This is a genomic window from Marinobacter lipolyticus, assembly GCF_018424605.1.
In the GTDB taxonomy this organism is placed as follows: Bacteria; Pseudomonadota; Gammaproteobacteria; order Pseudomonadales; family Oleiphilaceae; genus Marinobacter; species Marinobacter lipolyticus_B.
Genome location: NZ_QTKT01000015.1, coordinates 1 through 57,000, shown reverse-complemented (window position 1 = coordinate 57,000; position 57,000 = coordinate 1). Strand labels below are relative to the sequence as shown.

The 57,000-nt window shown below is 58.7% G+C and carries 53 protein-coding genes and 1 pseudogene (1 of these 54 only partly in view); 18 read left to right on the top strand and 36 right to left on the bottom strand.

Going from position 1 to position 57,000, the window contains the following annotated elements; translation table 11 throughout:
• Positions 1–451, top strand: the 3' portion of a protein-coding gene (gene trmB / locus DYI22_RS16330) for a tRNA (guanosine(46)-N7)-methyltransferase TrmB (RefSeq protein ID WP_213479120.1). It extends 266 nt beyond the left edge of the window; 451 of the gene's 717 nt are visible here — the last part of the coding sequence; its start codon lies off the left edge, out of view; the stop codon is at positions 449–451.
• 21 nt (positions 452–472) lie between these two features.
• On the opposite strand, the gene DYI22_RS16325 is transcribed toward trmB, so the two are convergent.
• From DYI22_RS16325 to DYI22_RS16280, 10 genes are all read right to left on the bottom strand, one after another.
• Positions 473–1,006 (bottom strand): hypothetical protein, encoded by a 534-nt coding sequence (locus DYI22_RS16325; protein WP_213479119.1) that lies wholly within the window; start codon positions 1,004–1,006, stop codon positions 473–475.
• Entirely contained in the window at positions 1,006–2,157 is a 1,152-nt protein-coding gene (gene hemW, locus DYI22_RS16320) for a radical SAM family heme chaperone HemW (protein WP_323132932.1), read from the bottom strand. Before hemW ends, DYI22_RS16325 begins: the two co-directional genes overlap by 1 nt.
• Positions 2,154–2,771 (bottom strand): RdgB/HAM1 family non-canonical purine NTP pyrophosphatase, encoded by a 618-nt coding sequence (gene rdgB / locus DYI22_RS16315; protein WP_228301093.1) that lies wholly within the window; start codon positions 2,769–2,771, stop codon positions 2,154–2,156. Before rdgB ends, hemW begins: the two co-directional genes overlap by 4 nt.
• Positions 2,771–3,211 carry a DUF4426 domain-containing protein gene (locus tag DYI22_RS16310; RefSeq protein ID WP_213479118.1) on the bottom strand — a complete coding sequence of 147 codons (441 nt, stop codon included), beginning with the start codon at positions 3,209–3,211 and terminating at the stop codon, positions 2,771–2,773. Before DYI22_RS16310 ends, rdgB begins: the two co-directional genes overlap by 1 nt.
• Positions 3,208–3,813, bottom strand: coding sequence for a methionine biosynthesis protein MetW (gene metW / locus DYI22_RS16305; protein ID WP_213479117.1), 606 nt, complete (start codon positions 3,811–3,813; stop codon positions 3,208–3,210). Before metW ends, DYI22_RS16310 begins: the two co-directional genes overlap by 4 nt.
• Positions 3,810–4,958: a homoserine O-succinyltransferase MetX gene (gene metX / locus DYI22_RS16300; RefSeq protein WP_213479116.1), complete on the bottom strand. Its 1,149-nt coding sequence runs from the start codon at positions 4,956–4,958 to the stop codon at positions 3,810–3,812. The genes metW and metX overlap by 4 nt, the downstream gene beginning before the upstream one ends.
• Before the next feature lie 121 nt (positions 4,959–5,079).
• Positions 5,080–7,044, bottom strand: coding sequence for a dynamin family protein (locus tag DYI22_RS16295; protein ID WP_213479115.1), 1,965 nt, complete (start codon positions 7,042–7,044; stop codon positions 5,080–5,082).
• A gap of 214 nt (positions 7,045–7,258) precedes the next feature.
• Positions 7,259–7,840 (bottom strand): YggT family protein, encoded by a 582-nt coding sequence (locus DYI22_RS16290; protein ID WP_213479114.1) that lies wholly within the window; start codon positions 7,838–7,840, stop codon positions 7,259–7,261.
• Positions 7,841–7,863: 23 nt separating this feature from the next.
• Positions 7,864–8,697, bottom strand: coding sequence for a pyrroline-5-carboxylate reductase (gene proC / locus DYI22_RS16285; protein WP_213479113.1), 834 nt, complete (start codon positions 8,695–8,697; stop codon positions 7,864–7,866).
• Between the two features lie 62 nt (positions 8,698–8,759).
• A complete protein-coding gene (locus DYI22_RS16280; protein ID WP_213479112.1) occupies positions 8,760–9,464 on the bottom strand; it encodes a YggS family pyridoxal phosphate-dependent enzyme in 705 nt (234 codons plus the stop codon).
• 51 nt (positions 9,465–9,515) lie between these two features.
• Between DYI22_RS16280 and DYI22_RS16275 the strand changes: the two genes are divergently transcribed.
• The 3 genes from DYI22_RS16275 (at position 9,516) to DYI22_RS16265 (ending at position 13,249) form a co-directional block, all read left to right on the top strand.
• The gene (locus DYI22_RS16275) at positions 9,516–10,550 is read left to right on the top strand and encodes a type IV pilus twitching motility protein PilT (protein ID WP_213479111.1); all 1,035 of its coding nucleotides are present in this window, start codon (positions 9,516–9,518) and stop codon (positions 10,548–10,550) included.
• Between the two features lie 33 nt (positions 10,551–10,583).
• Positions 10,584–11,705: a PilT/PilU family type 4a pilus ATPase gene (locus DYI22_RS16270; protein WP_213479110.1), complete on the top strand. Its 1,122-nt coding sequence runs from the start codon at positions 10,584–10,586 to the stop codon at positions 11,703–11,705.
• 122 nt (positions 11,706–11,827) lie between these two features.
• Positions 11,828–13,249: an OmpP1/FadL family transporter gene (locus DYI22_RS16265; RefSeq protein ID WP_213479109.1), complete on the top strand. Its 1,422-nt coding sequence runs from the start codon at positions 11,828–11,830 to the stop codon at positions 13,247–13,249.
• 31 nt (positions 13,250–13,280) lie between these two features.
• Here DYI22_RS16265 and DYI22_RS16260 read toward each other — a convergent pair whose 3' ends face one another.
• On the bottom strand, positions 13,281–13,658 hold the full coding sequence (locus DYI22_RS16260; protein ID WP_213479108.1) for a hypothetical protein: 378 nt from the start codon (positions 13,656–13,658) through the stop codon (positions 13,281–13,283).
• A gap of 246 nt (positions 13,659–13,904) precedes the next feature.
• Positions 13,905–16,634, bottom strand: coding sequence for a DNA polymerase I (gene polA, locus DYI22_RS16255; RefSeq protein ID WP_213479107.1), 2,730 nt, complete (start codon positions 16,632–16,634; stop codon positions 13,905–13,907).
• A gap of 85 nt (positions 16,635–16,719) precedes the next feature.
• On the opposite strand from polA, the gene DYI22_RS16250 reads away from it, so the two are divergent.
• The gene (locus tag DYI22_RS16250) at positions 16,720–17,058 is read left to right on the top strand and encodes a DUF2782 domain-containing protein (RefSeq protein ID WP_213479106.1); all 339 of its coding nucleotides are present in this window, start codon (positions 16,720–16,722) and stop codon (positions 17,056–17,058) included.
• 1 nt (position 17,059) lies between these two features.
• Here DYI22_RS16250 and DYI22_RS16245 read toward each other — a convergent pair whose 3' ends face one another.
• Positions 17,060–17,476, bottom strand: coding sequence for a fibronectin type III domain-containing protein (locus DYI22_RS16245; protein ID WP_213479105.1), 417 nt, complete (start codon positions 17,474–17,476; stop codon positions 17,060–17,062).
• A gap of 359 nt (positions 17,477–17,835) precedes the next feature.
• On the opposite strand from DYI22_RS16245, the gene DYI22_RS16240 reads away from it, so the two are divergent.
• Positions 17,836–18,252 carry a hypothetical protein gene (locus DYI22_RS16240; protein WP_213479104.1) on the top strand — a complete coding sequence of 139 codons (417 nt, stop codon included), beginning with the start codon at positions 17,836–17,838 and terminating at the stop codon, positions 18,250–18,252.
• Positions 18,253–18,319: 67 nt separating this feature from the next.
• Here DYI22_RS16240 and DYI22_RS16235 read toward each other — a convergent pair whose 3' ends face one another.
• Together DYI22_RS16235 and pyrE are read right to left on the bottom strand one after the other, a co-directional pair.
• Positions 18,320–18,967 (bottom strand): DUF4124 domain-containing protein, encoded by a 648-nt coding sequence (locus DYI22_RS16235; RefSeq protein ID WP_213479103.1) that lies wholly within the window; start codon positions 18,965–18,967, stop codon positions 18,320–18,322.
• A gap of 6 nt (positions 18,968–18,973) precedes the next feature.
• Positions 18,974–19,612 (bottom strand): orotate phosphoribosyltransferase, encoded by a 639-nt coding sequence (gene pyrE / locus DYI22_RS16230; protein WP_213479102.1) that lies wholly within the window; start codon positions 19,610–19,612, stop codon positions 18,974–18,976.
• Positions 19,613–19,693: 81 nt separating this feature from the next.
• On the opposite strand from pyrE, the gene DYI22_RS16225 reads away from it, so the two are divergent.
• Entirely contained in the window at positions 19,694–20,500 is an 807-nt protein-coding gene (locus DYI22_RS16225) for an exodeoxyribonuclease III (RefSeq protein WP_213479101.1), read from the top strand.
• A gap of 212 nt (positions 20,501–20,712) precedes the next feature.
• Here DYI22_RS16225 and rph read toward each other — a convergent pair whose 3' ends face one another.
• Positions 20,713–21,429: a ribonuclease PH gene (rph, locus tag DYI22_RS16220; RefSeq protein WP_213479100.1), complete on the bottom strand. Its 717-nt coding sequence runs from the start codon at positions 21,427–21,429 to the stop codon at positions 20,713–20,715.
• A 190-nt stretch (positions 21,430–21,619) separates the two neighbouring features.
• Between rph and DYI22_RS16215 the strand changes: the two genes are divergently transcribed.
• The 5 genes from DYI22_RS16215 to DYI22_RS16195 all read left to right on the top strand — a co-directional run bounded on the left by DYI22_RS16215 (position 21,620) and on the right by DYI22_RS16195 (position 26,301).
• Positions 21,620–22,486: a YicC/YloC family endoribonuclease gene (locus tag DYI22_RS16215; RefSeq protein WP_213479099.1), complete on the top strand. Its 867-nt coding sequence runs from the start codon at positions 21,620–21,622 to the stop codon at positions 22,484–22,486.
• A 104-nt stretch (positions 22,487–22,590) separates the two neighbouring features.
• Entirely contained in the window at positions 22,591–23,223 is a 633-nt protein-coding gene (gene gmk / locus DYI22_RS16210) for a guanylate kinase (protein ID WP_213479098.1), read from the top strand.
• A gap of 85 nt (positions 23,224–23,308) precedes the next feature.
• Entirely contained in the window at positions 23,309–23,521 is a 213-nt protein-coding gene (gene rpoZ, locus DYI22_RS16205) for a DNA-directed RNA polymerase subunit omega (RefSeq protein WP_213479097.1), read from the top strand.
• Between the two features lie 176 nt (positions 23,522–23,697).
• Entirely contained in the window at positions 23,698–25,830 is a 2,133-nt protein-coding gene (locus DYI22_RS16200; RefSeq protein ID WP_213479096.1) for a RelA/SpoT family protein, read from the top strand.
• An 84-nt stretch (positions 25,831–25,914) separates the two neighbouring features.
• Positions 25,915–26,301, top strand: coding sequence for a RidA family protein (locus DYI22_RS16195; RefSeq protein ID WP_213479095.1), 387 nt, complete (start codon positions 25,915–25,917; stop codon positions 26,299–26,301).
• Here the strand turns inward: DYI22_RS16195 and DYI22_RS16190 are convergent.
• A complete protein-coding gene (locus DYI22_RS16190; protein ID WP_213479094.1) occupies positions 26,285–27,160 on the bottom strand; it encodes an NAD-dependent epimerase/dehydratase family protein in 876 nt (291 codons plus the stop codon). The two genes, DYI22_RS16195 and DYI22_RS16190, sit on opposite strands and share 17 nt — an antisense overlap.
• A gap of 87 nt (positions 27,161–27,247) precedes the next feature.
• Between DYI22_RS16190 and DYI22_RS16185 the strand changes: the two genes are divergently transcribed.
• From DYI22_RS16185 to DYI22_RS16175, 3 genes are all read left to right on the top strand, one after another.
• Positions 27,248–28,207 carry a hydrogen peroxide-inducible genes activator gene (locus DYI22_RS16185; RefSeq protein ID WP_213479093.1) on the top strand — a complete coding sequence of 320 codons (960 nt, stop codon included), beginning with the start codon at positions 27,248–27,250 and terminating at the stop codon, positions 28,205–28,207.
• Positions 28,208–28,215: 8 nt separating this feature from the next.
• Positions 28,216–30,291, top strand: coding sequence for an ATP-dependent DNA helicase RecG (gene recG / locus DYI22_RS16180; protein WP_213479092.1), 2,076 nt, complete (start codon positions 28,216–28,218; stop codon positions 30,289–30,291).
• A 129-nt stretch (positions 30,292–30,420) separates the two neighbouring features.
• A complete protein-coding gene (locus DYI22_RS16175) occupies positions 30,421–31,785 on the top strand; it encodes an aminoacyl-tRNA deacylase and HDOD domain-containing protein (protein WP_213479091.1) in 1,365 nt (454 codons plus the stop codon).
• Between the two features lie 348 nt (positions 31,786–32,133).
• Here the strand turns inward: DYI22_RS16175 and DYI22_RS16170 are convergent, their stop codons facing one another.
• From DYI22_RS16170 to DYI22_RS16150, 5 genes are all read right to left on the bottom strand, one after another.
• Entirely contained in the window at positions 32,134–32,589 is a 456-nt protein-coding gene (locus DYI22_RS16170) for a DUF2489 domain-containing protein (RefSeq protein ID WP_213479090.1), read from the bottom strand.
• A 17-nt stretch (positions 32,590–32,606) separates the two neighbouring features.
• On the bottom strand, positions 32,607–34,913 hold the full coding sequence (locus DYI22_RS16165; protein WP_213479089.1) for a molybdopterin-dependent oxidoreductase: 2,307 nt from the start codon (positions 34,911–34,913) through the stop codon (positions 32,607–32,609).
• A gap of 147 nt (positions 34,914–35,060) precedes the next feature.
• The gene (locus DYI22_RS16160; protein ID WP_213479088.1) at positions 35,061–38,330 is read right to left on the bottom strand and encodes an Ig-like domain-containing protein; all 3,270 of its coding nucleotides are present in this window, start codon (positions 38,328–38,330) and stop codon (positions 35,061–35,063) included.
• A gap of 13 nt (positions 38,331–38,343) precedes the next feature.
• Complete coding sequence (aupA, locus tag DYI22_RS16155; protein WP_213479087.1) at positions 38,344–39,675, bottom strand: alkane uptake protein AupA; 1,332 nt, start codon at positions 39,673–39,675, stop codon at positions 38,344–38,346.
• Positions 39,676–39,994: 319 nt separating this feature from the next.
• Positions 39,995–43,162 carry an Ig-like domain-containing protein gene (locus DYI22_RS16150; protein WP_228301092.1) on the bottom strand — a complete coding sequence of 1,056 codons (3,168 nt, stop codon included), beginning with the start codon at positions 43,160–43,162 and terminating at the stop codon, positions 39,995–39,997.
• A gap of 435 nt (positions 43,163–43,597) precedes the next feature.
• Between DYI22_RS16150 and DYI22_RS16145 the strand changes: the two genes are divergently transcribed.
• Both DYI22_RS16145 and DYI22_RS16140 read left to right on the top strand, forming a co-directional pair.
• Entirely contained in the window at positions 43,598–44,263 is a 666-nt protein-coding gene (locus DYI22_RS16145; protein WP_213479086.1) for a PEP-CTERM sorting domain-containing protein, read from the top strand.
• A gap of 333 nt (positions 44,264–44,596) precedes the next feature.
• Positions 44,597–45,268, top strand: a complete 672-nt coding sequence (locus DYI22_RS16140; protein ID WP_213479085.1) for a PEP-CTERM sorting domain-containing protein — start codon at positions 44,597–44,599, stop codon at positions 45,266–45,268.
• Positions 45,269–45,584: 316 nt separating this feature from the next.
• On the opposite strand, the gene DYI22_RS16135 is transcribed toward DYI22_RS16140, so the two are convergent.
• The 6 genes from DYI22_RS16135 to DYI22_RS16110 form a co-directional block, all read right to left on the bottom strand.
• Positions 45,585–46,040: an SCO family protein gene (locus DYI22_RS16135; protein ID WP_227507855.1), complete on the bottom strand. Its 456-nt coding sequence runs from the start codon at positions 46,038–46,040 to the stop codon at positions 45,585–45,587.
• Positions 46,041–46,057: 17 nt separating this feature from the next.
• Positions 46,058–46,414, bottom strand: coding sequence for a DUF3703 domain-containing protein (locus DYI22_RS16130; protein ID WP_053113384.1), 357 nt, complete (start codon positions 46,412–46,414; stop codon positions 46,058–46,060).
• A gap of 57 nt (positions 46,415–46,471) precedes the next feature.
• The gene (locus tag DYI22_RS16125; RefSeq protein ID WP_008173647.1) at positions 46,472–47,194 is read right to left on the bottom strand and encodes a cytochrome c biogenesis CcdA family protein; all 723 of its coding nucleotides are present in this window, start codon (positions 47,192–47,194) and stop codon (positions 46,472–46,474) included.
• 81 nt (positions 47,195–47,275) lie between these two features.
• On the bottom strand, positions 47,276–47,953 hold the full coding sequence (locus DYI22_RS16120; protein ID WP_008173644.1) for a DsbA family protein: 678 nt from the start codon (positions 47,951–47,953) through the stop codon (positions 47,276–47,278).
• Positions 47,950–48,384: a disulfide bond formation protein B gene (locus DYI22_RS16115; RefSeq protein ID WP_008173641.1), complete on the bottom strand. Its 435-nt coding sequence runs from the start codon at positions 48,382–48,384 to the stop codon at positions 47,950–47,952. Before DYI22_RS16115 ends, DYI22_RS16120 begins: the two co-directional genes overlap by 4 nt.
• Positions 48,381–49,106 (bottom strand): cation diffusion facilitator family transporter, encoded by a 726-nt coding sequence (locus DYI22_RS16110; protein ID WP_008173639.1) that lies wholly within the window; start codon positions 49,104–49,106, stop codon positions 48,381–48,383. The genes DYI22_RS16115 and DYI22_RS16110 overlap by 4 nt, the downstream gene beginning before the upstream one ends.
• A gap of 69 nt (positions 49,107–49,175) precedes the next feature.
• Here DYI22_RS16110 and DYI22_RS16105 point away from each other — a divergent pair, with 69 nt between their 5' ends.
• Positions 49,176–49,583, top strand: a complete 408-nt coding sequence (locus DYI22_RS16105; protein ID WP_008173636.1) for a MerR family transcriptional regulator — start codon at positions 49,176–49,178, stop codon at positions 49,581–49,583.
• Positions 49,584–49,644: 61 nt separating this feature from the next.
• On the opposite strand, the gene DYI22_RS16100 is transcribed toward DYI22_RS16105, so the two are convergent.
• From DYI22_RS16100 to DYI22_RS16065, 8 genes and pseudogenes are all read right to left on the bottom strand, one after another.
• A complete protein-coding gene (locus tag DYI22_RS16100) occupies positions 49,645–50,268 on the bottom strand; it encodes an SCO family protein (RefSeq protein ID WP_058341922.1) in 624 nt (207 codons plus the stop codon).
• Entirely contained in the window at positions 50,265–51,107 is an 843-nt protein-coding gene (locus DYI22_RS16095) for a cytochrome c oxidase assembly protein (RefSeq protein ID WP_023010648.1), read from the bottom strand. The genes DYI22_RS16100 and DYI22_RS16095 overlap by 4 nt, the downstream gene beginning before the upstream one ends.
• Positions 51,108–51,129: 22 nt before the next feature.
• On the bottom strand, positions 51,130–51,768 hold the full coding sequence (locus DYI22_RS16090) for a DsbA family protein (protein WP_213479084.1): 639 nt from the start codon (positions 51,766–51,768) through the stop codon (positions 51,130–51,132).
• 44 nt (positions 51,769–51,812) lie between these two features.
• Positions 51,813–52,814, bottom strand: coding sequence for an arsenic resistance protein (locus DYI22_RS16085; RefSeq protein ID WP_206769037.1), 1,002 nt, complete (start codon positions 52,812–52,814; stop codon positions 51,813–51,815).
• Between the two features lie 33 nt (positions 52,815–52,847).
• Complete coding sequence (locus tag DYI22_RS16080) at positions 52,848–53,756, bottom strand: cation diffusion facilitator family transporter (protein ID WP_023011863.1); 909 nt, start codon at positions 53,754–53,756, stop codon at positions 52,848–52,850.
• 97 nt (positions 53,757–53,853) lie between these two features.
• The gene (gene lspA, locus DYI22_RS16075) at positions 53,854–54,369 is read right to left on the bottom strand and encodes a signal peptidase II (RefSeq protein WP_023011862.1); all 516 of its coding nucleotides are present in this window, start codon (positions 54,367–54,369) and stop codon (positions 53,854–53,856) included.
• Positions 54,370–54,373: 4 nt separating this feature from the next.
• A complete protein-coding gene (locus DYI22_RS16070; protein WP_023011861.1) occupies positions 54,374–55,270 on the bottom strand; it encodes a cation transporter in 897 nt (298 codons plus the stop codon).
• A gap of 707 nt (positions 55,271–55,977) precedes the next feature.
• Positions 55,978–56,874 (bottom strand): annotated as a pseudogene (locus DYI22_RS16065) (IS3 family transposase); the annotation flags it as partial.
• Positions 56,875–57,000 lie beyond the last annotated feature (126 nt).

Below are 57,000 nucleotides of genomic sequence, written 5' to 3'. Positions count from 1 at the left end.
CATCGGGGTGGAGGTTCATCTACCTGGTGTCGGCGCGTTACTGAAGGAAGTGGAGGACCGGAAGCTGGAGAACGTCCGGGTATACGCCATCGATGCCAATGACGTGATTGACCTCTGCCTGCCGGACGCCTGTCTGGACCGGGTAATGGTGTTCTTCCCGGACCCCTGGCACAAGAAGCGCCATCACAAGCGCCGGCTGGTTCAGCATGATTTTGTGCAGCGCATTCGCCACAAACTGCGCGTGGGCGGAGTGCTGCACCTGGCCACCGACTGGGAGAACTACGCCGAGCACATGATGGAGGTAATGGGTGAGGCGGAAGGCTTCGCCAACGCCGCTGAACCAGGCCAGTTTTCGCCGCGCCCGGATGACCGCCCCATCACCAAGTTCGAGAAGCGCGGGGAGCGATTGGGCCACGGTGTCTGGGACCTGCTGTTTCACCGCACCAACTAGTCGAACCCTGCCGGCCGGGCGTCACCCGTGTGCGAGCGGGTGACGCCGGGCGGCGCGAATGATCACCAGCCCCGCCAGCCCGAGCATCAACCCGGTAAACTTGATCAGCGCGCAGATGGTCGCCGACAGGCTGAGGCTGTCTGTCGGTGGATTGAGGTTGCTGAGCAGCAGGATGTTCTCAACGATATCGCTGATCCCGGCGGCCACGAACAGCGCCCTGACCCAGCGAGCCACATTGCGCTCGCGCACCCCGGGCCGATCCCGCATCAGCTGGTTGGTCACCATGATCAGGGTGAGCACGTAAACCGGGACGAACAGGAAATCCAGCCACAACGACAGGTGAGCCCAGACCATGGCGTCGCCGCGCCAGCTTCTGAGGATCGCCATCGAGTGATCAGCGGTGGCCGCCAGCTGGTAGCTGACAATGCCCTGGGGGGCGGAACCGGTTTGCAGCGGCTGATTGATGATCAACAGGATCACCAGCATCAGTCCGGTGAGGATCATGCCCAGTTTCAGTTTGCGGGGCAGGGACCGGATAGTCGTTGCAATGTCCATTACAGAAAACGCTCCAGCAGGCTGTTGAGGTATCTCTGGCCCAGATCTGTGGCCTGGATACGGTCCGGGACCAACAGCTTTTCCTTCCGTAGTTGTTCAAGTTTTACCGCAACTGTCGCCAGGGGTAAACCGGTTCTTTCGGTGAACAGGGACTCGCTGACCCCATCGTTGAGCCGCAGCGCATTCATCAGAAATTCCAGCGGCAGATCCTCCGGTGCGATGGCCTCGGATCCGGCGGTGCGGCTGCCAATACGGTTAAGATAGGCCGCCGGTTGGCGGGTTTTCCAGTAGCGAACCACCGACCCCGGCCGGGTAATCTTGCCGTGCGCGCCGGCCCCCAGTGCCAGGTAGTCGCCGAAGGTCCAGTAGTTCAGGTTGTGGCGTGAGGCCATGCCGGGCTTAGACCAGGCGGACACTTCGTAATCGTGGTAGCCATGGTTGCGGAGGTAGTCGCCGCCCTGCCGGTAGATTTGCCACAGGCGGTCATCGTCGGGCAGTGCCGGCGGGCGGCTGTAGAACTCGGTGTTGGGCTCCAGGGTGAGCTGGTACCAGGACAGGTGGGGCGGCTGCCATGACAGCGCTTCCCTCAGGTCGGCCAGCGCATGTTCCGGGGTCTGCCCGGGCAGGCCATGCATCAGATCCAGGTTGAAGTTGTCAAAGCCGGCGCGCTTGGCCGCGTCAATGGCCCGGCGGGCCGCCTGGTCATCGTGAATCCTCCCCAGTACCTGCAGATGATCGGCGTTGAAACTCTGTATACCCAATGACAGGCGGTTGATCCCGGCGCCGCGGAAGCCTTCGAACCGACCCTGCTCAAGCGTGCCGGGATTGGCCTCAAGGGTGATTTCCGCATCGGTGGCAAAGTCCAGGCGTTGCCGCAAGTCCTGAAACAGCCTCTGGTAAAACTCCGCCGACATCAGGGAGGGCGTGCCGCCCCCGATGAATACCGTCTGAATACTCCGAAGCTGAACCAGCGGCAGATCCTGATCGAGATCCTCCAGCAGTGCACGGAGGTACTCGTTCTCCGGTATTTCGCCACTCAGGGCGTGGGAATTGAAGTCGCAATAGGGGCACTTGCGGACACACCAGGGCATGTGCAGGTAGAGGCTCAGTGGTGGTAGCTGTGCCGCTGGTCCGCCCGGGGTGTCACTCACGGGGTACTGGCTCCGGAGCGCAGCTGGGTCAGAAGCTGGGCCAGCGCCCGGCCGCGATGGCTGATCCGGCCTTTCTCCTGGCGAGTCAGTTCTGCCGCGCTGCCGCCGGTTTCCGGCACAAGAAATACCGGGTCGTAGCCGAAACCGCCGTCTCCCTGCACCGTTCTCAGAATGCTGCCGGGCCAGCAACCGTGGCAGATAACCGGTGTGGGGTCATCGGCGTGGCGCAGGTACACCAGCACGCAGTGAAACTGGGCGCTGCGCTTGTCGTCCGGTACGTCGGCCAGGGCCTCAAGCAGCGCCTGCACGTTATCGCTGTCGCTCGCCTGCTCGCCGGCGTAGCGCGCTGAACGTACGCCGGGCGCGCCACCGAGGGCGTCCACCGCCAGTCCGGAATCATCGGCCAGCGCCGGAAGTCCGGTTTCCCGGGCGGCATGGCGGGCTTTCAGGATGGCGTTTTCCACGAACGTCACGGCGGGCTCTTCGGCTTCGCTGACGCCCAGTTCACCCTGGGCCACCGGCTGCAGCCCCAGTGGCCCGAGCAGGTCGGTGAGCTCGGCAATTTTACCTTTGTTGTTGCTGGCGATTACCAGCGTGCGGTTAATGTCAGTCATCAGTCGTTGAACAGCGTGTGGGCGAAACGGATCGGCAGGTCTTCGCCACTGCCGGTTGGTCTTGCGGTGATCTGAAAGGTCATCAGCTCTGCCGAGCGGTACTGGTATTCCGCGATGAAGTAAACGGCCTCGCCCTCCTGGATACGGCGAAAGCCGAGGAACCGGGCCTGCTGAATGTCGTTCAGGACCTTGCCCTCCACCTGCCCGGACACCGGTTGCAGGCCGCCGTTTTCGCCCTCACGCATGATCGCGATGTTGACGATGCCGATGCCCTTGCTGCGGTTAAGGTTATTGGCCTGCGCCACTTCGGCGCTGAGAAAGGTGCTGGGGAAGACACTGTAGTGAACCTGAAATTCACCAAAATTCTTGGAGCCGGCGTGGGCACCGAGGGACATCAGGCAGAGCAGGGCGGCACTGAGCCAGTGTTTGACGGTGTTCATTTGGGGTTCTCCCGTGTGATGCGGTAAATGGCAATCTCACCCAACATGTTGGGCCACAGGCGGGCAAGCCAGCTGTTCTGGTGTTGCCCGTCAACCACCCGCCGGCTCTTGATGCGGATACGCTTCTGCCGGCACAGGGCTTCGAAATCCTTGAAGGTGCACAGGCGGATGTTGGGGGTGTTATACCATTTATACGGCAGGGCGTCGGATTCGGGCATCCGTCCTTTCAGGGTCAGCCCCCAGCGCAATCGCCAGTGGGCGAAATTGGGGAAGGTCACTATGCCTTCGCGGCCCACCCGCAGCATCTCATCCAGCACCATGTCGGGGCGACGCACGGCCTGCAGGGCCTGGGTCATCAGTACGGTGTCGAAGGTCTGATCCTCGAAATTGCCGAGGCCCTGGGTGTCGAGGTTCTGCTCGATCACCGCCACCCCGCGACCCATGCAGGTGGTGATGTGGTCAGGATTGATCTCCAGGCCAAAACCGCTCGCACCGCGTTCGCGCTGCAGGAAATCCAGCAGGGTGCCGTCGCCGCAGCCCAGGTCAAGCACCCGGTGGCCAGGCTGCACCCACTGCTGGATGATCTCCAGATCCGGTCTCATGCGCCCACCTCCCTGGCCACGCGGTCCATGTAAGCGGTGAATATATCGGTGTACCTCGGCGTCGGTATCAGGAAGGCGTCGTGGCCCCAGGGCGCATCGATTTCCGCGTAACTGACCCGTTTGCGGGCGGCAATCATGGCGTTGACCATTTCTTCCGAGCGGGCCGGGGTAAAGCGCCAGTCGGTGCTGAAAGACAGCACCAGAAACTCACAGCTGGCACCGGCAAGCGCTTTGGACAGATCGCCGCCGAAATCGTAGGCCGGGTCGAAATAATCCAGGGCCCGGGTCATCAGCAGATAGGTGTTGGCATCGAACACTTCGGAGAAGCGTTCGCCCTGATAGCGCAGGTAACTTTCCACCTGGAATTCGGCGTCGTAACCAAACTTGTACGCCTGATCCCGCAGTTCCCGGCCGAATTTCTCACCCATGGAGGCGTCGGACAGGTAAGTGATGTGGCCGACCATCCGTGCCAGCATCAGGCCGCGTCGCGGCACCGCGTTGAAATCACTGTAGCGGCCCTCGTGGAACTCACGGTCCGAGGTGATGGCCTGGCGCGCCACTTCGTTGAAGGCAATGTTCTGGGCAGTCAGCCGCGGCGTGGAGGCGATCACCACCGCGTGCTTGAGTCGCTCCGGGTAATCGAGGCTCCATTGCAGCGCCTGCATGCCGCCCAGGGAGCCGCCCACCACCGCCGCCCAGCAGGCGATGCCGAGCCGGTCCGCCAGCAGCGCCTGGCTCTGTACCCAGTCGCTGACGGTGATCACCGGGAAGTCCGGGCCGTAAAGCTGGCCGGTGGCCGGATTCACGCTGCTGGGGCCGGTGCTGCCGTGGCAGCCCCCCAGATTGTTGAGGCTGACAACAAAAAACCGGTTGGTGTCGATCGGCTTGCCCGGACCAATGCAGCTGTCCCACCAGCCGGGTTTGCGTTCATCCATGGTGTGGTAGCCGGCGGCGTGGTGATGGCCGCTGAGGGCGTGGCAGATGAGCACGGCGTTGCTGGCATCGGCGTTCAGTGTGCCGTAGGTTTCGATCACCAGATCGTAGCTTTCCAGCGTTTGCCCACACGCCAGGGTAATGGGCGCGTCAAAATGTAGCGTCTGCGGGGTGACTATCCCGACAGAATCCGTTGGCAGGGAATCGGGCATCGGCGCGACAGGTTCCTGGTTCGGTCAGTGAAAGTCTGGAACAACACAGGGATAAGCGGTTGCCAGCCCAGCAGTTTAAAGGCCGGCCCCGGCGGCTGCAACCGCCGCAGAGCCGGGCGCCTCAGACGGCGCCGGAGATATTGACGACTTTCTGCTGGATCAGCGTTGGCGCGGGTTTGCGGATCTGACGCTGCATGGCGTCGGCCAGTTCCAGCTGGCGCCGCAGATCGGTGATGGTGTTGTGCAGGCGTTCCCGTTCTGCGCGACTGTCGCGGTTGCTGCGTACCATGTCCCGCAGGCGGCGGATCTGGTGCTCCAGCAGCTGCTTCTGTTCCATCGAGTACTGCATGATCGGCAGCAGCGCTTCGGACGGCCAGCGTTCCACGTCAGCGCGGGTGCGCTGGTGCAGGGTGCGGGCCTCGTTCACCATGACGTTGAAGAACCGGCGCACCAGCACGGACTGTTCGGTCAGCAGGTTTTTCGGGTTGATGCGGAAACGCCTGGCCTTCTTGCGCAGCTCCCGCAGGGCAATCACGTGCCGGCCGGAGCGCAGCGGAATGGGTTCCAGGTGACGTGCGCGGGTGTCTTCGTTGTAGCGGCGGTAGATGGCGCCTACCATTTTCTCCGCCAGCCGGCCCTCGCTCATCAGGTTGTTGAGATCGCTCTCCAGCAGCTCGAAGAAGTGATCCATGGCGCGGTTCATGCCCGCGGTGGTCCAGCTCTTGGACATGGTCCGGCGGACTTTGTCGGCGTGGCCGTCGAACCGTTCCTCACTGACCAGCTTCTTCAGCATGTCGCCCTGGGAATCCATCAGCCGGCGACTGGAGCGCAGGGTGATCAGTTTCTTGTAGTAGAAGTCGTAGTCTTTCTGCGCCCGGTCGGCGAGACGGCGCAGCGCGGCCTTGTCCATGGTGGCGCCGGAGCAGGCCTGCAGTTCTTCCTCAAGGGCATCCAGGCGGGTCTGCATGGCGGCCTGGCTGTTCTGCAGCATGCCAAGGAGGTCGTTGATCAGGCTCTGGGTGATCAACTGTTCCTTGTGCATCAGGATACGCTGGATGATCAGCTGCTCCAGTTGCCCCAGGTTGGAGCGTTCGAACAGGTCGGTGTTATTTTTGACCCGGGCCACCAGCCCCTGCTTGGCAGAGAGGGGAATCACGTCGTTGTGACGGATGCCCAGATGATCGGCGGTATAGCTGCGAACTTTCTCGATGGCATCGTGGGTGTGCTGGTCGCCCTGCAGGTCGTCCCACAGCACGTCGATTTTGTTGAGCACGGCAAAGCGGCCGGCGCGGTGATCGGCGTGCTCGGTGTCGATGTGCTCTTTCCAGATGGTCATGTCGCTGGCGGTCACGCCGGTGTCGGCGCTGAGCAGGAAAATCACCGCATGGGCTCGGGGCAACATGCTGATGGTCAGCTCCGGCTCGGAACCCAGGGCATTGAGCCCGGGGGTGTCGAGAATGCGCAGGCCGCGCTCGAACAGCGGGTGCCGTATGCTGATCTGGGCGTTACGCCAGGCCGGGACCAGAACATGGCCCGGGTTGTTGCGATCGTGCTCGAGCATGTCTTCGTCGAAGCCGAGTTCGCGCGCTTCCGCCGGGGATACGCTTTTGACTCGCGCCACCTCGGCGAGCACTTCCCGCATGATGTCCGGGTTGCGCTCATCCAGGTCATGTTTGACCCAGCGTTCCGGTTGCTTGCGCAAATCCTGAAGCGACAAATCACCGGTGCGGGTTTCTATGGGCAGCAATAGCAGATAGTTGGCGTTGGCAGTGCGATCGAAAAACAGCTCGGTCGGGCACATGGTGGTGCGTCCGGCCTGGGACGGCAGCATGCGCTGGCCATACTCGGAGAAGAACAGGGCGTTGATCAGCTCGGTCTTGCCACGGGAGTACTCGCCCACAAAGGCGATGGTCAGCTCGTCTTCAATCAACAGCTCGAGACCGTGCCGGATACGGCCGCTAACGTCCTCTGAGAACAGGTTGTTGTCCTGCAACCACAAGCGGTATCGGCCGATCTGACGGATCAGTTCTTTCTTCCAGTTGTGGTAGGCCTCTACCTGCTGCGACAGAGTTCCTTGTTTGTTCATCGGAATTTCCTTCTGCGCGACTTCCGGGTAACGGTTTTATCGGAGCTATAGTAGCCCAACTGCCAGGCGATTCTTCGCCAGGGCAAGCGGGTGTGTATAACAGAACGTCAGGTTTTGGTCAAAAAAAGGCCGCCGAATCAGTGAGATGATTCGACGGCCCGGGTGTGAAGCATTGTGTTGAGAGTTGTAACGGTTTGTAGTCTTGCGACAGGGTTTACATTCCGGCGAGTGCCCCCATGCCGGCGCCGATCTTCATGTGGTCGATGACCACGGACACCACATTGAGGATCAGGAACACAATGATCGGCGAGAGATCCAGACCACCCATGGATGGCATGATCTTGCGCACCGGGCGCATGACCGGCTCGGTAATCTGCGCCACCAGCTGGATGGCCGAATGGTGGCTGCCGGGTGCGATCCAGCTCACCACCACCACCGCGATCACCGACCAGAAGTAAATCTTGACGATCAGGTCGAGCACGTTCAGTGCCGCCCACACCAGCAGCGTGATGGGGTTGATGGCCGGAACGCCGCTGTTCATCGCCACCAGGATCAGGAAGAACGCCAGCGCCTGGATCAGAACCGCCAGCACCAGGGCCGCGCCGTCAATGCCGCCCCAGCCGGGGATGATGCGTCGCAGGGGTCTCAGCAGCGGGTTGGTGGCTTTCACCACGAACTGGGAGATCGGGTTGTAGAAATCCGCCCGCGCCAGCTGCAGCAGGAAACGCAGCAGTACGATGGTCATGTAAAAGGTAGAGGCGATGAGCAGGATGGTAATCAGAATGTCTGCCAGCATGAAGCCGTGTCTCCGTTATCGGTTTACTGTTTGCCGGCCAGTTCTTTGGCCATGTCTTCAGAGCGGGAAAAGGCCGCGGTGTAGGCTGTCTTGACCAGTTCTCTCAGCCCGCCATCTTCGAAGGTATGGATCGCGCGCTCCGTGGTGCCGCCGGGAGACATGACGTTGCGTTTCAGTTGGGCGGGATCGTGTTCGCTGCGCCCCGCCATTTCCGCCGCGCCGGCCATGGTCTGGATCGCCAGTTTGCGAGCGGTTTCTGCCTCAATGCCCGCTTCCGTGGCGGCTTCTTCCAGCGCCTCCAGCATCAGGAAGAAGTAGGCCGGCCCACTGCCCGACAGCGCAGTCACAGCGTGCAACAGGTTTTCTTCCTCTACCCACAGGGCCGAGCCGATGCTGCTGAAGACCGCTTCCACACTCTGCTTCTGCTTGTCACTGACCTGATCGTTGGCAAACAGCCCGGCCGCACCCTTGCCCACCAGGGACGGAGTGTTCGGCATCACCCGTACCAGTGGCAGACCGCCGCCAAGCCATTCGTCCAGCGTGCCGGCTTCAAGGCCTGCGGCGATGGACACCATCAGCGGGCGGGTGTTCTGCACCACCGGCGCAATGTCGCGGCAGACGTCGGCCATCACCTGGGGTTTGACCGCCAGAATCACGATGTCGGCCTGTTGGGCGCAGTACCGGTTATCGGTGGTGACGCTCACCCCGAAGCGTTTGCGGATGGATTGCAGGTGACTGTCATCGGGAGCGCTGACCCAGATATCGGCTCCCTTGAAACCGCTGTCCAGCATGCCGCCAATAATGGCGCTGGCCATGTTTCCTGCGCCGATAAACGAAATGGTTGGTGATGTGCTCAAGGTTCACTCCACTGTTGATCTGTCAATGATCCGGGTTTCGATGATAACAGGAACTGAGGTGTTCAGCTCTTGGCCGGGCGCTTGCCGAACAGTGCGGTGCCCACCCGCACCCAGGTCGCCCCTTCTTCAATGGCCATTTCCAGGTCGCCGGACATGCCCATGGAGAGCGTGTCCAGGGGCCCCGCCCCGGGGTGCTGCTGGCGCAGGGACCTGAGCGTGTTGGCCAGAGTGCGGAAACTGCTGCGCAGCCCGGACTCCGGTTGATCCGGGTCGGGAATGGCCATCAAGCCTCGCAGCGACAGGTTGGGCAGCTCGCCAACCGCTTCGACCAGCTCGTCCAGCTCTGCCAGACTGCATCCGGCCTTGCTGTCTTCGTTATCAATGTTGACCTGAAGGCAGATGTTCAGGGGAGCCAGACCGGGCTCGCGTTGCTCGCTGAGCCGGCGGGCAATTTTCAGGCGGTCGACGCTGTGCACCCACGAAAAGGCAGCGGCAATCTGGCGGGTCTTGTTGGACTGAATGGGGCCGATGAAGTGCCAGTCAATGTTCGTCAGATCCGCCAGCGCGGCCTGTTTGTCCAGCGCTTCCTGCAGGTAGTTTTCGCCGAATGCGGTTTGCCCCGCCGCCGCGGCCTGACGTAGTTCATCCGCTGTGCGGGTCTTGCTGACTGCCAACAAACGCACGGATTCAGGCGCCCGTCCCGCCCGCAATGTTGCTTTTTGTATGCGTCGGGTTACGCTCCCGATGTTGTCTGCTATGCTGCTCATACTGTGAGTTTGCCGCTTCTGAATTAAAAGAAAAAGCCTTCCGAGGAACCTATGGATATTACCGAACTGCTTGCCTTCTCGGCGAAACAGGGCGCGTCGGATTTGCACCTGTCTGCCGGTTTGCCCCCCATGATCCGTGTTGATGGCGACGTGCGCCGAATCAACCTGCCGCCCATGGAGCACAAAGAAGTGCACGGGCTGATTTACGACATCATGAACGACAAGCAGCGCAAGGACTACGAAGAGTTCTTCGAGACAGACTTTTCCTTTGAGGTGCCCGGGGTAGCCCGTTTCCGGGTGAACGCGTTCAACCAGAACCGCGGTGCCGGCGCCGTCTTCCGGACCATCCCGTCCAAGGTTCTGACGATGGAAGATCTGGGCATGGGCCAGGTTTTCAAGGATGTGTCCTCGGTGCCCCGCGGTCTGGTGCTGGTGACCGGGCCCACCGGTTCCGGTAAGTCCACCACGCTGGCGGCAATGATCGACTACATCAATGACAGCCGCTACGAGCACGTGCTCACCATCGAAGACCCCATCGAATTCGTACACGAATCCAAGAAATGCCTGGTCAACCAGCGCGAAGTGCACCGCGACACCCTGGGCTTCAATGAGGCACTGCGTTCGGCGCTGCGGGAAGACCCCGACATCATACTGGTGGGCGAATTGCGGGACCTGGAAACCATCCGCCTGGCACTGACCGCGGCGGAAACCGGCCACCTTGTGTTCGGCACCCTGCACACCACCTCGGCGGCCAAGACCATCGACCGGGTGGTGGATGTGTTCCCGGCCGAGGAAAAGTCCATGGTTCGCTCCATGCTGTCGGAATCCCTGCAGGCGGTTATCTCCCAGACCCTGATGAAGAAGATGGGTGGCGGACGGATCGCGGCGCACGAAATCATGATTGGCACGGCGGCCATCCGTAACCTGATTCGCGAAGACAAGATCGCCCAGATGTATTCGGCAATCCAGACCGGTGGCTCGCTGGGCATGCAGACCCTGGATCAATGCCTGGAACGCTTGCTGCAGAAAGGGTTGATCTCCCGCGAAGCGGCCCGTGCTAAAGCAAAAATGCCGGATAATTTCTGAAGGCACCATCGATTGATGAATAGGTAAAAGGTCATGGAATTCGAAAAACTGTTGCGGCTGATGGTGGAAAAAGGCGGATCGGATCTGTTTATCACCGCCGGGGTGCCACCGAGCATGAAAGTGAACGGGAAGGTGCTGCCGGTCACCAAAAACGCGCTCACGCCGGAGCAGACCCGCGAATTTGTCTACGGATCGATGAACGACAAACAGCGGGCAGAATTTGACGAAAGCCACGAGTGCAACTTTGCCATCAGCGCCCGTGGCATCGGCCGTTTCCGGGTCAGTGCGTTCTTTCAGCGCAACCTGTGCGGCATGGTCTTGCGTCGGATTGAGGTCAAGATTCCGCAGATAGATGACCTGGCCCTGCCGGAAGTGATCAAGGAACTGGCCATGACCAAGCGCGGCCTGATCATGTTCGTGGGCGCGACCGGTACCGGTAAGTCCACCTCGCTGGCGGCCATGCTCGGGCACCGTAACCGCAACAGTCGCGGTCACATCATTTCCATCGAAGACCCCATCGAATTCGTGCACCAGCACCAGGGCTGCATCGTGACCCAGCGCGAAGTGGGTATCGACACCGAAAGTTTCGAGGTGGCTCTGAAAAACACCCTGCGCCAGGCGCCGGACGTGATCCTGATTGGTGAGGTGCGCACCCGCCAGACCATGGAGTACTCGGTTCAGTTCGCCGAGACCGGCCACCTGTGCCTGGCAACGCTGCACGCCAACAACGCCAACCAGGCGCTGGACCGGATCATCCAGTTCTTCCCGCCGGAGCAGCACAACCAGATCTGGATGGATCTTTCCCTGAACCTCAGGGCCATCGTTGCCCAGCAGCTGGTGCCGACGCCGGATGGCAACGGTCGCAAAGCGGTCATCGAGGTGCTGATCAACACCCCGCTGGTGGCAGACCTGATCCGCAAAGGGGAAGTGCACAAGCTCAAGGAGTTGATGTCGAAGTCCAACGAGTCTGGCATGCAGACGTTCGATCAGGCGCTGTACCGGCTCTACGCCGAAGGCTCCATTACCTACGAGGATGCCCTGGCCCATGCGGATTCCGCCAACGATCTGCGCCTGATGATCAAGCTGGGCGCTGACGCCCAGGGTGCGGATAAGTTGTCCTCCTCGGTGGACAAGCTGTCGATTCAGGACGACTGATCGATCTGTCGCCAAATTAGACTTTAGTATGAAACGGTTAGGGCCCTGAACCAGTAGCTTTGGCATTTGAGGCCATTGGCCCGCGATGCGTATACTCTGCCGCAAAATTAAAAGGAGGAAGTATGCGCAACAATAAGTCCAAACTTTATTCTGCCATTCGTTTTGCCACTCTGGCCGCCGTCGTCGCGCCTGCTTCGGCCCTGGCCGGCGGCTTTGCCCTCAATGAGCAGAGCGCCAGTGCCATGGGGGTTGCCAACGCCGGTACCGCCGCCAACCCGGAAAACGCCACCACCGTATTGTTCAATCCCGCCGGTATGAGTCAGCTGTCTGGTACTAACCTGTCGTTCGGTGCCGCGGTGCTGGATATTGATGCGGAAGCGAAAGACGACGCCCGCGCGACCAATCAGCTTGGTCTGCCGGTGCAGGGTTCCAGTGGCGGAGATATTGCGGATCCGGCGGTGCTGCCCAACCTGTACATGACCCGCGAGATCAGCGATTCCGTTGACGTGGGTTTTGGTATTCACGCTCCCTTCGGTCTTGCCGCCGATTACGACGACGACTTCGTTGGCCGGTACTTTGCCGACGAGACCGAGTTGACCGCCATCTCCTTCAGCCCCTCGATCTCGGTCAACAACGGCAGCGGCCTGTCAATGGGCGCCGGCATCAACATCATCTACGCCGAAGGCAAACTCACCCGCTTCCTGGATAACTCTGCCGCCAGCGCGGCGGTGACTGCACCAAGCGGTACTCCGAATCCCGGCTTTTACGATCAGGGCTACGCCGACATCGAAGGCGACGACGTGGGTGTTACCTTCCGCGTTGGCTTTCTGTATGAGCTGTCTGAGCAGACCCAGTTCGGCTTGATGGTCCAGACTGGCACCGAGCTGGAGCTGGAAGGCGACGCGGATTTGACCAACTACGTCAACCCGGCCAACGGCGTTGTCACGCCGACCAGCGTTTCCGAGCGAGTTGTGGTGCCCCTGGCCATTCCAGAGAGCATCACCGTCGGTGCCCGTCACCAACTGACGGATACCGTAACCCTGCTGGCGGGTGCCACCTATGCCAAGTGGAGCCGGTTTGAAGAGCTGGACATCGTAAGCCGGGAAACCGGTGGCGATATTACCGGGGCACCGCAGGAAGGTGCGGTGCTCAGTCATGTCACTGAAAAGTGGCAGAACACCTGGCAGTTCAATCTCGGTGCGATCTGGCAGGCAACGCCGGAGTGGGCGTTCAAGACCGGGTACGCGTTTGACGAGTCTCCGGTTAACGAGGACTTTGTGACCGCGCGTATTCCGTCCAACGATCGCCACTGGCTGACGCTTGGAGCGCAGTGGGCGGACGAGCGCAGTGGCTGGACCGTTGACGTGGCGGCCGGCACGCTGATTTTTGACGGCAACGGCCGGGTTGATGAGCGCAACTACCAGCATGAAAACCCGTCACAGGTCGCCGAGCTTCAGCCGGGCGTGCCGGACCAGAGTAACTACCAGGGCGAGTACGAGCTCGACGCCTGGAGTGCCGGCATCCAGGTCAGCAAAGCTTTCTGAGTTGATGTGCTGACAGGCTGACCGGGTCCGGTCAGCCGACCACCTGGCCGCGATAGATCACCTTGGTCCGTCGCGGCTGGGCTTCCTCTTTCTCCACCGTTGTACTCGCCCTCTCCGGATGATCATCCGCAATGACCTGTCCACGATAGGTCCGTTTAGCGCTTTCCGTTGCGTCTGCCGCCGGCGTCCTGTCCAGTTGCGGTACTTTCTCTACCAGCGTTTTCCAGGTGCGGCTCAGTTGCGTGGAGCGGGTTTTGCTGGCGTAGTCTGCCAGCTGATCTTCAAGGTGCGGTTCGGTCAGGTGCAGCTTGACGCCAAATTCGGTATGAATCAGCCGTCGGCACTGATGCACCAGTTTCAGCAGCCCCGGGTCCAGTAGCCAGCTTCGTTGAGATGCCAGTGATGTCATGGTAAAGGCCTCGGAAACGATGTGTCACAACCAGGCTCTCGCTGAATGAGTGAGAGCCGACAAGGGGTTGCGCTTGCGAATTCCGTGCCGTGTCGGCAAGTGGGCGGCCACCGGGCTGGCAGGGGCAGGGGAGGCGCCCGGCGTGACCGCAAACGGGGCATATTCCTTGGCGGACGCCCCAAAATGGTCCTCAGGCCAGCAGGTTACCGGTGGGCCAAGGCAGGTCCGGCCGGTGTGTTGCGGGTATCAGTGGGCTTCGTCCCAGTTATTACCAACGCCGGCCTCAACCAGCAGCGGCACATCCAGACTGGCGGCGCCTGACATGCGCTCTTCCAGACCTTTACGGATCGTGTCGACCGCACTCTCGCGGACTTCCAGGATCAGTTCGTCGTGTACCTGCATGATCATCCGTGCATCGTCGGCATGGTTTTCGAGCAACCAGCGTTCCACGTCAATCATGGCGCGCTTGATGATGTCTGCCGCGGTGCCTTGCATGGGCGCGTTGATGGCGGTGCGCTCCGCGGCCTGTTGCATCTGCTTGTTGCGGGCGTTGATTTCGGGCAGGTACAGACGCCGGCCGAACAGTGTCTCCACATAGCCGTCATCGTGAGCCTGCTTGCGGATGTTGTCCATGTAGCTCAGTACGCCCGGGTAACGCTCGAAGTAGCGGTCAATATATTCCTGTGCCTGATTGCGGCCCACGTCGAGCTGGCGCGCCAGGCCGAACGCGGACATGCCATAGATCAGGCCAAAGTTGATGGCCTTGGCGCTGCGGCGCTGATCGCCGGTCACCTGGTCGAGAGCAACGCCAAACACCTCCGCGGCGGTCGCCTTGTGTATGTCCTCGCCTTTATCGAACGCCTTCAGCAGGCCTTTGTCGCCCGACAGGTGCGCCATGATCCGCAGTTCGATCTGGGAGTAATCCGCCGCCACCAGTTTATAGCCTTCGGGCGCCTCGAAGGCCTGACGGATCCGTCGGCCCTGTTCGCTGCGGATCGGGATGTTTTGCAGGTTGGGTTCGGAGGACGACAGGCGACCGGTAGCGGTGACCGCCTGATGGTAGGACGTGTGGATGCGGCCGGTGCGGTGGTGAATCAGTTCCGGCAGCGTGTCGGTGTAGGTCGACTTGAGTTTGCTCAGGCTGCGGTGTTCGAGAATCAGCCTGGGCAAGGCGTGTTCATGGGCGAGTTCCTGCAGCACTGGTTCCGCCGTTGAGGGGGCGCCTTTCGGGGTTTTCTTGATGACCGGCAGCCCCATCTTGTCGTAAAAGATGGCCTGGAGCTGCTTGGTGGAACCAAGGTTAAAGGTTTCGCCGGCTTCGTCGTGGGCGGCCTGTTCCAGTTCCGCCATCCGTTCCGCCAATTCCTGGCTGTGCTGTTTCAGGGTGCTGGCGCTGATCATGGCGCCGCGTTGCTCCATGCGGGACAGCACCGGCACCAGTGGCAGGTCGATGTCCTCATAGACCGACTGCAGTTTGCCGGTTTCCGCCAGTCTCGGCCGCAGCACCTGATGCAACCTGAGAGTAATGTCGGCATCCTCTGCTGCATACGGCCCAGCTTTTTCCAGATCAATCTGGTTGAAGGTCAGCTGCTTCGCGCCTTTGCCGGCAATGGATTCAAAGGTAATGGTCTGCTCGTCGAGATACTGGCGGGCGAGGGTGTCCATGTCGTGCCGTGAAGCCACGGAGTTGAGTACGTAGGACTCCAGCATGGTGTCCTCGGCGATACCCTCGAGGGTGATGCCGTGGTTGGCCAGCACATTCTTGTCGTATTTCAGGTTCTGCCCCAGCTTCGGTCGCTTCGGGTCTTCAAGCAGCGGCTTCAGTTGTGCCAGCACGCTGTCACGGTCGAGTTGTTCGGGCGCGCCCATGTAGTCGTGGCCAAGGGGCACGTACGCGGCTTCACCGGGCTCGATGGCGAAGGAGACGCCGACCACTTCGGCATCCATGTAGCGCAGGCTGGTGGTTTCGGTGTCGACGGCAAACAGTGGCGCCTTGTTCAGGCGATCGACCCAGCGGTCGAGATCGGCCTGCTCGGTGATGATCGCGTAGCGCTTTTCCACCGCTTTGGGCGGGGGAGCGTTGCTGTCACGTGTCTCGCCCCTGGCGTCGCTGTCGGCATCCTCCAGTTCGTTGACCCAGGAACGGAATTCGTATTCGCGGAACAGTTCCAGCAGGGCGTTATCGTCCTGGGTCCGCAGTTGCAGGTCCTCCAGGCCGAAATCCAGCTCGACGTCGGTGCGGATGGTCGCCAGTTCCCGGCTCAGGGGCAGGGTGTCCAGTGCGTCCCGCAGGTACTCGCCGATCTTGCCTTTGACCTGGTCGGCGTTGGCCATCACCTCGTCCAGGCTCGGATGCTCCTGCAGCCATTTGACCGCGGTTTTCGGCCCGCATTTGTTGACGCCGGGAATGTTGTCCACTTTGTCTCCGACCAAGGCGAGGTAGTCGATGATCTGTTCCGGCGTCACGCCGAATTTGTCCACCACGCCGTCGCGGTCCATGCGGGTTTCGGTCATGGTATTGATCAGCGTGACGTGATCGCTGACCAGTTGCGCCATGTCCTTGTCGCCGGTCGAGATGACCACATCGATGCCCTTGCTGGTCGCCTCGTGAGCGAGTGTGCCGATCACGTCGTCGGCTTCCACCTCCGGCACGATCAGCAGGGGCAGTCCCATCGCCTTGACGATGTCATGGATGGGGGCAATCTGGCAGGCAAGATCGTCCGGCATGGGCGGGCGATTGGCTTTGTAGTCTTCGTACATGTCGTGGCGGAAGGTTTTGCCCTTGGCGTCGAACACCACAACCATCTTGGAGCCCGGAAAATCCTGCTCCAGCCTGCGCAGCATGCTGACCACACCCTTGATGGCGCCGGTTGGGTGATTCTTGCTGGTGGTCAGCGGCGGCAGGGCATGGTACGCCCGAAACAGATAGGATGAGCCGTCGACAAGAACGACCGGCGGGGTCTGCTGTTGTGTCATATCAAAACAGGTCCGGAATCTGATTGAAGCAGGGGTTGCCTTGTGCAACGCTGTAGCCTTGGATGGACGAAAGGGTATCACGAAAATGAAACGAATCGCCTGCCTAGGTGTTGTGTCCGCCCTGCTGTGCGCTCCGGTTGTTGCGCAGGAAAGCGGAGGGCTGGATCAGGAGGTGGTTGAGACTCCGCAGGAGCCGCTGGTGGTATCGGATTACCAGCCCTCGGCGGACGGCCCGCAGATTGTGATCCGCCCGGGCGAGAACGAGATTTTCTATGAGTACCGGGTCAACGGCCAGCTCATGGAGATCAAGGTAGTCCCGGAAGTCGGCCCCGAGTACTACCTGGTGCCGGCCGATGGCGGCGGCTGGATACGGGAGAACGAGACCGACATGCTGGTGCCAAGCTGGGTGATCTTCCGCTGGTGAATCAGCCCTGCCGTATCTGGGTCAGGTTGACCGATACCGGCTTGGAACGTCGGCTTTCCAGTCCCTTGTCATCAACGGTGGTCATGCTGAACTCGTAGGCTCCGGGCGGCAGTTGCTCCAGTGAGAAACGATTCTGGCCGGGGTCATCCACCGTAATGCGGGTGTGCCGGTCCTTGTGCTTGAGGCGGAAATAGATGCGGTAGCCACGGATCTGGCCCGGGTTCAGCACGCTGCCGTCTTCACGGGTGAGGGGGGCGCTCCATGTCAGCGCCGGCGTACGTTGTTGCTGTTTTTGCTCCTGTTGTCCGAGGGTTGAATGAAGGCTTCCCATCGCCGTGTCGAGCCGCTGGTTTGCTATTGAGGCGGCCTGGTCGATGCTGGTTTTCGATGCGCGTGAGTCTTCCTGGCAACCTGTCATCGCCAATGCGCCTGCCAAGGTGAGGGTCCGGGCAAAGCGTCGCCCCGACAAATTGTGTTTTTGTCTGATTAACATGGTGTTCTCGCTATATCCGGCTGTTGCAGCCTGCATTAATGGTCAACGGTGTGACGCGGTGTGGAAACGCTGGGCCGGAATACTGCGGGGAGACAGGCGTGTTCTTGTTGGCAAGGCATTATGGGCATGGCCAGAAAATGATCAACTGAGCAATCCGTAAAATCCGAAGCGCGTCACGGATTGGGATTTAGTATGAACATTCTAATTTTTGACCGTAACCTGACATTGTTCACTAGGGATCCATTACGAATCCACTAACCTCGACAATCTCAGGAGAGACCATCATGGGTAAACTCAAAAGCTATCAGGAACAGCTTCAGGATATCGTTGAGAAAGGCATCAATGCCGCCGAAGAGCAGCAGAAGAAGCTGGCTTCCAAGCCGTTCGAGTACGCCGAAAAGCTGGAGTCCGAAGCGCGTGAATACAGCGTCAAGACCCTGCGTACCCGCTACAATGGTTACAGCGAAAGCCTGTTCGACCAGCTTCGCAGCCTGAACAACCGTTTCGGCAGCTTTGCCGCCGACCTGGTTGCCAAGCTGGAAAAAGAAGCGGCTGAAGGCGCCGATGCGGTTGCCGACGCGGCAGACGAAGTAACCAGCGTTGCCCAGTCAACTAAGAAAACCGTTGAGGCCAAGAAGCCGGCAGCTCGCAAGACCGCTGCCCGCAAGCCTGCGGCCAAGAAGAGCACCGCCTCTGCCTGATTGGCAGTCGGTTCGGAGCGAAAAGGCCACCGATCGGTGGCCTTTTTTTGTGACGGTGACGTTTCGGTCAGTCCGAGCGACGGGGTGGGTCGAGAGGAACGGTTCGTGACTCGCCGGTGATTTCCTCCAGCCGCCTGATATCCGCTTCGTAACCCTCTCTCAGGGTCTGGATCTCGGCGCTCTGAGAAGCAATTTCCCGCTCGATCTCCTGTATCTGGGATTCCAGGCGACGGATTTTCTCGAGGGTGGATTCCGGAACCTCGCGGCCGGCCCGTTCCATGTCCGCAGCGCGGCTTTCTTCACTGTTGAGCTGGCTGACAATGACCGAAATGTTGCCCCGTTTGAGCTGGTTCAGCCCTTCGAGTTCGCGGATTTTACGGTGCATCGCCCTGACCGCCTGATCGGGGTGGCTGTAGCGTTTGAGAAGCTTGCGATCCTCTTCCTGCTGACGCTTCAGCGCTTGCTGACGTTGCTCCTCCGCTTCACGGGCGGCAATTTCTTCTTCGGTGGGTGCCGGTTCGATGGACTCGATCACCCGCCCCTTGTTGTTGAGGATATCGTACCCCCGCCGGGAAGCTTCCTGTGGGATGGTGTTGCTGATGACTATCTGGCCGTTTTCGTCCGTGTAACGGTACATGCGGGCTTCGGCGACGGTTGCTGCGAGCAGCAGTACGGAAGCGGAAGCTGCGAGTGAAAACCGGGTCAGAAGGTTCATGAATGTTCAGACTCCGTATCGGTCCCGATATTGGGCAACGCGACTGGCATGGTCGGCAAAATCCGGGCGATTGCTCACGTAGTCGAGCACCTGTTCCAGCTGGATGATGCTGACCACGGGCAAGCCGAATTCCTGTTCCACCTCCTGGATGGCGGACAGTTCGCCGTTACCACGTTCCTGTCGGTCGAGGGCAATCAGTACGCCCGCCGGTTCAGCGCCAGCGGCGCGGATCAGGTCAATGGATTCGCGAATGGCGGTACCGGCGGTGATGACATCATCAACGATCAGGACTTTGCCCTCAAGTGGGGCGCCGACAATGTTGCCGCCTTCGCCGTGGTCCTTTTTTTCTTTCCGGTTGAAGGCGAACGGCTTGCTCTGGCCTTCTGACGCCAGTGCCATGGCCGTCACGGTTGCCAACGGAATGCCCTTATAGGCAGGCCCGAAAATGATGTCATAATCCAGCCCGCTGCGTTGTACGGCTGCGGCATAGGCCTTGCTTAGCTCGAGGAGGTCTTCACCGGTATTGAACAGGCCAGCGTTGAAAAAGTAAGGACTGGTGCGTCCGGACTTGAGCGTGAACTCGCCAAAACGGAGAACGTTCCGGCGGATGGCAAATTCGATGAAATGTTGCTGATAGTCGTGCATGACAAGGCTTCTGGCGGGTGTGGATCTTTAATTAAAGCGTAAAACCGGTATCATACACACAAACCGAATCAGGGAACACGTATGCGGGTAGTAACAATCAGCGTCAACGGCCTCGCCCAGGCGGTTGAAAAAGGTTTCTTCGAATGGCTGGCCGGTCAGGATGCTGACGTGGTCTGCGTTCAGGATCACCGCATGCGTGCCTACGAAGTCGAGGACTTCAACCTGATACCGGAAGGTTATGAGGCCTACTTCATCGACGGCGAAAAGAACGAGGACGGCGGCGTGGGTATCTATACCCGCCATTTCCCCAAGGCCATCATGTATGGCTTCGCCAACGAGCAGGCGGATCGTGAGGGGCGTTTTATCCAGGCGGACTTCGACAAGGTGTCTGTCGCCTGTGTGCTGGCCCCCTGTGCCCTGGGTCGCGAGGACGAGCTGGTCGGCGACAATGACCTGACGGTGCTGGACCACAAAGATGAGTTCATGGAAGCCTTCGGCCTGCACATGCAGAAGACGCTGCGCAAACGGCGTCAGTTTATTTTCGGTGCCAACCTGCAGACCGCCCACCATGTGACTGATGCCAGCCCGCTGTATCACAAGCTGGATGTTTCCGGCTTCATGCCGCACGAGCGCGCCTGGCTGGATCGGCTGTTTGACGAGATGGGCTGTGTTGATGCCTTCCGCGAGATCAACAAGCAGAGCAACCAGTTCACCTGGTGGCCGGAGCAGACCGAGGGCTCGCGCAAGAATGCGGGTATTCGGGTGGATTACCAGCTGATGACGCCGGGCATCCGCAAGACTATCCTCGATGGCTGGATTGATGACGGCACCCGCTTTTCGGATCACGCGCCGGTGGTCATGGACTACGACATCGAAATCGGTTTCTAGCTTCCCGGTGATGTAAGCCGGAGAAAGCGCCTCCAGACGGCATTGCTTTTCCGGGCACGCTACGAGCACATCCATGTGCGCTCCGCTCCGGCCTTCCCTGGCCGGAGAGGTCCCGGAAAAGCAACACCGCCCGGAGACGCCCGAGCTTTCAGGAAGTCTTCGTAGGTCGGATTAGGCGAAAGCCGTAATCCGACAACAATAACTCCAGAGAATTACCCCTCCAGCGCCGCCTTCTGAATCTCAAACAGCTGGTTAATCCCCTGCTTCGCCAGTGCCAGCATGCTGTCCAGTTCTTCCTGAACAAACGGTGCGCCTTCGGCAGTACCCTGAATCTCGATAAAACCACCCTGGTCGGTCATGATCACGTTCATGTCGGTTTCGGCTTCGGAATCTTCCGGGTAGTCGAGATCCACCACCGGTGTGCCTTTGTAGACGCCAACGGACAGGGCCGCAACCATCTGCTTCAGCGGTGATTTCTTCAGGCGTTTTTCCGCCACCAGATGGTTCAACGCATCCACCAGCGCCACGCAGCCGCCGGTGATCGCCGCGGTGCGGGTGCCGCCGTCGGCCTGGATGACGTCGCAGTCGATGGTGATGGAGTGCTCACCCAGAGCGCTGAGATCAACCGCCGCCCGCAGTGAGCGGCCGATCAGGCGCTGGATTTCGACGGTGCGGCCGCCCTGTTTGCCGCGGGCGGCCTCGCGGCCCATGCGGCTGCCGGTGGAGCGGGGCAGCATGCCGTATTCGGCGGTGATCCAGCCTTTGCCCTCGCCGCGCAGGAACGGCGGCACTTTGTTCTCGACGGAGGCGGTGCAGATAACTTTGGTGTCACCGAACTCGATCAGTACCGAGCCTTCGGCGTGGCGGGTGTAGTTGCGGGTGATTCGGATGTCTCTCGGTTGTTCCGGAGTTCTTCCGCTGGGTCGCATAGTATGTCCTGATATTGGTAGTGGATGTCCGGGGCTTTGTGCCCGGTGTTCGGAATAGGGAAGGGGCGAAGTATAACACGGTGCGGCGTCTGTCTCTGCCCGGCCTGGCCCCGGCTTTGGTCGGGTTCGCGGTTTGGCGCTGCACCCTGCTAAACTCGGACGATTGCATCGACTGAAAAGCGGAGCTGCCATGATCAGAAGCATGACTGCCTTTGCCCGCCAGGATACCCAGGGAGAGTGGGGAACACTGACGTGCGAGATTCGTACCGTGAACCACCGTTATCTGGAGCCGTCGTTCCGGTTGCCGGAGGCGTTGCGGGAGCTTGAAAACGCCTTTCGCGAGCAGCTTCGCAAGCAGCTGCGCCGCGGCAAGGTCGATGTCTCCATGCGCCTGCAAACCACGGATAACGCCACTCAGGGGTTCGAGATCAGTGACGAGATGGCCCATGCGGTGAATGAGGCCGCCAATCACGTCAACCGCATTCTCGACAACCCGGCACACATCAACGCCCTCGACGTTCTGCGCTGGCCTGGGGTGTTGTCGGTGAAAGAGCTGGATTATGGCCCGGCCCGGGAGGCGGCTGCAGAGCTGTTCGAACGCACGATTGCGGATCTGGTCACGGTCCGCGAGCGTGAGGGCGAGCGCCTGCGCCCCCTGTTTGAAGACCGTCTTGCCACCATGGGGCAGTTGGTGGAGGAGGTCCGCAAGCTGATGCCCGAGTTACTGAAAGCGCAGGAGCAGCACCTCAAGGATCGGTTCGAGAAGGCCCGGGTGGAGCTGGATGCTGAGCGTGTTGCCCAGGAAATGGTGATGCTGGCGCAGAAAAGTGATGTGGCGGAGGAGCTGGACCGGCTGAAGGCGCACATTTCCGAGGTGTCTGACACCCTGGCGTCCGATGAGGCCATTGGGCGCCGTCTGGACTTCCTGATGCAGGAGCTGAACCGTGAAGCCAACACGCTCAGTAGCAAAAGCATTGATGCCCGGGTAACCCGCGTGGCAGTGGATCTCAAGGTGCTGATCGAGCAGATGCGGGAGCAGGTGCAGAACCTGGAGTAAGGGTTTTCCCTATCGTGTATAATTCCGCCTCTTGTTAATGCGGCGGCGGGTTTGACCGGTTGTGTTGTCGCAGAATTCAGACAGTATCCGGAGTGTGGTGCGCCATGAGTCAGGCAGTTGAGCAAGGTACCCTTTACGTCATTTCGGCGCCATCGGGGGCGGGTAAAACCAGCCTGGTGGCCGAAATGCTGCGCAGTGATGAAAAGCTGGGGGTGTCGGTGTCGCACACCACCCGCCCGAAGCGCGAGGGTGAACAGCACGGCGTCAACTATCATTTTGTCAGCCGTGAAGAGTTCGAGGCGATGATCGGTCGTGGCGATTTTCTGGAACATGCGGATGTGTTTGGCAACTACTACGGCACGTCCCAGGTCTGGGTGCGGGAAACCCTGGCCATGGGTCGCGATGTCATTCTCGAGATCGACTGGCAGGGTGCCGAACAGGTACGCCGGCTGATTCCAGAGTGTGTGGGCATCTTTATTGTGCCTCCGTCCGCGGACGTGCTGCGGGAACGTCTGATTGGTCGCGGCACCGACGCGCCGGAGGTGGTGGAACGCCGGTTAACGGAAGCGAGTGACGAGTGCAGCCATGCCCTGGAGTTTGATTACCTGGTGGTAAACGATCACTTCGACGAGGCGCTTGCCGATTTGCTGGCCATTGTGCGTGCCCAGCGGCTGCGTATGACGGCGCAGCAGGATCGTCATGGCGGGCTTCTGGCGCAGTTGTCCCAGCGCCGCTGATCGCGTTTCGTTGTATACAAATTGAGCCGGCCGCAGTACACTACGCGGTCTGCTAGATCAGTCATTTTATTTTGTCGGGGAAGTTATGGCACGAGTTACCGTTGAAGATTGTCTGGAAAACGTCGATAACCGTTTTCAGCTGGTTATGCTGGCTACAAAGCGCGCCCGCCAGATTGCCACCAAGGGCTTTGAGCCGATGGTAGCCGAAGAGAATGACAAGCCAACCGTCATTGCTCTGCGTGAAATCGCGGAAGGAAAGGTAACGCGCAGTCTTCTGACCGAAGACGACGAACAGTAAGCCTTCGCGACGGCCGTAATGGTAAAAACACCTAGCGGCCGGCCATAAGCATTGAATTCTGTCCCTGCGGTTTTATAGTGTAGCTATAAAGCATTACTGGACGGACAGCGGAAGGACCCGGATGCGTGCATTCGGGTTTTTTTGTCCCTGAATCTCAGTCTTTAGGTGGAGGCGCGGTGTCGGCAGAGGCAACGGTTGAAGGGCTGGCGAAAGAGCTCAGCTCCTATCTGGATACCCATCGCATCAATCAGGTGCGAAGAGCCTACTATTATGCCGAACAGGCCCATGAGGGCCAGATGCGCCGCAGTGGCGATCGTTACATAACCCACCCCCTTGCCGTCGCTCACATCCTTGCCGACCTGAAACTTGACCATCAGAGCCTGATGGCTGCCATGTTGCACGATGTGATCGAAGACACCGGCATTCCCAAGGATGCCCTGTCCGATCAGTTCGGTGACGATGTGGCGGAACTGGTGGACGGCGTCAGCAAGCTGACCCAGATCGAATTCCGCTCCCGCGCAGAAGCCCAGGCCGAGAATTTCCAGAAGATGACCCTGGCCATGGCCCGGGACATCCGCGTGATTCTGGTGAAGCTGGCGGACCGCCTGCACAACATGCGCACCCTGGGGCCCATGCCCTACGAGAAGCGCCAGCGCATCGCTAACGAAACCCTGGATATTTACGCGCCCATCGCCAACCGCCTTGGTATGCACTCCATCTGCACCGAGCTGGAAGACCTCGGCTTTGCTTCCCTGTACCCCATGCGGTCCCGCTACATTTCCAAGGCGGTGGAAAAACTGCGGGGCAGTCACCGGGAAATCATTGACGAGATCCGCGGCCGGCTGCAGGAAAAGCTGGAAGAACGGGGCCTGCCGGGGCGGATTCTGGGGCGCGAAAAACACCTGAACAGCATCTACAACAAGATGAAGTTCAAGCAGAAGTCCTTCCATGAAATCATGGACGTGTACGCGTTCCGGATCATCACCGACAGCGAAGATGACTGCTACCGCATCCTCGGCGCCGTGCACAGCCTGTACAAGCCGCTGCCGGGCCGGTTCAAGGACTACATTGCCATGCCCAAGGCAAACGGCTATCAGTCCCTGCATACCACCCTGTTCGGCATGCACGTGAACATCGAAATCCAGATCCGCACCGAGGAAATGGAGCACATCGCCAACAACGGTATTGCCGCCCACTGGATGTACAAGAACGAGCCATCCAGCGTCACCAGCGTGAATCAGTCACGGGTTGACCGTTGGGTGAAAGGCCTGATGGAAATGCGCGAGCGGGCCGACGATTCCCTTGAATTCATTGAGCATGTAAAAGTCGACCTGTTCCCGGATGAGATTTACGTGTTCACGCCCAAGGGCAAGATCATGGAGCTGCCCGGTGGGGCGACCCCGGTGGACTTTGCCTACGCCATTCACACCGATATCGGCAACGCCACCGTTGCCTGTCGCATCAACCGCAATCTGGGCTCGCTCAGCCAGCCGCTGCAGAGTGGTCAGACCGTGGAGGTGATCACCGCGCCGGGCGCCCGGCCCAATCCCGCGTGGCTGAGTTTCGTGGTCACCGGCAAGGCACGCAGCAGCATCCGCCATGTTCTGAAGAATCAGAAGCGGGCGGAATCGCTGGATCTCGGCAAGACGCTGCTGAAGAAATCCCTGAAAGGCTTCGGTACCAGCCTGTCGAAAATCAGCGACAGCCAGATCGATGCGGTGGTCCGTCATAACCAGGTCAGCAGTCTGGATGATCTGGTCAGTGAAATCGGCCTTGGTAACCGCATGGCCTATCTGGTGGCGCGGCAACTGGTCAGCGGTGCCGAGGAAACGCCGGCGGAGCCTTCCCGGTCTCAGCCGGAAGGCGGTCCGGTCACCATCCGCGGTACCGAGGGACTGTTGGTGCGCTTTGCCAGCTGTTGCAAGCCCATCCCCGGCGACCCGGTGGTGGGTGTGATGGATTCGGGCAAGGGCATGGTGATTCACTCAGACACCTGCTCACGTCTGCCCGAAGGCGATGACGCCCGAGCCCGCCTGACCCACCTGAAGTGGGCCAAGGACATCACCGACGAGTTCTCGGTGGAGTTGCGGGTGGAGCTTGAACGCCAGCGCGGGGTGATTGCCGAGGTGGCCAATGCCGTGGCCATGGCCGATGGCAATATCGAACGCATCAATGTGGAAGAACAGAATGCCCGCCTTGGCGTGGTCAGCCTGGTGGTTCACGTTAATGGGCGTCGCCACCTCGCCCGGGTCATGCGTCGCATCCGCAACATCCGCGCGGTTACCCACATCAACCGGGTTCGCCACTGACGCCAGGCCCGACCAAGCGCTGGTTGACAGGGTGAGCTCCAAGGGGCGACGATTGGCGTTTTGGACGAGAGGATCCCAAAGGTCATGACCAACAAATCTGTTATCCAGACTGAAAATGCGCCCCAGGCAATCGGTACCTATTCCCAGGCGGTAAAAGCCGGCGATACCGTGTACCTGTCAGGCCAGATTCCTCTGGTGCCGGAAACCATGGAAGTGGTCGCCGGTGATTTCTCCGCCAAGACCCGTCAGGTGTTCGAGAACCTGAAGGCGGTCTGCGAGGCCAGTGGCGGTGAACTCAAAGACATCGTCAAGCTCAACATCTACATGACCGACCTGGCGAATTTCGCCACGGTGAATGAAATCATGGCCACCTACTTCCAGGAGCCGTACCCGGCCCGCGCGGCGGTGGGAGTTGCCGCGCTGCCCAAGGGCGTGCCCATCGAAATGGAAGCGGTCATGGTGTTGAGCTGAGCGCAATCATTTCCCGGTAACCGGTGCGGAAATCGGGATAGCGGAAGCTGAAACCACTGTCCAGCAAACGCTGATTGCGACATCGCTTGCTACCCGCGCGCCCGCCTTTGCGGGCGTTTTCCTTTGGCGGCGCGCACTTCACCTGCTGTCTTACCCAGGCCACCACTTCATCCAGCCGAACCGGCTCGCAGTCGCTGGCCAGGTAACAGTCCTCAAGAGTCTCCCCTGACAGCGCCTTGTTCACCAGATGCGCGACCACCGCGGCGGCATCGTCTTCGTGAATGCGGTTGCTGTAAGGGGCAGGGCTGATCGGATCCATGCCTCCGTCCATCACCTCTTCAAGGAACCTGCGGCGGCCTGGCCCGTAGATGCCGCTGAAGCGCACGACCGTGGCAGGGATGCCACTGCCCAGTGCCGTGCGCTCGCCGGCGATGATGGTTTGCCCGCTGAACCGCGCGGGCTCCGCGGCGCTGGTTTCATCCACCCAGGAATCGTCGTTCTGGGCATACACGCTGGTGCTGCTGATGAAGATCAGCCGCTTGGGGGGCGAGCCCTTGATGGCATCGAGCAGGTGCTGCAGGCCGTTGACGTAGGCGTCCCGGTAGCCCTGTTCGTCGTAGCTGGCGGGGGTAAGGCAGTAAATCACGATATCCAGATCGTCTGGCACTACCGCTCGGACCTGCTCAGGGCGGGTCAGGTCGGCGCCGAGGGGGGCTATGCCTGTTGGTACGTTGTCGGGGTTGCGGCGCAGGCCAAAGACCTCACCCTGGCCGGTTAGCAGGGTGGCGATGGCGCCCCCGAGCTTGCCGCACCCGGCCACCAGAATTCGTGGCAGTTTATTGCTTTCAGTGATTGCCATAGACAATTTCAATCCTTATGCTTTGGCTTATCGAGACAGGGAGCGGTTAACGCACCTGACCTGGACGAATACTGACCGGAGCCCGCCATGACTCTCACCGAGTTACGATACGTTGTTACCCTCGCACGGGAAAGGCATTTTGGCCGCGCGGCGGAGCGCTGTCACGTCAGCCAGCCTACCCTGAGTGTGGCGGTGAAGAAGCTGGAAGACGAGTTGGGCATTCCTTTGTTCGAGCGCAGCAAAAGCAGCATCCGTGTGACCGAAACCGGCCAGCGCATTATCGAGCAGGCTCAGCGGGTGCTGGATCAGGTGGGCGTGATCAAGGACATGGCCCAGGACGGTAAGAATCAGCTCAACTCGCCGTTGCGGGTCGGCGCCATCTATACCATTGGTCCTTACCTGTTTCCCCATCTGCTGCCGGAACTGCGTCGTGCCGCGCCGGAGATGCCACTGTTTATCGAAGAGAATTACACCGCCAGTTTGCGCCAGAAGCTGCGACATTCCGAGCTTGATGCCATCATCATTGCTTTGCCATTCGAAGAGCCGGAAGTGGTGACACTGCCGCTTTACGACGAACCCTTCGTGGTGCTGTTGCCCGCCGGCCATCCGCTGACGGCAAAGGACAGCCTGACCGCCGAGGAGCTGGCGAAGGAGCAGTTGCTGCTGCTCGGGCCCGGGCACTGTTTCCGGGATCAAGTGCTGGAGTCCTGCCCGCCGCTGGTTGAGGCGGTCACCCGCAACGCTGGTGCGACGGCGCCGGCGCTGGTCACCGAAGGCAGCTCCCTGGAAACCATCCGCCACATGGTGGCGTCGGGGCTCGGCATCACCGTTCTGCCACTTTCCGCGGCAACCGCCATGCAATACCACGAAGACATCCTGGCGGTGCGCCCCTTTGCCGCCCCGGTGCCGTTCCGGACCGTAGCCCTGGCGTGGCGGGTGACTTTCCCCCGGCCCAAGGCCATTGACGTGCTGTCGCTGGCGGCCAGCCAGTGCCGTGTCATCGAAAAAGCCAGGACGGATTCCCCGGCTGCCGCAGCCAGCGCCTGAGGTTGTCGATGACGTCATTGGATGACATCTCGGTTACCGCACTCAAAGGTGTCGGGAGCGCCCTGGCAGACCGGTTGGCAAAGCTGGGGATTCACTCCCTGCAGGACCTGCTGTTTCATCTGCCCCATCGCTATGAGGACCGGACCCGCGTCGTCCCCATGGGCAATCTGCGCGTCGGTGACGTCGGCGTGGTGGAGGGCGAGGTGGTCAAGACCGACCTGGTCATGGGGCGTCGCCGTAGCCTTCAGGTAACCCTGAAGGACCAGAGCGGATTTCTGGTGATGCGCTTTTTCCACTTCAACGCCGCCCAGAAGAACCAGCTCTCCGAGGGGGCGAGGGTGCGGTGTTTCGGCGAGGTACGACCGGGCCGCGCCGGATACGAGTTCTACCACCCCGAGTACCAGACCAACCCGCCACCGATGCCAGCGGCGGGCGAGGCAACCCTGACGCCTGTCTATCCGCTGACCGAGGGTATCCAGCAGCCCCGCGTGCGGTCGCTGTGCCAGCAGGCGCTCACCTATCTGAAACGTTATCCGATCCACGACTGGTTGCCGCCGGCGTTGCTGGCGGATTATCAGCTGCCGGGTATAACCGAGGCCGTGGAGCTGGTGCATGCACCGCCAGCCAATGCCCCGGTACACCTGCTGATGGAGGGGCGTCATCCGGCGCAGCAACGGCTGGTGATGGAAGAGCTGTTGGCGCACCAGCTCAGTCTGCTGCAGGTGCGTGAGCAGATTCAGGCGCGGCAGGCACTGCCGTTGCTGCCCTCCGGTGATCTGGCGGAACGTTTTCTTGAGGAGTTGCCGTTCCGCCTGACCGGTGCCCAGCAGCAGGTTTTGCGGGAGATCCGGCAGGATCTCAGCCAGCCGTTGCCGATGCTTCGCCTGGTTCAGGGCGATGTCGGATCCGGGAAAACCGTGGTGGCCGCCCTCGCGGCACTGCAGGCAATCGGGGCGGGAACCCAGGTGGCGCTGATGGCGCCCACCGAGATACTGGCCGAGCAGCATTACCAGAATTTCCGTGACTGGCTGGAACCGCTGGGTATTCGCCTGGCGTGGCTGTCGGGCAAGGTCAAGGGCAAGGCCCGACGGGAGGCGCTTGAGCTGGTCAGCAGCGGCGAAGCCGCGGTGGCGATTGGCACCCATGCGCTGTTTCAGGACGAGGTTGCGTTTAACCGCCTGGCGCTGGTGATTGTGGACGAGCAGCACCGATTCGGGGTTCATCAGCGCCTGGCGTTACGGGAAAAGGGCGTAGGCGGTACCCTGGCGCCCCACCAACTGATCATGACCGCCACACCGATTCCGCGCACCCTCGCCATGAGCGCCTACGCGGATCTCGATACCTCGGTGATTGACGAGCTGCCGCCCGGGCGCAAGCCGATAGAAACCGTCACGATTCCGGACAGCCGCCGGGATGACGTCATTGAGCGGGTTCGCAATGCCTGCCGGGAAGGCCGGCAGGCTTACTGGGTCTGCACACTGATCGAGGAGTCCGAAGCGCTGCAGTGCCAGGCGGCGGAAGTGACGGCTCAGGAGCTGGCCGAGCGCCTGCCGGATCTGTCCGTGGGCCTGGTGCACGGGCGCCTCAAGGCCGCCGAGAAGGCGGCCATCATGGCGGAATTCAAGAACGGCGAGCTGGACCTGTTGGTGGCCACAACGGTGATCGAAGTGGGGGTGGACGTTCCCAACGCGTCGTTGATCATCATCGAGAATCCCGAGCGACTGGGCCTGGCTCAGTTGCACCAGCTGCGGGGCCGGGTCGGTCGGGGCGAGCAGGCCAGTTTCTGCGTGCTGATGTATCACCCGCCGCTGTCGCTGAATGGTAAGGCCCGCCTGCAGGCCCTGAGAGAAAGCCAGGATGGTTTTTTCATCGCCGAGAAGGATCTTGAGATCCGTGGCCCGGGGGAGGTGCTGGGCACCCGCCAGACTGGCATGATGCAGTTCCGTCTGGCCGACTTCGAGCGCGACAAGGGCTGGATCGAGTCGGTGCGTGCCATGGCCCCGGGGTTGATGAAACACCCCGACACCGTCCGCGGGCTGATTCGCCGCTGGCTGGGCGAGAAGATTCGATACGGCGACGTGTGAGGGGGCCGGTTGGCAGGAAAAATGTAAAGAACCCGGCGCATGTCAAAACCCGGGTGTATCGACTACCGTATACTGGTTAGAAATCCATGGTGCCCGGAGTTGGCACATTGACGCTTTTGGGAGAGAGTTATGGAACTACCTGTCGCGGTCCGACAGGCATTGGGTGAGTCGGCGGGGGAAGTGTCCCTGCGCGATGTCAGTCAGGCCCGAACTGACCAGTTGCTGAGAATGGTGCTGCTCAGCGATGAACAGGGAAACCTCCAGGCCATCTGTCGTCAGGACGATCTTCTTGATATCAATGCCCTGAACCAGCAACTGGGTCGCGATCTTCAGGTGATGAAGCGTCGTGATCAGCTGCGGGTCAGGGAGCGCGCGGGCCTGGCCGAACTGCCGGCCTTGCCGTCGCTGACCGGCTGGCCCTGCGTGGTGGACGAGCGTGTTGACCGCCTGTCGACGGTGGCCCTGGCGCTTGGCGCCCAGAATCTGGCCATGGTCATGCCGTGCGCAGACTTTCTCGCGCTCACCGCCAGTGCGCAGCGCGCGGCGTTTGCAGTGGCCCCGGAAACCATTGCCGTCAATCTGGACCGCCCGGATCGGGACCGCGACCAGCTCCACAGCGCCATCAAAAAATTTACCGGGCTACGGATTCAGCAGCGTCTGGAGGACACGCTCGAATTGCCGCCGCTGCCGGAAACCGCCCAACGCATCATTCATCTGCGGGTCAATCCCAATGCCGTCATGGGGGATCTGGTGGACATCGTGGAGAGCGATCCGAGCCTCGCCGCGCAGGTAGTAAGCTGGGCGTCGTCGTCGTTTTATGCAGCGGCTGGTCAGGTGCGGTCGGTGCACGATGCGGTCTCCCGGGTTCTGGGGTTCGACCTGGTGATGAACCTGGCCATGGGGCTTGCGCTGGGCCGGGCACTGAAGCAGCCTCAGGATCATCCCGAAGGCTATGTGGATTACTGGCAACAGGCGATCTGGCAGGCCCAGTCAGCGGGCATCCTTGCCAGCATGATGCCCCGGGGCCAACGGCCGGCGTTCGGGCTGGCTTATCTGGCGGGGCTGCTGCACAACTTTGGCTATCTGGTGCTGGCCCAGGTGTTTCCACCCCATTTCAAGCTCGTCTGCCGTTCCCTGGAAGTCAATCCCGCGATGGATTCGTCACCAATCGAACATTATCTGCTGGGTGTTACCCGGGAGCAGATCGCGGCGGAACTGATGCAGAACTGGGGCATGCCCGATGAAGTCACCCTGGCTATTCGTTACCAGAAAAATCCGGACTACGACGGCACCCACGCAGATTACGCCAAGCTGCTTTGGCTCGGGCGGCAGCTATTGGCCAATCGCGGCATAGCGATCGGCGCCGGCGAGCCGGTGGCGCCAGAGTTCTATACCTCACTTGGGCTGGATCAGGCCCGGGTTGAAGAACAGTTCGATGAACTGGTCAGCAACAAGGCCGGTATCATGGCGATGGCCGGAATGATGACTCCCTGACTCCCGCAGGCCGCTGATATCACACGCAAAAAAGCCGGCCCAAGGGCCGGCAAGCTCACCCGCTTGTTGCAGAGTCGTCCAAACTTATCAGGAGAAAACAACGTAAGGTGTCCGCAGAGAATGGTGTGGGTCACCTTGTCTTTAAATCTAGCCTATGGGACCGGAAATAAAAGTCAGCCCTGGCTGGAGCCTGCACCTGATCAGGGCGTCATAATTCGGTCATATCGGAATGCATTGATTTGCAATGCTAATTGGTTTGCCGGCTGGCCTTTTCTGTTACAAAAAATTACAAACAACTGCCGGCGAGGGTGGGAGAGACCTATCCCGGGGCGCGGCCGTCCTGAACCATCAGAACGGATGTTGCCTGAGTGCGGTGGCGGCACGTCGAATCGCATCGGCGTGGCGGGCCTCCAGCGCCAGCCGTTCCCGGTCCATTTTTTCGATGAACCGCGTTTCCGTGGCTTGGCGCGCCCGGTGGGTGGGCATGTGCTGGAGCTGATCAGATACCTCCCGGAAGACTCGGTAAGGCGGTTGTTCCAGTAGCTCTGGCGCCACATGGTCCAGCAATCCTTTCAGACGCAGGCAGGCTTCCGAGTACTCGACCTGATCCTCTTCCACCGCCATGGCAATCACCTGGATGCTTTCCACCATGGATTGCCGGCGCTGCTCCCGGAAGGCCTGGTTTTTGTCGTTCCGTTGCCGGCTCTGGCGAAGCAGCTTTGCCTGACGCAGGATAAACGCCGACAGGGCCGCTATCGCGAGCAGCCCGGCAACGATGAGTGTCCATTGCAGCCACAGGGGCATGGGTATCTCCTTCTCTGTCAGGCCCGCTTGCGCTGACGTTCAGCCCGCCAGACTTTGACCTTAACCCGTTGGCCATTCAGTACGGACGTGCCCACCAATGGATCAGTTTGCTGATCGCTCAGTACGTCGTTGATGCTGGCGCCGGCGTGGGCGGCCGCGACGGTCTGGCCGGTGCCTGTGCGGTGATGGCCCCAGCCGTGGGGTACGGAGACCACGCCCGGCATGATGTCTTCGGTTATTTCTACCATCAGGACTATGCCGGTGCTGACGTCCTTCGCCTGTGAGGTGACCTCTGCCGAGTCACCCGCCTGCAGGCCGCAGCGGGCCGCGTCTTTGGGGTGAATCATCAGGGTGCAGCGATCCTTGCCTTTTACCAGGCGTTGGCTGTTGTGCATCCACGAGTTGTTGCTGCGCACGTGGCGACGGCCAATCATCATCAGATCCGCACTGACCGGGCTCGCCAGCAAGGCGTGTAGCCGGTGCAGGTCCTGCAGATACCGGCGAGGGGCCAGGTTGACTTTGCCATCACGGGTGAACAGCCGCTCCGGCATGCACGGCCGCAGCGGCCCCAGGTCAACGCCGTTTGGGTTATCCCTCAGCGCACTCAGCGACAGCCCCTTGGGCAGGTCCTGCCAGTGACGATTCAGCGGGCTGAGTCTGGCCAGTCCCTGAAGCGGATGGCGCTTCGGCAGCACATCCATCACCAGATCGATGGCGGGCTGCATCACGGCGCGTGCGGCCCCGATATCGGCACCGTATGGGCCTGTGCGCAACAACAGATCAAGAATGGTGTCTGGCCCGATCTGCTTGAACGCTCGCCAACCCAATTCCGCACGCAGTGGCAGGCGGCCGCCCTTGCGCTTTTTCTCGAGCCGGTGCGCCAGCTCCAGCAGGATCTGCCAGTCGTGGCGGGTATCATCGCCGGCCTCGAACAGTGCCTCGCTGTATTTGGCGACGTTACGCACGGCAAACATACTGAAGATCAGGTCGTAGTGGCTGCGTTCCAGAGCGGCGGTGGGCGGCAGGATGACGTCCGCATGGCGGGTGGTCTCGTTCAGGTAGTAATCCACCGAGACCATGAAATCCAGGCCTTCAAGCGCCTGGTCCAGTCGCCCGCCGTTGGGATTGGAGAGCACCGGATTGCCGGCCACGGTGACGAACGCCTTGATCTGGCCGTCGCCTGGCGTGAGCATTTCGTCGGCCATGGTACTGGCGGGGTATTCGCCGGCGAACTCCGGCAGCTTTTTCACGCGGCTGTAGCGTTTGCCGAAATGACCCTGCTGGCCGGACATGCCGCCGAGGGCGATCAGGTCGATGGCCGGTTGGGTAAACATCACGCCGCCGGTGGCATCGAGTTTTCCGGTAAGAATGTTCAGGCAGTAAGCCAGCCAGGTGGCGACGCCGCCAAAGGCCTGTGTGCTGGTCCCCATGCGAGTGTAGAGGGCGGCCTTGCGGGTGGTGGCCAGTTGGCGGGCCAGGCCGCGAATGTGGTCGGATTCGATGCCGGTGTGCTCGCTGACGGCTTCCGGGGTGAACGCCAGTGAAGCCAGGCGGAGCAAATCGACATCTTTGGTCCAGTTTTCCGCATGGCCGAGATTCACCAGGTTCTCGTCAAACAGGGTGTGCACCATCGCCATCAGCAGCAGGGCGTCAGTACCCGGGCGAATGAAGTGGAATTCATCCGCCAGTTTTGCGGTTTCGGTGCGCCTCGGATCCACCACGATCATTTTGCCACCGCGGCTTTTCAGGGTCTTCAGGCGCCCCCTCACGTCCGGAACCGTCATCAGGCTGCCGTTGGAGGCCATCGGGTTGGCGCCGATGCAGATAAACAGGTCGGTGCGGTCAATGTCCGGAATCGGGAACAGGATCTGATGCCCGAACATGTCGAGGCTGGCGAGCATGTGGGGCAACTGGTCGTTGGAGGTGGCCGAGAAGCGGTTCTGGCTGCCAATGGCCCGCAGGAATGGCATGGTGGCGATGAGCGAGCCGTGGTTATGCACGTTCGGGTTGCCCAGGTACACGCCGATGCTGTTGCGGCCGTGTTCCTTGCGCACCCGGTGCAGCCGGTCTGCGACCAGCTCAAAGGCTTCGTCCCACTCCATTTCCTGCCAGCCGGCGTCCGTGCGGCGAACCGGTTTCTTCAGGCGATCCGGGTCTTCGTGCAAATCCTGCAGGGCAACGGCTTTGGGGCAGATATGGCCCCGGCTCAACGGGTCGTCCTCGTCACCCTTGATGGAGGTAATGTGACCGTTCTGCACCTCAATGGCGACGCCGCACATTGCCTCGCACAGGTGGCAGGTACGGTAATGGGTGCCGTTTTCCATGGGGCTCTCTCCGTTGAATTTTTTGTTATCTGACTTTCAGTCAAATTAGCAGGAAAAGCAAACAAGGGGAAAAGCCCGGCTTGCCTCAAAAGGCCATAAAAAAGGCCAGCCCGAAGGCTGGCCTGAAGGGAGAGTAAGGCCTGTTGATCAATACTCTTCCGGGATTTCCTTGATCGGGTTGGAGAGGAAGTTCAGGTAGACGCCTTGCTCAGGGATTTCCAGGGGTATGTAAACCGCACCTGATGCGAGATCCTCCTCGCCTACTAGCGCACCGCAATTGGAAAGATCTGTATCTCCTCCTAAAAGGCCAAGCACATCGCCAAGACAACTAACCAGATTTACACCGCCCTCAATAACGGGGTTGTTACCTGACACGATGACATTGATCTCCGGAGAGTTGGTATTACGTTGCTCAACCTGCATGCGGCCATCATCGAAAAAGACGATCGGGCCTTCGAGCGTGAGCTTGATGTCGTAGCTGTATAGGTTGTGTTCCAACAGTGCCCCACCATCAGGCAGGCCGAGATTCGGAGCATCAAGTGTCAAATCAGCGGTGGTCTTGAACTTCGGGCGGCCATCCTCCCCTTCAATTATGATCCCCTCAACCAATCCGAGAGGGTTTCCTTCTTCTGGGTTGGGCTCCCCGTAGGTCATCCGCAGAATTTGCGGTCCGGTTTCTTGTTCACCCAGACCAGACAGGAAAACGCTGGCAGATGTTGTGCCAAGCATCGTCGGGTAAAGTAGAACTCTGACACCCTCGTTGCCGTCCTCATCTACCCCGGGGCCTATAATCTCTGTATTCAGGCCATAGGTTTGGTAGATGAATTTCTTTTCAGGGCAGTTTTGATTTGGTTCACAGCCAACTTGGGCCTGGATCAGTCCGTCGACCCCCACTAGCTCCGCTCCTTCCTCGCGCACGGCAAGCTGTGCAGCATTTGCGGAAGGCAGGAAGCCACCATTGCCATCATCTTCGTGGCTGAAAGGCTCCAGGCAGTCAGTTCCGCCCGCTACATCGCAGTCTACAATGTAGTTCGAGTTGGTATCCCGTATCGGCAGGTTACGCAGGGGAGTAAATACCGTGTTCGTTGCTTCTACGCCACGGAAGTAGATTTCCATATTTGGTCCACCAGTGGATTCCGGATCCACCAGAAGATCAGTTTTCAGCACCAGGCCATTCTCGCCACAAATGTTTTGCTCACATGTACCACCACTCTCGGAGTGCATGGTATAGCGATAGAAGCCGTCAACTTCCCAGGGCTCATCCGGGTAGAAACGAATACGCTGATTGTTTTTCTCAAGTCGTCCGCTAACTTCGCTGGGATTACCGCCGTCTGCATCCACTTTCTCAATGGTGAGCGTCTCATGGAGGCGAATGGAGTCCAGATCCATTGACTGCGAGAACACTACAACGATAGGGCGATCTTTTGGCAGTGTAGTTACCGGAAGAACTTCGCCCAATGGACCGTCGGCAGCTGCGTCCGCGCATTGACCATGCGTTCCGGCTTCAAGATCTACCGGTGTGTCGTTCTGATCTACATAGCACGGATAGCCAGGGTAAGTGGTTAAGGCAATTGGCGAGCGTTGGGTGACGGTTGTCCCGTCTCGCTCGATTTCTGGCAGGCTAAAGGTCAACGATGGAACGGTAGCAGGGTTCCCATTGATATCCGTCACGCCGTTCACCGTAACCGTGTACTCAACACCGTGCTTCAGGCCACCTTCCGGATTTAGCACCAGCACCGTGCCGTCCACTTTGGTGTTCAGGTTGGCGATATCGCCACCGCTGGTGGAAAGCGTCACCCCGCCGTTGACGGAGTCCGGGTCCAGTGGCTCATCGAAGTTGAGAATGACTGGGTCGCCCGGGCGCTGCATGTCCTGCCGTGTGGACGGCAAAGCGTCTTCTGCGCCTGGCATCCAACTGACCAGTTGCGGGCCGGTGATGTCCAGCAAGGCGTCATCGCGCTGGCCGGCGGCGTCCAGTTGCGAGGTGGAGTCGGTGGCCGCCTCGATGCGGAAGGCGATGGTGGAGTCGGTGAATTCCTGGCCCAGCAGGTTGGGTTCCACCATGCCGATGGCATCGATGGTCAGGGTGCCATCCTCCACGATTGCGATACCGCTGAGTTCAACACCCAGCAGGTCCTGGGACAGTGACGCGTTGGGCTGTGCCTCTTCCGTGTTCATGGACACGTCCATGAACAGTTTGACGTGGCGCGGCGCATTCAGGTCGTCGGTGTAGGGGTTGGGCATCAGGTAGCCAGTGGCGTCGGACAGCATGGTGACCTTGATGTTGCCGGTCTGCTGAATCTCACCGGTGGCCGGATCAATGATCGGTACGGAACCGTTGATGCGCACATCCAGGCTGCTGCTGTTCAGGATGCTGCCTTTGGGCACCCGCAGCGGCAGCGGTTCGTCCGCCTCAAACGCCGGCGCGAACGCCAGTTCCGCGAACAGGCCGCCGGTTTGTTGAGAGGGGCCGGCAATGCCCTGCAGAACAGAGTTCAGGGTTACGCCGTTGATGATCTGGCCGTTCAGCCTGGACTTGCGGGCATCGCTGGCACTGCTGCCTGCGTTCAGGCCCGAGTCGATCACTTGCTGGAACAGCACTACCGTCGGGCTGGTGTCCCGGGGCGTGAACGCCTGTTCGTAGTTTTCCAGCGTGCCACCGTTCACTCCCGGCAGATTGCGCACTGAAACGGTGTAGGTGGCGCCCGGTGTCAGTACGTCATCCTCGCGGCCGCACAGGGTGGGCTCATCCGGAACACACGGGTCAATCGTCACCAACCGGCCCTTGACCAGTACCGTGGCCGGTACCGGGTCGCCGTTACTGTCAGTAATTTCGATCACGCCACCGAGTTCCTGCCACTGCGGGTGCACCGGCTGGGTCAGGCGCAGACGGAACGTGGAGAAGTTCATCGGTCGGAACACGCCGTCCGGCGAGGGAATCATCTGGTCCACGCCAAAACTTTCGCTGAGGTTGTCCAGGCCGGCGATGCCACTGAAGGCGCCCCGGGTGGAGAACTGGATGCCCTCGGCGCCGATCGCGTTTGGCGTCTCGATGATGCGGTTGTTCTCGGCGAACAGGCCCTCGGCAAACTCGATGGTGTACTCAGTTCCGGGGCTCAGTTCGCCCTCGGGTGAAAGCTTGAGGCTGCGATTGCCATCCACGCCCTCGACGGTAAACGGTACCGTGGTTTCGCCGGTACTCACACGGATCTTGCCGGACAGATCTTCATCGGTCACTGCGTGGGAGAAGCGCAGAACCAGATCTGCCTTGGGGCTGACCTCTCGCTGACCGTCAGAGGGGTATGAATAGACCACCGCGCCCGGAGTGCGGGGTTCGGCGATCTCCTGTCCATCGCCACCACCACAGGCGGCAAGAATTGCTGCGGGTAAAAGTGCCAGTGTGTTTTTGTAGTTCATGGCAAGCCTCTCCTCAGAACTTCAGGGTGATGGAGCCGCTGATTACATGAATATCGCCGTCGGCGGTGGCCTGTTGCTCGTTGCCGTCGTAGTCAACGATGGTGAAATCCCGCTCCTGCAGCTGCTGGTACTGGTAACCAATGTCCAGGCGCACCGGGTAGGCGAGCAGGCGGGTGCGGTCGTAGGTGGCGCTCAGGCCAACGCCGGCAACGATCTTGTCGGTGTCGAGGTAGTTGAGTTCCGGGTTGCGGGTGGTTTTAAGTGGTGACTCTTCGTAGGCCAGGCCACCGCGAATGGCGAAGTGCTGGCTGAGTTCGTATTCCGCCCCGATACGTGGGATCAGGATGTCATCAAAACGAATACGGTCGGCCGCGTTTACGTTCTGTTGGTCACGGATGGTGTCACCGGCGAATTCCTCTTCCAGTTCCGACCAGTTTTGCTGCTCCACGCTGCCGCCGATGCGCCAGCCGTCACCCTTGTACTGGGTGCCGAAGGCTATGGTTTCCGGCTGGAAGGAATCGATGGTGGCCACCGCCAGGCTCAAGCCGGGATCCGGAATGGTCTGGGTGACGATGATGTTGGAATCGACGGAGGTGGACGCAGACGACTTGGTGCGATAGGTCACCGCCGACTCCCAGCCATCGAGGAAACAGCTGCTGTCTGGACAGAAGGTCTCGCCCCATTTGAGGGTGGTGCCGAGAATGGACTTCAGCGAGGGCTCGGCATTCACGGAGAGGCGCTCTCGGCTGGTTTCGCCACCGAGAGTGGAGACCGCGTCCAATTGCGCGGCTGCTTCCAGCGTGACGCGAACCGAGAACCCCGCGGAAATGCCTCGCCACAGCGGGGTGGCACCACCAATGTTCAGGAACAGCGGCTCTTTGCCGTATTGAAGGTACTGGCCGGTTTCTGAGGTCTCAGAGGAAAACGCCAGCATTTCTTTACCGTACTTCTCAACGCCAGCGATGAAACCCAGGTAAATAGGGTGCTTGAAGCGAGTCAGTGAGCCCAGGTTGGTTTTCATGCCGATCAACACGTGCTGGCTGGGCGAGTCGGAAATAATGTCTCCGTCTGCATCGGAGCGGCTGGATCGCAGTTCCTGCTCTGCGTGCAGAATGCCACCGGTCAGCTCCCCGCGCTCGTCACTGGTGAGGTAGGACGGATTGTAATAGGTGGCCGATACCTGGTCGTTGAACATGGACAGCGACTGCGCGGTAGCGACGTCCACCGGCATCACGCCGTATGCGGTGCCGAGGTTGCCCATGCTGGCGGAAGCGGTCGTGGCGAAGCCTGAGGTAGCGATGGCAAGGGTGAGTGCCCGTACTGCAAAACGGTGAGAACCGGACATGAATCTAACTCCTGTTATTTTTGTCTTTCACGTTCAAGTGACTCTGGCGAAGTGCCGGGTCACGTTGTTGGATACTGGTACATCTGTTTCAGAGTGTAACGACCTTGTCTTTTCGGGACGTTGGCCTCAATGACATCGAACCTCGTCTAGAAGATCACTTTCTGCGCTACTTCAAGCATTATTCAGTACCAACTTGAATACGAGGCCCGAACAGACCGGGTTTGTAGGGGAAATGTCACGAAATGCGAAAAATTGTTGCTGGATGGCAGTCCGGGGCCGGACGGATCCGGGCCCCAGAACGCACTGTTTTCGGTAGTGGTTAATGTTGGGTGTAGGGAGAGATGTAGTTCAGGCGCAGCTCTCCGGCCGGGATTTGCAGGTGGATACGTGTGTTCGCATCGATTGCAGAGTTTGCGATCCCCTCGCACAACCAACTGAAGAGTATGTTTCCACATATTCCCCCGGTATTGTCGGCCGTAATATCGATCTGTCCCCTCACTTCGACATCAATGGGGACCGGATTCACGTTTTCGAGTGCGATTTGCATTCGACCATCTGCAAGAAACGTGATCGGACCCCTGAGTTCCAGCGCGGCAATTGGGTAACTGCGAAGGTTGTGGCCCAAAGCCGCAGGTCCAATACTTGGATCCAGATAGGGAGCATCGAGATAGACGTCCAGGGTTGTCTCGAACATTAAGTCACCGTTACTGTGCGAGACGATCTTGCCTTTGGGCGGTATCGATTTCCCGGTATCTTCCTTGGAATAGCGAATGCGCATCAGCATTGGGCCGGTGGCGATTTCCTCATTCTCCTCAAGGTCCACGCTAAGTACGAAGTCGGGAAACAGGTCCACAAAACTGGTATCGATAAATGCCCAGACACTGCTAGAAGTGGTCGCAAGAATGGAGGGCAGAATATCAACAGGTACGCTCCCATCATCTTGCGTTTGACCTGAGACAACGGTGTCGAGCATAGCGGTGAGATAGATGTACTGATCTTTGTTGCAGTCCAGACCGACGGCACAGCCGATATTTGCTCCCTGCACTAGCGTCTCATCGTTGATCGCGCTGACGCCTGTTGCCCGCATGCCCGCGGCATTGGCCACACTCTCACCAGATTCAGACCCGGCCTCCAGTCCGGACTGATACGCCAGATCGGCATTGGCGTCAGCCGCTGGCAGGTTCCGCAGGGGCAGGGCGACGCGGTCATTTTGCGGCTCGGTTGCAATGAAATAGTTTACGAGGGGTTGCCCCCCAAACGTTCGGTTGTCCTTGTTCCGGGTGCCCTGGGTCAGGATCTCGGTTTGCAGCGGCAGGCCGGACGCTGACCGCATCGGGGTGCTGGCATTCAGCGTATAGCGATACAGGGCCCCTTCGTTCCAGCCAATCACCGGCGTTACCGTCAGCTGCCGGGGGCCGGTTTCAACCACATACTCCGACGTGGGAACCGGATTCCAGGATCCGTCCTGCAATGACTCGAGGGTCAGGGAGCCACCCGCTGTGATGGTTGCGGGATCCATATTCTGGGAGAAGCGAACCGACAAGGCTTTATCGCCCGGATGTTCGGCGATAGGCAGCAGGTCGTCCGAGGCTTTGCCGCCGGCGCATCGACCCTGATGGCCGTCTGCCGTATTCACGGCGGTTTTGCTGCAGGGGAAACCGGGCAGGGTGGTTAGCGCAATCGGGGATTGAATATCCGACGTGCCGGCGACTGTCGGTGCCAGCGCGAAGTTCAATGGCGGTGCCGCCAGCGCGTGGCCGGCGAGGTCCGTAATGCCGTCGAGTAGCAGGCTGTAGTCTGCACCATGTGCCAGTGGTTCGGTTGGCTTGACGACCAGAGCAGAGCCGTTGAGTGAAATGGCCGCGGCTTGTTCTACACCATCTTTAAACAGAATCACGGATTCAGGTGTCAGCGAGCCCGGCAGCGCCGGCTCGGAAAAATACACGATCACCGGATCACCCGGGCGCATCTTGTGCTGGTTGTCGTCACCAGGCACCCAACTTTTGACCGACGGCGCTTCGTTGTCGGTAAAACTGGTTTCCGGCGGCGCGTCGGCCGGGTTGCGATAGCCTTCCAGACGGAACGAAATCAGGCCAGAGGCTACGTCCACGCCCATCACTTCCGGTTCAATCACGCCTACCGCCTCAATGGTCAGGGTGCCGTCTTCCACCAGGGCGGTACCCACCAGGTGGACGTGCAGTAATTCCTGGCCCAGCGCGGCGTTAGCGATGGTGTTGCCGGTGTTCAGAGCCATATCGATGTAAAGCTCCACAAGGCGAGGCGCGTTCTCGTCATCGGTGTTCGGGTTGCCCATCAGGAAGCCGTTGGCGTCCGACAGAAACCGTACCTGGATGGCTTCCGACGAAAAGCCGGCAGGCAGTTCGCCAGCGACGTTCACCGCCACATCCGAGCCCGTCATCAGCGCCCCGCGGTCGATGCGAAGGGGCACGCTTTGCCCGGCCTTATCGAACCTGGGAATGAATCCGAGTTCGGCGAAAACCGTACCGGTAGCGGTGGTGGCGTTGTTGTTGCCAAGCAGCAGGGAGCTCAGCTTGACTGAATTGTACGCCTCGTTCGAGAGCGCCAGGTTTCCGGTCTCGGCGGTAGCGGTTTGTGCCATGCGCTCCCGTTCACCGTTCGGTGATGTGGAATCCAGAGGGCGGAAAGTCCATGGAGCTTCTGGCGGCAGCTCGAGCGGGGCGTCGGCAATGGTACTGCGTATGCCCTCGTCCAGGTGGATGGTGTAGGTCTGGGCGGGATCCAGATCCTCTTCCGGGTCGACGGTCACCCGGTGGCCCTGAACGTACATCTGCGCGGGCACCAAGGCGTCGCTGCCATCCATAAGGCTGATGGTCTCGCCGTAGCGCAGGGTTTGCTCATCCACCGGCTCGGTAAATTGAACGCGGAGTACCGACATGTCGGTGGCCGGATACCGGTCCTCTCCGTTAGGGATGAAACGCGCGACCCGGAAGCCGTTGCCTTCGGTGCGGTCGAGCAGCGGCCCCTGGGTGGCGGGCGCGGTGGTGAAACGGATACCGCCGCCTGGCAGTTCAATATTGCCCGCCGCCGTGGCCAGGCCCTGATTCACGAGGGTGTATCGGGTACCCGGCTTCAGCGGTTGAGACGGGCGCGCGGCGATGCCCAGATCGCCGCTGGTCATGGTGAGGTCGGTCAGATTGACCACGTCGCCCTGATCGCTTGTCAGTTGCAGCATGTCAGGGTTCAGCTCGTCTTCATCCATGGCGAGCGCGCGGGTAAAGCGCAGGAAAACCGGGGCAGTGACGGGCACCGCTGCCTGATCTGCAGCGGGATAACTGAAATAGAGCTCGCCGGGTGTGCGGTCCGTGGCATTGACGGTCTGTTTGTCGCCGCCGCCGCAGCCGGCCAGCAGGGTACCGGTGACGGCGAGCGCGAGCAGCGTATTGCGAGCCGGGCGAAAGGGACCGGGTAAGAGTGCATGCATATTGCGACTGGTGGGTTCAGTCATTCCAATACTCCCTTATTGTTGTAAATCGTCGCCGCTCTTTTGGCCGCTGACTTTTGGTATGGAGATGTTAGGCCCAACGCCTGGGGCGAAGGTGTGGCCAGACTGACGTCAGTAGCTCCCGGCCGCGGTCACCCCCCTGCGCAATCCAGCATGGTTGCGTGGTTGCCGAGGAATATCGAGAGGAAATCATGTTGAGTTTTGTTGTAATTTTGTGATCGGTCGCACATTTCGCGGTGTACCTGTAAAGGGTCGCGGGAGCTAGAGAGCGCGACCGTCGAGTTTGTTTACAGAATACGGAGCCGCGCTGGCGGGAAAATCAGCTAATTGATTGATGCGTAATGGCTGGCGACGACGTGGTGCAAAGGTTGCTCCTTACTGGCCAGTGGGTGCGGAATCTCACACACCCTTAACGGCGGGTAAAAAAGGAGTCCCGGAATGAAAAGGAAGACATGGTTATCGGGCGGTATCCTGGCGACATCCCTGTTGCTGGGTGGCCAGGCAGCGCAGGCTGCGATGATGACATACGATACCTGGGAGACAAATGAGAACGACACGGGCAACTACATTTTCCAGATCGATGACAACGACGCGGGGTTGTTCAACTATAACCTCACGGTTGATCCCTGGAATGCAGAGGCACTGGGTCTGTTTCTGGACTTTGGCACTTCGGCCGCAGACGCGTCAGCGCCTGCGATAACCGGTGCCAATGTCAGCCTGTTCGGGCGCAATCAGGCATCTGATGGCTGTGGAGCAGGGTGCAATCTCAATGGTCTGGCTATTCCCGACTTCGACGGAGTCTGGAGCCTCGTGTTCAGACTGGGCGCTCAAGGCTTCGACAACATTCAGACATTCTCGTGGAGCAGCTCCAATTTCGGGTTGTCACTGGAGGATCTCGGGGTTGTCGGCATCCGTGCCCAGCAGCTGTGCTCCGGCGATGCCACCCTTGATAACGGTGACGATGGCTGCGGCGGCAGTGATAAGGCCTACGGGTCCGCCACCACGCCGCCCAATGAAGTTCCGGAGCCGGGAACCCTGGCATTGATTGCGCTGGGCTTGCTGGCGATCGGGGTTCGGCGCTGGAACGCGAATCACAAACACTGAGTCAGTGTCGTAAAGGCTGAGAGGCAATGCCGCCAACGGGAAACCCTGGCGGCATTTTTGTGTCGAGACTCTTTACAGGAACCGAAGAAGATAGGTCAGGAGTGCAGAATTTTGACCTGTTGCCTTACTGGTCACGTAGTCAGTGTTCTTTACATCGTGAAGCGCAGCCTCTCTCTAAACCTTTGTTTTCCCTTGCATGGCCTGGATATTGCTCCCCAACACTAGAGGTGCTGGTTCGCACGTTTTTAGCCCGTGCGAGATAACATCTGCCCATCAGTAACTTTGCGAGTTGGTCTTGGAGGGTATTCCAGAGCCAATTAAGGAGTGGAAGGAATGAGCCTCATGTATCGATGGTTAGGGAGTAGCGTGGTAGGGATCTTGGCAAGCGTAGTTTTGAGCATATCGCCTGCCACTACTGAGGCAGGCATCATCACTATTGAGGCTTTTGAGTATTCAGAGGGTACGGATCTATCCAACATTTCGCCTCATGTGACATTGCAGCGTCTTTACGGAACCGGCAGTTCTGGCCCGATCACCGCGCAACGATCTGGTTTTAGTGGCGATCTGGTGTTTGGAACCTATGAGCTAGGGTGGAATACCTGTGTTGGGCGTTATGAGTGCGCGATGGGGTTTGGTATGGCTTTCAGCGAGGCCCCACAGTGGGTTTCCCTATCAATGAGACTTCATAACATCGCGGTCTATGAATATGGTGTGAGCTGGCTCGCTTTCGATTCAGCCGGAGACTTGATTACCTTCGGGCGAGCGGATACCGATGGTTATAAACCGGGACAGTTTTTCGCATGGAACATCCAAGTTCCTAATATGAGCTCGCTTGTCGTTGGCGGCGGAGATTATCCGAGCCCAGGCGACTTCGACAGATTGTCTTTTGCGGTTGGCGTCCCGGAACCTGCACCATTCGCGATGCTTGCCGTTGGTTTGGGTGGTATTGCGCTGTTGCGCCGCCGCAAGCTTCCCAGGGCAGAGCGCATTGGATCTGCAGGGTGAGGTGGTAGTGACACCATAATGTGGCCGCCGTTTGTCACCATATATTGGCCGGGCGGAATTGAGGTTGTCTGCCATTGATGCCAATTCCAAAGTGACGCCTTTTAAACAAAAGCGAACATTCGAGTCAGAGCTTTCCTCCAGTCATTCAGTAATCCTCTTCAAGCAGGCCAACAAGGTCCTGCCGAATGGATTGAGCGCTTAAATCTTCCGGCCGGATAAGCAGGCGAGGATTACCATCACGATCAAACACATAGACTGCACCGCTGTGAGTAACGGCATAGTCACCTTCTGCGTCCGGTTCTTCATGCCCGAACGTCTACCGGTATCGCTGGGTAAGCGTGCGGAGGTCAGAGGCGTTGCCGGTCAGCCCGATGATTTTGTCACCAAAAAAATTGACGTACTCCGCCAGGCGTTCGGGTGTGTCGCGCTGAGGATCGACACTGACGAACAACGTAAGTACTTCCTCCTGATTTTCCGTGCTCAGCCCGCTGACGGCCTGGCTGAGTTTTTGCAGAGCAGTGGGGCAAACATCAGGGCAAGAGGTAAATCCGAAAAACAGCATTCGTACCTGACCACTGTAATCATCGCCTGAAACCCGTGTTCCCTGACTGTCGATCAAATCGAATTCAAGCTTGGGCATCACGCCGCTGATTTCTGTCCCGTGCCAATCCGGCGGATCATCGCCCATGCAGCCAACAAGGAGGATTGCCAGCATCATCATTGCAATGGATGCAAAGCGCTTTGCGTGGTGTTGGAAGCAGGGTTTGATCATCAAGTGGTGTCCTTCAATTACGTGTTGGAAGGATTCTGGTGTCCCAGAACAATCGCCAAGTCTTCCGGCACCGCCATCGGTTCAAATGCGCTGACGTTGGCAAGTCCCGTATTGCCGACAGGAACCCGGATTCGTGAAACCAGCAACGCAGCGAAGGCCCGAGCCAGCTGACCGAGAACCTCGCGAGCATCGCGCGCGTGCCAGCCAAGCCGGAGCATGCGCAAATGTGTTGTCGTGTGCGCTAACGCGAACTTCTGGCTCAGAATATGAGCCCGTTCAAGATGTCTGAACGCTGTAGCGACATCGCCCTGATTGTCAGCATCAGCGGCTGCTGCCGGTTCTGTCAGATAGAACGTCTTGAGTTCACTGTTCACTGCTCAGTTCTCCTGCCTTATCGGCCAGCTAAGTTGTGGGCAAAGATTTGCCCGGGATCAACCGAGTCTTCCGAGTACCGGAAATGCGGATAACATCCATGATGCAAACCGGGTCATCTGTCCCGTCAGCACCATTACCCCCATAACAACCAGAACCAGCCCTGCCAGGATTCTCAGTGACTGACTCCAGCGGCTCATCCAGCGCACTCGCGCCCGAAAGTGCTTAATAAATAAAGCCGTTGCCAAAAATGGAATTGCCAACCCCAGCGAATAAACGGCCAGGTACAGCATGCCGGTTTCAGCATTCGCATGGGTGGAACTGAGAGCCAGGATAGCGCCCAATATCGGGCCAATACACGGTGTCCACCCGACGGCAAAGGCCAAGCCGAGAAGGAACGCTGCCGTGGGCCGTCCACCCTCAAGGGTTTGCCCAAAGCGCCAGTCGCGCTGTAACGCGGGCATGCTCCACCAGCCCAGCATAAATAGCCCCATCAGCACAATCAGAATGCCCGCCACCAGATTGGCTTCCTGCCGGTAGGCCATCAGCCACTGACCGAGCAGACTAGCGCTGGCACCAAAAGCGATGAACACTACACTGAACCCAAGGACAAAACAGATACTGAGCCACAGAGATTGCAGTCGACTCGAACGGTCTGTGACAGTGCCGCCCGTAACGACCGATAGATACCCCGGAACCAGCGGCAGAGTGCAGGGTGAGAAAAATGACACCAGGCCGCCAAAAAAAGCAGCCAGCATTCCCCATGTCGCAAGATCTGGCATTTCCGTGAGTCCTCAATTTTCTGAGTTCAGTTGACGGTGGAGGGCATCAAGCCCATCCGTGTTTTGTTCGACACCGGTCGACTATTTCTGTGCGTCTGGGAGCGACTCCTGAACAAGACGAAGTAGCGGTTTGGGACCAAACTCCGTGAGTTGGCGGCCATTCACGAAAAAAGTCGGGGTGCCCCGAACACCGATGGTTTTGACGTCCTGCATGTCCTGATCAAGGATGGCGCTTATCCGTTCGGATTGCATATCCTCACGGGCTTGGGACAGGTCCAGACCGGCTGCCTCGGCCGCTCCCCATGCCTTGGCAACCTTCGGGTCGTCGTGCCAGGCCGGCTGCACCTCCAACACAGCTTCCAGCACCGGTTCATAGACATCTTGCAGGCGAGCTGCTTCCAGAATTCTGGAGACTTCCTCGGAACCCTGATGGAACATTGTGTACCGCAAAACAAGCCGCACCTGGCCTGGATACTCAGCAAGTATCTGTTTCACGATCGGGTAGAACGCCCGGCAGGCTTCGCAGGAGGGGTCGAAAAACTCAACTATGATCACCGGTGCGTCGGCAGGCCCGAATGTGGGCGAATGGAAGCGTACCAATGCTTGTTGGTTCGCGATCGGTTCGGCAGCGGCAACAGACTTTTCGCCGGTGGTGGCCGTTTTTTGAGGCTGCTGGGGCTGTGGCTTGAATAGGACGGCGGCTGAAAAGGCTGCGATCAGCACGAGACACACGACAACAAAGATGGCACGACGATTCATGTATGAACTCTCCGACGGATAAGCAAGAGCAGAATGATGATGGCAACAAAAATGGCCAGCGATAGAAACGGAAGCGGCAGCCCACCAAATATCGTCATTCCGTCACCCGAGCAGGACGGGCCAGTGGCCGTGCAGGGCTGAATGGGTTGTGGAATGAGCCCCACATAAAGCAGTGAGTGGGCTAGAGCGAACAGGGAGCCAATGACAGACAGCGGCATAGCGTAGCGCCAAACGTTAAAATCCGAGTAGTAGCAGGCGACTGCGAGAATCACCGCCAACGGAAACATGAAGGCGCGCTGAAACCAGCACAGAACGCACGGAGCCTGCCCGAGAACTTCCCCGATGTAGATGGCTGAAAGCGAGGACCCCGCCGCCAGTAGCCAGGCTGACAGCAGCAGCCCCCATGGAATCACCCGGTTATTGGTGGTCACCGGGATGGCTCTCTGGATTCATTGGCACAAGTGCTTTGCGAAGAAGAGCAGCAGCTGTTTCCAGCGGTATCGCCTTCATCTTTGCTCGATTTATCGGCGGTTTCAGCCCCACCGGCACGCCATTCCTCCATACCCTCACGGATGACCTGCCAAGCGGAGTGCAGGAATAGCGCAGCAATGGCGAGGCCCACAATGATGTCCGGCCAGAGGGTATTGGTGAGGGCGACCAATCCTGCCGCAATGATTACACTGCTATTGGCGAACAGATCGTTCCTGGAACACATCCAGGTGGAACGCATATTGAGATCGTCCGCACGATGACGGTAGAGCAACACAAAACAAACGCCGTTTGCAAACAGGGCAAGAGCGCCGACAGCGCCCATCCACTCGGCGGCGGGCACTTCCTGTATCACCAGCTTGCGGATGGCATCGGCGACAACAACAAGCCCGAACAACAGCATAAAGCCGCCTTTGAACAAAGCCGCTCCGGCACGCGCGCGACGGCTTCGGTCCAGCACGAACAGTGTCAGTGCATAGACAGACGCGTCGCCAAACATATCCAGCGAATCGCCCAGCAACGCGGTAGAGCTTGCAATCCAGCCGGCGCTGAATTCCACCACAAACATCACTGCGTTGATGGCAAGCGCAATGTAAAGCACCCGGCTTTGGCTCGCTCGCAATTGTGCCAGTTCACCGGCCTTGTTTTCACAGCAGCTGTCCACGACGAACCCTCCTAAAACGTGCAATACATCGATACACTGGTGGTTATAGTAACTATAAGGTCAATAGCGATGAGCGAAAAAAGGAACACGGTCGGTCGGCTAGCTGATGATACGGGCGTTAAGCCCGTGACCATCCGTTATTACGAAAAAATTGGACTGTTGCCGAAAGCGACCCGCTCGGAGTCGGGCTATCGTCTCTACTCCGAAGAGGATCATTCGCGGCTGCTGTTTATTCGACGAAGCCGCGGGCTCGGATTTAGCCTTGACGATATTCGTGAACTGCTTTCACTGGCGGATCGTCAGCAGGAGTCCTGTGCGGGTGTGGACGCCAAAGTTGAACAACAACTGGTTCAAGTGCGCTCTCGACTGAAAGATCTACATGCAATGGAACACGAGTTGGAAAGACTGAGTGCGTGTTGTGACGGCGGAGTTATTATGGACTGCCGAATTATCGAGACACTCTCCGGCTCTGCTTAACCACTTTGTATGTGCCCGCCAACCAGGACTGTCTCAATTCGAGTTGGGACAGTCTATTCAGTCAGGCATCCTCCTGAATAAGAGCAACGAGGTCATGCCGAATTTCTTCTCTACTCAGATCGGGCCGCATTAAGAGGCGGGGGTTACCTTCGCGATCAAATACATAAATCGCGCTGCTGTGTGACACCGCATAATTTCCATCAGCGGCAGGTTCGTCATAACCGAAGGTTGTTCTATATCGTTTTGCCAGTTCACGAAGCTGGGGTTCTTTTCCAGTGAGTCCTACAATATTGTCGCCGAAGAAATCCACGTATTTTGCGAGACGCTCAGGCGTGTCACGTTTCGGATCGACACTCACGAACAAAGTGAGTACTTCATCCTGAAGCGCGGGGTCCAGGCCACTGGTTGCCTGATTGAGTTTTTGCAGGGCGGTCGGGCAAACATCGGGGCACGAGGTGAACCCGAAAAACAGCATTCTCACGCGGCCACTGTAATCATCGCCAGATACAGACTTGCCCTGGCTATTGATCAGGTCGAATTCCAGCTCAGGCATCAAGCCACTGATGTTTTTACCGTTCCAGTCTTCCTCGTCATTGCCAAAGCAACCAGTCAGCAATAGGGCTGCTATCAGCGTTAAGGTCGCCGATATGATGTTGGTGCGCTGTCGCCAGAAGCGAGTTCTCATGACGCTGTTTCCTCAAGTTGTTTGGATTGGTTGGTATATTTTCCGTCCTGATGCATGGCTCGCCGGAGCATCAGAAGAATGCCAAGAATGCTCATCATGGCCGGAGGAATATAGGTCAGCATGCCTCCCAGTAGCTGGTCGACTTCCGGGTCCAGCGGCCAGGCCCTGCCACAGACTTCGTAAACGTCATAGACCATGTCACGTGAAAACACGATCCACGCCCCAAGAAACATCTGAAGCACACCTGCGGCGGCCAGAACCAACATGCGTCTGCCATACCCCAGCGATGAGGTGATCGCCGGCGGTCTTGGATCAAAGATCAACCACCAGAACAGCAGGCCATCCAGCAACATGCTCCAGTTCATGACCCAATACAGATCCCGGCTGAGCATGGCGTCAAAATGGATTGATGGCCACAGCCAGAAATAGATAAGCCCGACAAACAGGAAAAGGGCGATAAAAGGCTGTTGCAGAACGTTATAGACCCAGCCCAGAGGCCTCAATGTATGCCTCCAGCCCGGGCTGATTTTTGCGAACCAGAACCGCATGACCGGTAAAGGGTTGGACAGGGCGATCAGGATCGGACCGATATGATGAAGAATCAGGTGCTGACCCCGATGGACGAAGAACATGTATTGTGCGTAGTAATCGAAGCGGGTCTGCATCACCGCATAACAGATCAGTACCCCCAGGGTGAACGCAAAGATCCGCAGTGAGCCTGGCCGGTCCTGTTCCGGCATCCGAATTAGCCCGACGCCATAGAATCCCATCACGAGCATGTAGCTGAGTATGGTCAGCGGCGAGAAATCGTAGGGTAAAAGGTAGTCAAGCAGTGACATAGCGTTGCCGGTTGTTTTGTTGTTATTTCAGTGACCCTACCTTGGATGTCACCAGGTCGTACAGTTCCTGAGGCCCCAGGCGGCTCAAGGTGTCTCCGTTAACGTAGAATGTTGGGGTTCCGGAAATTCCAACCGCCTTAACGTCCGCAGCATCCTGTTGAATAATGCCGTCAATCTCGGGTGAGTTCATACCGGCCCGAGCGGCTTCGACATCAAGTCCGGCTGACTCCGCCGCATCCCATGCTGCGGCGACCTTTGGATCATCGTGCCATTTCGGTTGTGCTTCCAAAACAGCGTCCAGTACCGGCTCATAGACCCCCTGTTCACGGGCGGTTTCCAGGATTCTGACGGCCTCTTCCGAGCCTTTGTGAAACAATACGTAGCGCAGTACCAGACGCACGTTGTCCGGGTAGGCAGCCTGAATCTGTTTCACATAGGGATGCATGGCGCGACAACCTTCGCAGGATGGGTCGAAGAACTCGACAATGGTTACCGGCGCGTCCTCAGGGCCAATAACGGGAGAGTAATCCCTCACCAGTGGCGTTTTTTCAACAACGGCGGGTTCATTAGTGCCCTGGGAGCGATCGTAAATAACAAAAGCACCAGCAAAGACAACCAGACAAAAAAGAAGGAGACTGATGACCAGGGTTCGGGTTTGCACGGGAGATCTTCCTATTTTAAATGAGTTTACGGGTTTCAGATTATTCAGGTGTCCGGTAGCAGCCGACTAGGCACCCACCGCAGATAAAGCATCATTCCAAACAGTTCCAACAAAGACTGGACGACAATCACCACGACGGCCACAGCCCAGGCCTCTGGCATTGACAGTGCCAAAGGTAAAACCACGAAGGAGTTGCGTGTTCCTAGGCTGAAGATGACGGTGCGACCGGTTTCTACCGGTAATCGAAAGACCCGGCGCAGAGCCTTTCCAACCAGAGCCGCAGCTAGAAGATAGGCCGGAAACAGAATCATCAAGGGCCAGATAAGTGAGCCGGTACTGTCGATCTGGCTGACCTGTGTCATTGAGATGATGAACAGTACGACTGTCAGCAGAGGGACCGGCATCAGACCCATGAAGCGAATGAACCCGATGGCTTTTCTGGAGTTTTCGGCCCATTTTTCAGTCAGAAATGCCAGGATAAGCGGGACAATAATCAGCCCGCCAAAGGCCGGCAGGAGGTGCCGCCCAAGCTCAAGATTCACGTCGAACTGATTACCCATGAAAAGCCAGAGGTAAAGTGGAAGAAGACCCAGTTGAGCAATCAGCAGAACCGGTGTTGCCGCAATGGCTCGGGTGCTGTCCCCCTTGCCTAGGTGAGTGAAGGTGACAAACCAGTCGGTACAGGGCATCAGCAATACCAGAAGCACTCCCAACTTCAGCGCGTCATTGTCCGGCAGCGCCAATATCAGCAAGGCAGTGATCGCCGGCATGACCAGAAAATTTCCGGTGAGCAAGGCACCCATGAACCGACGGTCCCGGAACATATCAGACAGGTGGGTCAACGGTGTTTGAGTAAATGTGGCGTAGAGCAGAACTCCGAGCAACCCCCAGATTAAGTAATCCGGCACACTGTCACCGAGGGACGATGTCCAATCCACAGACAGTCCGAAAACAACAGCGATGAGGTAGGCCCAGACCTGGTGGCGTTCAATTACGTCTCGCATGGCGTGCTCGTAACCGAGTGGAATGTCGGCCATTCGCAGCATATCTGCCACACGGTACCCTTTTCAGCAGCCCTGCTAGCCATGGCCATAAGTATGGGCATCTTTGTGACTGTGATCAGGATGTTCAAACTCCAATGTTGAATGAGTGATGCCGAACTCGTTTTCCAAAGCTCGTTTTATCCCACCCTTGACTTTTTCAAGTTCATTCCAGGCACTTATTTCGACCACCACATGGGCGTCGAGGGAGGCATCATGCTCACCCATCTGCCAGAAATGTACGTGGTGAAGGTCTAAAACGCCTTCTACGTTTGATAAAGCCTCGATGACAGAATCTGTGTCGATATCCAATGGACTACCCAGCATGAGTGTCCGGATGGTTCCGCCGATTTCCGTTAGACCCAGGTAGAGAATATAGCTTGCGATACCAATTGTGATCGCGGGATCAACCCAACGCATGTCGTACAGGAGAATCAGGGCGCCGCCTACAACGACTGCAATTGACGCAAACGCATCAGACAAGTTGTGTAGAAACAGCGCACGGATGTTGACGCTGTCCTTTTGCATGGAGTAAGTAAGCAGCGCGGTCAAACCATCCACTACCAATGCGATAATGCCAAGCCAAACTACCCACCACCCCTTGATTTCCGGGGGATCTATGAATCGCATGCCACCTTCGTAGATCAAATATGCCCCGATCATTATCAAAGTGGTGTAATTTATGAGTGCCGCAACAACCTCAATTCTCCCGTAGCCAAAGGTCATCTTCGAGTCGGCCGGGCGGCGTGCAATCTTCCGCGCCGCAAATGCGATAAATAGTGACGCCATATCCGAAAAGTTGTGTATAGCGTCGGCTATCAGCGCCAAGCTGCCAGCGAAGATCCCTCCAGCGATCTGAGCCAAGGTTAGGATACCGTTCGCCCAGATAGCTACTGCAACTCTCTTATCCTTAGTATCCGGTGACATGTGAGCATGCTCGTGGCCCATTGTTTTCTCCTTGGTCGTTGCTGTTCAATTAAACGTAGTCGCAACACTCGCTAAGCCTGGCTCAGAGGGCTTAGCGAGTGTTGCGACCGCGCGAAAACTAGCCATTCTGGCGATTTTCCATGTTATTCCCGGCACCTTTCTCGGCTGTGAAGCTCGTGACCAAAATCATGGCCACGCCCAGGACGATGAACACGTCGGCAAGGTTGAACGCCGGCCAGTGCCGGGATTGCCAATGAAAATCCAGGTAATCGACAACATAGCCTCGAAAAACTCGGTCGATGACATTTCCAAATGCACCGCCAAGTACCATCGAATAGGCTAGTGCTTCGGTTCGCTTATGGCTGTCCCGAATCAATTTGACCAGAACAGCCGAGACGACAATGGCTATCGCAATAAAAAAATATCGCTGCCAGCCACCGCCATCGGCAAAGAGACTGAAGGCAGCGCCTTTATTCCATACGTGCACCCAATTAAAGAAAGGGGTGATCTCAACCGATTGTCCGTAAGCCATGGATTGCTGGACGAGCCATTTAATAAGTTGGTCGGCCAGAGCTATAAGTGCCGAAAAGCCGAGAAAAGTGAGCGTAAAAAAGCGAGAACGGTCTTCAGACATCGAATTATCCTTTTAGCGCAAGGATGCGCTTGGCACCAATGAGTACAATGCCTCCCACAATACCGCCAATAACCAGATCCGGGTAGTTGGAGCCGGTCCAGGCAACAAGAAGGGCTGCAAGGATAACTCCCAGATTGATAACCACATCATTGGCCGAAAATATCCAGCTGGCTTTCATGTGAGCACCGCCGTCACGGTGTTTGGCGATCAGGAGCAGGCAACTGATGTTGGCAATAAGGGCCACAGATGCGACGGCCATCATCATTGACGACTGGGGATCACTGCCAAACAGAAAGCGCCTGCCAACTTCAACCAGTACCCCAGCGGCAAGGATAAGCTGGAGTATGCCAGCCACATGCGCCGCTCTGACCTGCATTTTGATGCCGTGCCCAACGGCGTAAAGCGCGAGACCGTAGACGGCGGCATCGGCAAGCATGTCTAGCGAGTCTGCAATCAGGCCAGCGGACTGGGCGATCAGGCCCATCGTCATCTCGACCAGAAACATCAGTGCGTTGATTGCCAGCAGTATCCATAAAGTGCCGGACTCTTCGCTTTCGTTGGCCTTAGAAGATTCAGCCGCTCTGACGGATTCAGCGCTGGCGTCTTCTGTCCTCTGCAAGGAAGCGCCCAGACCCAGGGTTTCCAGTTTGCTGGTAATAGGTCCGACTTCGCCTTGATGGATAATTTCCAGCTTTCGATTCGATAGGTCGAATGAGAGTGACTGAATGTTGTCAAAACCCGTGAGCGCCATTCGAATCATTCGCTCTTCTGAGGGGCAATCCATTTTCGGCACGCTGTAGGTGCTGAGCTGGCTGTCTGTTTCGGCGGTGACGGGGCTCTGAAGCTCATTGTTAACGACAGAATCTTCGCTGCCACACTGTCCATCGCAGGGTTTGCTCATTTTCGCGGCTCCGGTTCTCACACAAGTTCCGTTATTTAAAACCCTGTAGTCACTACAGGGTCAACGTTAAGTTGTTAGTTTTTGACGACACTGGTGAACCCACCGCGATTCGACGACTTGCGGTATGACCCTGTAGTAACTAAAGAGTTGAACTGGAGTACATTAAAAGGAGTTTGAGCAACGATGAGGCAGGGCAACAAGAGCGTACTAATCCTTGGTAGCTACGGAGCTGCAGGGGCGGCTATTGCAACACTCTTGGGCAACGGATCGACAGCGACATTGTCTTGGCAGGCCGGTCGCTGGAAAAAGGGCGTGAACGGGCGGAACAATTAGATCGCCCGGGGAATACCGGGCAGAGCTGGCATCAAATTAACAAGGTGGTGTCCGGTTTAGCGGGGGCCACCACAGGGAGCGAACAGAAGAATTTAGTGAATGACCTGGCGTCAGACGGAAAGCGCTTCCGTGCCCACGACGCGATGTACGAAGACAGCCGCTTATATTCAAGTTCAATTCAGTGTCAAAGAATATAATAAAAGGTTTTGGTTTTAGGTTGTTGAAATACAAAGAAAAAATTTAAAAATGTAACAACTCTGCAATAAGTGCAAAGCACCATCTACTCAGCATTTGAAAGACTTCAAGTGTCATTTTGAATCTATCTAATCTGAAGAGGTGTCCATGAAAAAGTGTCTATCAATGTTGTGTAGTGGTCAACTAATCCCGGACAGTATTTTAAGATTTTCCTCAGCTGCAACAGGCGAAATGCCGCCGTTAAACGCGTGAGGCCGCTGCCGGTTGTAGTAGTCCATCAGATAGCCACCAACATCTCTTTTTGCCTCAGGCAGATTTCGATAACCCAGGGCCGGTATCCACTCAGATTTCAGACTTCGGAACAGTCGCTCCATCGGTGCGTTGTCCCAGCAGTTGCCACGCCGGCTCATGCTTTGTGTCATTCGATAGCGCCAGAGCCTCTGACGGAACTTGCGACTGGCGTACTGACTGCCCTGATCCGAGTGGAACATGACTTTCTCTGGCTGACCACGCTGTTCCCAGGCGTGATCCAGAGCTTTTACAACCAGGTCCGCATCCGGACTGGATGACATTGCCCAGCCAACAACTCGCCGGGCATATAGGTCCAGCACCACAGCCAGATAGCTCCATCGCTGGCCGCTCCAGATGTAGGTGATGTCACCACACCAGACTTGGTTAGGCCGTTCTACTGCAAACTCCCGGTCCAGATGGTTCGGGATATCTGGTCGTTCAACGGTAGCCTGCTTGTAGGCATGAGGGCCTGGCTGCTTACAGATCAGCCCCAACTCGCTCATCAGTCGTCGAACTTTAAAGCGACCAACGACAACGCCTTCCTCGCGGAGCAAGCCTTTGATTGTACGACTGCCGGCAGAGCTGCGGCTCTTGGTAAACAGGCGGTTTACCTGAGCCCTCAGGGCCAGGCGCTCCACATCTACACGGTTCCGCCGTTGGCGGTACTCGTAATAGCTGGAACGACTGATATCAAACGCTTCACAGACCAGTTCAATTGACTCCTGCTCCCCCAACCGGTCTATCAGCGCGTACGATTCATCTCGTCCGACATCAAGAGAGCTGTGGTAGATTCAACCGGTCAATGCAACATAATGCACACTGGTAACTATCGGGGCTTTCAAAATGCCGCAGCAAGTATCAAAGACCAGAGGGCTGACCCATCAGCAGAAGCAGGAGCTATGGGCTCGATG

Bases quoted from the DNA above. Each gene is read 5' to 3' on its own strand.
- gmk (WP_213479098.1), top strand. From the start codon at position 22,591: ATGAGTCAGGCAGTTGAGCAAGGTACCCTTTACGTCATTTCGGCGCCA.
- DYI22_RS16140 (WP_213479085.1), top strand. From the start codon at position 44,597: ATGAGCCTCATGTATCGATGGTTAGGGAGTAGCGTGGTAGGGATCTTG.
- DYI22_RS16280 (WP_213479112.1), bottom strand. From the start codon at position 9,464: ATGAGCAGCATAGCAGACAACATCGGGAGCGTAACCCGACGCATACAA.
- DYI22_RS16295 (WP_213479115.1), bottom strand. From the start codon at position 7,044: ATGAACAAACAAGGAACTCTGTCGCAGCAGGTAGAGGCCTACCACAAC.
- DYI22_RS16275 (WP_213479111.1), top strand. From the start codon at position 9,516: ATGGATATTACCGAACTGCTTGCCTTCTCGGCGAAACAGGGCGCGTCG.
- DYI22_RS16150 (WP_228301092.1), bottom strand. From the start codon at position 43,162: ATGACTGAACCCACCAGTCGCAATATGCATGCACTCTTACCCGGTCCC.
- DYI22_RS16135 (WP_227507855.1), bottom strand. From the start codon at position 46,040: ATGATCAAACCCTGCTTCCAACACCACGCAAAGCGCTTTGCATCCATT.
- DYI22_RS16270 (WP_213479110.1), top strand. From the start codon at position 10,584: ATGGAATTCGAAAAACTGTTGCGGCTGATGGTGGAAAAAGGCGGATCG.
- DYI22_RS16290 (WP_213479114.1), bottom strand. From the start codon at position 7,840: ATGCTGGCAGACATTCTGATTACCATCCTGCTCATCGCCTCTACCTTT.
- recG (WP_213479092.1), top strand. From the start codon at position 28,216: ATGACGTCATTGGATGACATCTCGGTTACCGCACTCAAAGGTGTCGGG.
- rpoZ (WP_213479097.1), top strand. From the start codon at position 23,309: ATGGCACGAGTTACCGTTGAAGATTGTCTGGAAAACGTCGATAACCGT.
- DYI22_RS16105 (WP_008173636.1), top strand. From the start codon at position 49,176: ATGAGCGAAAAAAGGAACACGGTCGGTCGGCTAGCTGATGATACGGGC.
- DYI22_RS16195 (WP_213479095.1), top strand. From the start codon at position 25,915: ATGACCAACAAATCTGTTATCCAGACTGAAAATGCGCCCCAGGCAATC.
- pyrE (WP_213479102.1), bottom strand. From the start codon at position 19,612: ATGCACGACTATCAGCAACATTTCATCGAATTTGCCATCCGCCGGAAC.
- rdgB (WP_228301093.1), bottom strand. From the start codon at position 2,771: ATGACTGACATTAACCGCACGCTGGTAATCGCCAGCAACAACAAAGGT.
- DYI22_RS16225 (WP_213479101.1), top strand. From the start codon at position 19,694: ATGCGGGTAGTAACAATCAGCGTCAACGGCCTCGCCCAGGCGGTTGAA.
- DYI22_RS16235 (WP_213479103.1), bottom strand. From the start codon at position 18,967: ATGAACCTTCTGACCCGGTTTTCACTCGCAGCTTCCGCTTCCGTACTG.
- DYI22_RS16095 (WP_023010648.1), bottom strand. From the start codon at position 51,107: ATGTCACTGCTTGACTACCTTTTACCCTACGATTTCTCGCCGCTGACC.
- DYI22_RS16145 (WP_213479086.1), top strand. From the start codon at position 43,598: ATGAAAAGGAAGACATGGTTATCGGGCGGTATCCTGGCGACATCCCTG.
- DYI22_RS16260 (WP_213479108.1), bottom strand. From the start codon at position 13,658: ATGACATCACTGGCATCTCAACGAAGCTGGCTACTGGACCCGGGGCTG.
- DYI22_RS16215 (WP_213479099.1), top strand. From the start codon at position 21,620: ATGATCAGAAGCATGACTGCCTTTGCCCGCCAGGATACCCAGGGAGAG.
- DYI22_RS16160 (WP_213479088.1), bottom strand. From the start codon at position 38,330: ATGAACTACAAAAACACACTGGCACTTTTACCCGCAGCAATTCTTGCC.
- DYI22_RS16250 (WP_213479106.1), top strand. From the start codon at position 16,720: ATGAAACGAATCGCCTGCCTAGGTGTTGTGTCCGCCCTGCTGTGCGCT.
- DYI22_RS16070 (WP_023011861.1), bottom strand. From the start codon at position 55,270: ATGAGCAAACCCTGCGATGGACAGTGTGGCAGCGAAGATTCTGTCGTT.
- DYI22_RS16100 (WP_058341922.1), bottom strand. From the start codon at position 50,268: ATGAGAACTCGCTTCTGGCGACAGCGCACCAACATCATATCGGCGACC.
- DYI22_RS16165 (WP_213479089.1), bottom strand. From the start codon at position 34,913: ATGGAAAACGGCACCCATTACCGTACCTGCCACCTGTGCGAGGCAATG.
- polA (WP_213479107.1), bottom strand. From the start codon at position 16,634: ATGACACAACAGCAGACCCCGCCGGTCGTTCTTGTCGACGGCTCATCC.
- DYI22_RS16080 (WP_023011863.1), bottom strand. From the start codon at position 53,756: ATGGGCCACGAGCATGCTCACATGTCACCGGATACTAAGGATAAGAGA.
- DYI22_RS16325 (WP_213479119.1), bottom strand. From the start codon at position 1,006: ATGGACATTGCAACGACTATCCGGTCCCTGCCCCGCAAACTGAAACTG.
- DYI22_RS16245 (WP_213479105.1), bottom strand. From the start codon at position 17,476: ATGACAGGTTGCCAGGAAGACTCACGCGCATCGAAAACCAGCATCGAC.
- DYI22_RS16125 (WP_008173647.1), bottom strand. From the start codon at position 47,194: ATGCCAGATCTTGCGACATGGGGAATGCTGGCTGCTTTTTTTGGCGGC.
- metW (WP_213479117.1), bottom strand. From the start codon at position 3,813: ATGAGACCGGATCTGGAGATCATCCAGCAGTGGGTGCAGCCTGGCCAC.
- DYI22_RS16265 (WP_213479109.1), top strand. From the start codon at position 11,828: ATGCGCAACAATAAGTCCAAACTTTATTCTGCCATTCGTTTTGCCACT.
- DYI22_RS16240 (WP_213479104.1), top strand. From the start codon at position 17,836: ATGGGTAAACTCAAAAGCTATCAGGAACAGCTTCAGGATATCGTTGAG.
- aupA (WP_213479087.1), bottom strand. From the start codon at position 39,675: ATGTCCGGTTCTCACCGTTTTGCAGTACGGGCACTCACCCTTGCCATC.
- DYI22_RS16185 (WP_213479093.1), top strand. From the start codon at position 27,248: ATGACTCTCACCGAGTTACGATACGTTGTTACCCTCGCACGGGAAAGG.
- DYI22_RS16085 (WP_206769037.1), bottom strand. From the start codon at position 52,814: ATGCTGCGAATGGCCGACATTCCACTCGGTTACGAGCACGCCATGCGA.
- rph (WP_213479100.1), bottom strand. From the start codon at position 21,429: ATGCGACCCAGCGGAAGAACTCCGGAACAACCGAGAGACATCCGAATC.
- DYI22_RS16190 (WP_213479094.1), bottom strand. From the start codon at position 27,160: ATGGCAATCACTGAAAGCAATAAACTGCCACGAATTCTGGTGGCCGGG.
- DYI22_RS16175 (WP_213479091.1), top strand. From the start codon at position 30,421: ATGGAACTACCTGTCGCGGTCCGACAGGCATTGGGTGAGTCGGCGGGG.
- DYI22_RS16120 (WP_008173644.1), bottom strand. From the start codon at position 47,953: ATGAATCGTCGTGCCATCTTTGTTGTCGTGTGTCTCGTGCTGATCGCA.
- metX (WP_213479116.1), bottom strand. From the start codon at position 4,958: ATGCCCGATTCCCTGCCAACGGATTCTGTCGGGATAGTCACCCCGCAG.
- lspA (WP_023011862.1), bottom strand. From the start codon at position 54,369: ATGTCTGAAGACCGTTCTCGCTTTTTTACGCTCACTTTTCTCGGCTTT.
- DYI22_RS16310 (WP_213479118.1), bottom strand. From the start codon at position 3,211: ATGAACACCGTCAAACACTGGCTCAGTGCCGCCCTGCTCTGCCTGATG.
- DYI22_RS16170 (WP_213479090.1), bottom strand. From the start codon at position 32,589: ATGCCCCTGTGGCTGCAATGGACACTCATCGTTGCCGGGCTGCTCGCG.